The 57671-nt window shown below is 70.2% G+C and carries 53 protein-coding genes (1 of these 53 running past the window's edge); 38 read left to right on the top strand and 15 right to left on the bottom strand.

From position 1 onward, the window contains the following. A protein-coding gene (locus C9992_RS09600) for an alpha/beta hydrolase family protein (protein ID WP_106815399.1) crosses the window boundary here: on the top strand, window positions 1–630 show its final stretch. It extends 729 nt beyond the left edge of the window; the window shows 630 of its 1359 coding nt (coding positions 730–1359); the start codon falls outside the window, past its left edge; the stop codon is at window positions 628–630. Between the two features lie 69 nt (window positions 631–699). Here C9992_RS09600 and C9992_RS09595 read toward each other — a convergent pair whose 3' ends face one another. The 5 genes from C9992_RS09595 to C9992_RS09575 form a co-directional block, all read right to left on the bottom strand. After that, window positions 700–2220, bottom strand: coding sequence for an acyl-CoA synthetase (locus tag C9992_RS09595; protein ID WP_106815398.1), 1521 nt, complete (start codon window positions 2218–2220; stop codon window positions 700–702). Window positions 2221–2443: 223 nt separating this feature from the next. Beyond that, window positions 2444–2896, bottom strand: a complete 453-nt coding sequence (locus tag C9992_RS09590) for a MaoC family dehydratase (protein ID WP_106815397.1) — start codon at window positions 2894–2896, stop codon at window positions 2444–2446. 21 nt (window positions 2897–2917) lie between these two features. Then, window positions 2918–4108: an acyl-CoA dehydrogenase family protein gene (locus C9992_RS09585; protein ID WP_106815396.1), complete on the bottom strand. Its 1191-nt coding sequence runs from the start codon at window positions 4106–4108 to the stop codon at window positions 2918–2920. Between the two features lies 1 nt (window position 4109). Beyond that, window positions 4110–4997 carry an amidohydrolase family protein gene (locus C9992_RS09580; protein ID WP_106815395.1) on the bottom strand — a complete coding sequence of 296 codons (888 nt, stop codon included), beginning with the start codon at window positions 4995–4997 and terminating at the stop codon, window positions 4110–4112. Then, a complete protein-coding gene (locus C9992_RS09575) occupies window positions 4994–5923 on the bottom strand; it encodes an SDR family NAD(P)-dependent oxidoreductase (RefSeq protein ID WP_106815394.1) in 930 nt (309 codons plus the stop codon). Before C9992_RS09575 ends, C9992_RS09580 begins: the two co-directional genes overlap by 4 nt. A gap of 141 nt (window positions 5924–6064) precedes the next feature. Here C9992_RS09575 and C9992_RS09570 point away from each other — a divergent pair, with 141 nt between their 5' ends. Further along, window positions 6065–6529 carry a MarR family winged helix-turn-helix transcriptional regulator gene (locus tag C9992_RS09570; protein WP_106815393.1) on the top strand — a complete coding sequence of 155 codons (465 nt, stop codon included), beginning with the start codon at window positions 6065–6067 and terminating at the stop codon, window positions 6527–6529. Window positions 6530–6581: 52 nt separating this feature from the next. Here the strand turns inward: C9992_RS09570 and C9992_RS09565 are convergent, their stop codons facing one another. The 3 genes from C9992_RS09565 to C9992_RS09555 form a co-directional block, all read right to left on the bottom strand. Continuing rightward, the gene (locus tag C9992_RS09565) at window positions 6582–7808 is read right to left on the bottom strand and encodes an MFS transporter (RefSeq protein WP_235008166.1); all 1227 of its coding nucleotides are present in this window, start codon (window positions 7806–7808) and stop codon (window positions 6582–6584) included. Between the two features lie 84 nt (window positions 7809–7892). Beyond that, complete coding sequence (locus C9992_RS09560) at window positions 7893–9077, bottom strand: 4-hydroxybenzoate 3-monooxygenase (protein WP_106815392.1); 1185 nt, start codon at window positions 9075–9077, stop codon at window positions 7893–7895. Window positions 9078–9277: 200 nt separating this feature from the next. Beyond that, window positions 9278–10030, bottom strand: a complete 753-nt coding sequence (locus tag C9992_RS09555; RefSeq protein WP_106815391.1) for an IclR family transcriptional regulator — start codon at window positions 10028–10030, stop codon at window positions 9278–9280. 957 nt (window positions 10031–10987) lie between these two features. On the opposite strand from C9992_RS09555, the gene C9992_RS09545 reads away from it, so the two are divergent. From C9992_RS09545 to C9992_RS09490, 12 genes are all read left to right on the top strand, one after another. Beyond that, the gene (locus C9992_RS09545) at window positions 10988–11746 is read left to right on the top strand and encodes an IclR family transcriptional regulator (protein WP_106815390.1); all 759 of its coding nucleotides are present in this window, start codon (window positions 10988–10990) and stop codon (window positions 11744–11746) included. A 591-nt stretch (window positions 11747–12337) separates the two neighbouring features. Continuing rightward, a complete protein-coding gene (gene pcaH / locus C9992_RS09540) occupies window positions 12338–13237 on the top strand; it encodes a protocatechuate 3,4-dioxygenase subunit beta (RefSeq protein WP_106815389.1) in 900 nt (299 codons plus the stop codon). Then, on the top strand, window positions 13237–13812 hold the full coding sequence (gene pcaG, locus C9992_RS09535; RefSeq protein ID WP_106815388.1) for a protocatechuate 3,4-dioxygenase subunit alpha: 576 nt from the start codon (window positions 13237–13239) through the stop codon (window positions 13810–13812). The genes pcaH and pcaG overlap by 1 nt, the downstream gene beginning before the upstream one ends. Then, window positions 13802–15247, top strand: coding sequence for a lyase family protein (locus C9992_RS09530; RefSeq protein ID WP_235008165.1), 1446 nt, complete (start codon window positions 13802–13804; stop codon window positions 15245–15247). Before pcaG ends, C9992_RS09530 begins: the two co-directional genes overlap by 11 nt. Beyond that, the gene (locus C9992_RS09525) at window positions 15244–16038 is read left to right on the top strand and encodes an alpha/beta fold hydrolase (protein ID WP_106815386.1); all 795 of its coding nucleotides are present in this window, start codon (window positions 15244–15246) and stop codon (window positions 16036–16038) included. The genes C9992_RS09530 and C9992_RS09525 overlap by 4 nt, the downstream gene beginning before the upstream one ends. Next, a complete protein-coding gene (gene pcaC / locus C9992_RS09520) occupies window positions 16035–16433 on the top strand; it encodes a 4-carboxymuconolactone decarboxylase (RefSeq protein ID WP_200826282.1) in 399 nt (132 codons plus the stop codon). The genes C9992_RS09525 and pcaC overlap by 4 nt, the downstream gene beginning before the upstream one ends. 38 nt (window positions 16434–16471) lie before the next feature. Continuing rightward, window positions 16472–16918, top strand: coding sequence for a MarR family winged helix-turn-helix transcriptional regulator (locus tag C9992_RS09515; RefSeq protein ID WP_106815385.1), 447 nt, complete (start codon window positions 16472–16474; stop codon window positions 16916–16918). 84 nt (window positions 16919–17002) lie between these two features. After that, window positions 17003–18367, top strand: coding sequence for an alpha/beta hydrolase family protein (locus C9992_RS09510; RefSeq protein ID WP_106815871.1), 1365 nt, complete (start codon window positions 17003–17005; stop codon window positions 18365–18367). A gap of 290 nt (window positions 18368–18657) precedes the next feature. Continuing rightward, window positions 18658–19446, top strand: coding sequence for a 3-oxoacid CoA-transferase subunit A (locus C9992_RS09505; RefSeq protein WP_106815384.1), 789 nt, complete (start codon window positions 18658–18660; stop codon window positions 19444–19446). Then, entirely contained in the window at window positions 19443–20129 is a 687-nt protein-coding gene (locus C9992_RS09500; RefSeq protein WP_106815383.1) for a 3-oxoacid CoA-transferase subunit B, read from the top strand. Before C9992_RS09505 ends, C9992_RS09500 begins: the two co-directional genes overlap by 4 nt. Window position 20130: 1 nt before the next feature. Beyond that, window positions 20131–21303, top strand: a complete 1173-nt coding sequence (locus C9992_RS09495) for a thiolase family protein (RefSeq protein WP_106815382.1) — start codon at window positions 20131–20133, stop codon at window positions 21301–21303. A 28-nt stretch (window positions 21304–21331) separates the two neighbouring features. After that, window positions 21332–22126 (top strand): IclR family transcriptional regulator domain-containing protein, encoded by a 795-nt coding sequence (locus tag C9992_RS09490; RefSeq protein ID WP_106815381.1) that lies wholly within the window; start codon window positions 21332–21334, stop codon window positions 22124–22126. A 29-nt stretch (window positions 22127–22155) separates the two neighbouring features. Here the strand turns inward: C9992_RS09490 and purU are convergent, their stop codons facing one another. Continuing rightward, the gene (purU, locus tag C9992_RS09485) at window positions 22156–23031 is read right to left on the bottom strand and encodes a formyltetrahydrofolate deformylase (RefSeq protein ID WP_106815380.1); all 876 of its coding nucleotides are present in this window, start codon (window positions 23029–23031) and stop codon (window positions 22156–22158) included. Between the two features lie 160 nt (window positions 23032–23191). Continuing rightward, window positions 23192–24154 carry a LysR family transcriptional regulator gene (locus tag C9992_RS09480; protein ID WP_106815870.1) on the bottom strand — a complete coding sequence of 321 codons (963 nt, stop codon included), beginning with the start codon at window positions 24152–24154 and terminating at the stop codon, window positions 23192–23194. 210 nt (window positions 24155–24364) lie between these two features. Here C9992_RS09480 and C9992_RS09475 point away from each other — a divergent pair, with 210 nt between their 5' ends. From C9992_RS09475 to C9992_RS09410, 14 genes are all read left to right on the top strand, one after another. After that, a complete protein-coding gene (locus tag C9992_RS09475; protein WP_106815379.1) occupies window positions 24365–25666 on the top strand; it encodes a C-glycoside deglycosidase beta subunit domain-containing protein in 1302 nt (433 codons plus the stop codon). Window positions 25667–25874: 208 nt separating this feature from the next. Continuing rightward, the gene (locus tag C9992_RS09470) at window positions 25875–27170 is read left to right on the top strand and encodes an ABC transporter substrate-binding protein (RefSeq protein WP_106815378.1); all 1296 of its coding nucleotides are present in this window, start codon (window positions 25875–25877) and stop codon (window positions 27168–27170) included. A 76-nt stretch (window positions 27171–27246) separates the two neighbouring features. Beyond that, window positions 27247–28206: a carbohydrate ABC transporter permease gene (locus tag C9992_RS09465; protein ID WP_106815377.1), complete on the top strand. Its 960-nt coding sequence runs from the start codon at window positions 27247–27249 to the stop codon at window positions 28204–28206. A gap of 1 nt (window position 28207) precedes the next feature. Continuing rightward, on the top strand, window positions 28208–29044 hold the full coding sequence (locus tag C9992_RS09460) for a carbohydrate ABC transporter permease (protein WP_106815376.1): 837 nt from the start codon (window positions 28208–28210) through the stop codon (window positions 29042–29044). Window positions 29045–29134: 90 nt separating this feature from the next. Beyond that, a complete protein-coding gene (locus C9992_RS09455) occupies window positions 29135–29929 on the top strand; it encodes a TIM barrel protein (protein WP_106815375.1) in 795 nt (264 codons plus the stop codon). Further along, window positions 29926–31482: a GMC oxidoreductase gene (locus C9992_RS09450; RefSeq protein WP_106815374.1), complete on the top strand. Its 1557-nt coding sequence runs from the start codon at window positions 29926–29928 to the stop codon at window positions 31480–31482. The genes C9992_RS09455 and C9992_RS09450 overlap by 4 nt, the downstream gene beginning before the upstream one ends. 13 nt (window positions 31483–31495) lie before the next feature. Next, entirely contained in the window at window positions 31496–31900 is a 405-nt protein-coding gene (locus tag C9992_RS09445) for a C-glycoside deglycosidase beta subunit domain-containing protein (RefSeq protein WP_106815373.1), read from the top strand. Beyond that, a complete protein-coding gene (locus C9992_RS09440; RefSeq protein ID WP_106815372.1) occupies window positions 31897–33027 on the top strand; it encodes a sugar phosphate isomerase/epimerase family protein in 1131 nt (376 codons plus the stop codon). Before C9992_RS09445 ends, C9992_RS09440 begins: the two co-directional genes overlap by 4 nt. Beyond that, a complete protein-coding gene (locus C9992_RS09435) occupies window positions 33024–34076 on the top strand; it encodes a sugar phosphate isomerase/epimerase family protein (RefSeq protein WP_106815371.1) in 1053 nt (350 codons plus the stop codon). The genes C9992_RS09440 and C9992_RS09435 overlap by 4 nt, the downstream gene beginning before the upstream one ends. Further along, window positions 34069–34851 carry a nuclear transport factor 2 family protein gene (locus C9992_RS09430; protein WP_106815370.1) on the top strand — a complete coding sequence of 261 codons (783 nt, stop codon included), beginning with the start codon at window positions 34069–34071 and terminating at the stop codon, window positions 34849–34851. The genes C9992_RS09435 and C9992_RS09430 overlap by 8 nt, the downstream gene beginning before the upstream one ends. Before the next feature lie 8 nt (window positions 34852–34859). After that, window positions 34860–35276, top strand: a complete 417-nt coding sequence (locus C9992_RS09425; protein ID WP_106815369.1) for a C-glycoside deglycosidase beta subunit domain-containing protein — start codon at window positions 34860–34862, stop codon at window positions 35274–35276. Further along, window positions 35273–36478, top strand: a complete 1206-nt coding sequence (locus C9992_RS09420) for a Gfo/Idh/MocA family protein (RefSeq protein WP_106815368.1) — start codon at window positions 35273–35275, stop codon at window positions 36476–36478. Before C9992_RS09425 ends, C9992_RS09420 begins: the two co-directional genes overlap by 4 nt. A gap of 2 nt (window positions 36479–36480) precedes the next feature. Beyond that, window positions 36481–37524, top strand: coding sequence for a sugar phosphate isomerase/epimerase family protein (locus C9992_RS09415; RefSeq protein ID WP_106815367.1), 1044 nt, complete (start codon window positions 36481–36483; stop codon window positions 37522–37524). Next, window positions 37524–38393, top strand: coding sequence for a ThuA domain-containing protein (locus tag C9992_RS09410; RefSeq protein WP_106815366.1), 870 nt, complete (start codon window positions 37524–37526; stop codon window positions 38391–38393). Before C9992_RS09415 ends, C9992_RS09410 begins: the two co-directional genes overlap by 1 nt. 63 nt (window positions 38394–38456) lie before the next feature. Here C9992_RS09410 and C9992_RS18395 read toward each other — a convergent pair whose 3' ends face one another. Then, window positions 38457–39929, bottom strand: a complete 1473-nt coding sequence (locus C9992_RS18395) for a sugar phosphate isomerase/epimerase (protein ID WP_235008164.1) — start codon at window positions 39927–39929, stop codon at window positions 38457–38459. A gap of 90 nt (window positions 39930–40019) precedes the next feature. Continuing rightward, window positions 40020–41297: an ROK family protein gene (locus C9992_RS09395; RefSeq protein WP_106815365.1), complete on the bottom strand. Its 1278-nt coding sequence runs from the start codon at window positions 41295–41297 to the stop codon at window positions 40020–40022. Between the two features lie 108 nt (window positions 41298–41405). Here C9992_RS09395 and C9992_RS09390 point away from each other — a divergent pair, with 108 nt between their 5' ends. The 10 genes from C9992_RS09390 (at window position 41406) to C9992_RS09345 (ending at window position 52955) form a co-directional block, all read left to right on the top strand. Next, window positions 41406–42437 carry a Gfo/Idh/MocA family protein gene (locus C9992_RS09390; RefSeq protein ID WP_106815364.1) on the top strand — a complete coding sequence of 344 codons (1032 nt, stop codon included), beginning with the start codon at window positions 41406–41408 and terminating at the stop codon, window positions 42435–42437. After that, window positions 42434–43219, top strand: coding sequence for a hypothetical protein (locus C9992_RS09385; RefSeq protein WP_106815363.1), 786 nt, complete (start codon window positions 42434–42436; stop codon window positions 43217–43219). Before C9992_RS09390 ends, C9992_RS09385 begins: the two co-directional genes overlap by 4 nt. Window positions 43220–43314: 95 nt before the next feature. Beyond that, a complete protein-coding gene (locus tag C9992_RS09380) occupies window positions 43315–44334 on the top strand; it encodes a VOC family protein (protein WP_106815868.1) in 1020 nt (339 codons plus the stop codon). Between the two features lie 100 nt (window positions 44335–44434). Continuing rightward, a complete protein-coding gene (locus C9992_RS09375) occupies window positions 44435–45388 on the top strand; it encodes a fumarylacetoacetate hydrolase family protein (protein ID WP_106815362.1) in 954 nt (317 codons plus the stop codon). A 103-nt stretch (window positions 45389–45491) separates the two neighbouring features. Then, the gene (locus C9992_RS09370; RefSeq protein WP_106815361.1) at window positions 45492–46490 is read left to right on the top strand and encodes a cyclase family protein; all 999 of its coding nucleotides are present in this window, start codon (window positions 45492–45494) and stop codon (window positions 46488–46490) included. A gap of 39 nt (window positions 46491–46529) precedes the next feature. Then, entirely contained in the window at window positions 46530–47666 is a 1137-nt protein-coding gene (locus C9992_RS09365) for an FAD-dependent monooxygenase (RefSeq protein ID WP_106815360.1), read from the top strand. After that, a complete protein-coding gene (locus C9992_RS09360) occupies window positions 47663–48703 on the top strand; it encodes an amidohydrolase family protein (protein ID WP_235008163.1) in 1041 nt (346 codons plus the stop codon). The genes C9992_RS09365 and C9992_RS09360 overlap by 4 nt, the downstream gene beginning before the upstream one ends. Next, window positions 48700–49701, top strand: coding sequence for a fumarylacetoacetate hydrolase family protein (locus C9992_RS09355; protein WP_106815359.1), 1002 nt, complete (start codon window positions 48700–48702; stop codon window positions 49699–49701). Before C9992_RS09360 ends, C9992_RS09355 begins: the two co-directional genes overlap by 4 nt. Window positions 49702–49857: 156 nt before the next feature. Next, entirely contained in the window at window positions 49858–51345 is a 1488-nt protein-coding gene (locus C9992_RS09350; RefSeq protein ID WP_235008162.1) for an MFS transporter, read from the top strand. Between the two features lie 17 nt (window positions 51346–51362). Beyond that, window positions 51363–52955 (top strand): GMC oxidoreductase, encoded by a 1593-nt coding sequence (locus C9992_RS09345; RefSeq protein WP_106815357.1) that lies wholly within the window; start codon window positions 51363–51365, stop codon window positions 52953–52955. A 75-nt stretch (window positions 52956–53030) separates the two neighbouring features. Here the strand turns inward: C9992_RS09345 and C9992_RS09340 are convergent, their stop codons facing one another. The 3 genes from C9992_RS09340 to C9992_RS09330 all read right to left on the bottom strand — a co-directional run bounded on the left by C9992_RS09340 (window position 53031) and on the right by C9992_RS09330 (window position 57556). After that, window positions 53031–54260: an MFS transporter gene (locus tag C9992_RS09340; protein ID WP_106815356.1), complete on the bottom strand. Its 1230-nt coding sequence runs from the start codon at window positions 54258–54260 to the stop codon at window positions 53031–53033. Window positions 54261–54394: 134 nt separating this feature from the next. Next, complete coding sequence (locus C9992_RS09335; protein WP_268807177.1) at window positions 54395–56014, bottom strand: peptide MFS transporter; 1620 nt, start codon at window positions 56012–56014, stop codon at window positions 54395–54397. A 141-nt stretch (window positions 56015–56155) separates the two neighbouring features. After that, window positions 56156–57556 (bottom strand): MFS transporter, encoded by a 1401-nt coding sequence (locus C9992_RS09330; protein ID WP_106815355.1) that lies wholly within the window; start codon window positions 57554–57556, stop codon window positions 56156–56158. Window positions 57557–57671 lie beyond the last annotated feature (115 nt).

Below are 57671 nucleotides of genomic sequence, written 5' to 3'. Positions count from 1 at the left end.
CAGCAGGAGCAGCTCTACCGGATCTTCATGTGGGGTGTGGTGTCGCCTCGTCAGCCGCTGGAGCAGCGCGCCGGGGGCAATTTCTCGTGGAACACCGGCGTGGACTATGCCCACGCGCTGCGCCAGTCGGGCGGCAGCCGACTGGTGCGCGAGCTGTATCGGGACGCCGGCCTCTCGCTGGACGACGATCTCGCGGCTCTGAATGCGGGCGCCCGCATCTCCGCGGATCCCGGCGCCGTGGCGTACATGCAGGATTTCGCCACGCCGACCGGCGCCATCCGCGGTCCGGTGCTCTCGATCCATGAGACAGGCGACGCTGCGCCGGTGATCGCTCAGGCGGGAACCTACGCCGAGCGCGTGCGCCACAACGCCGACGCGGGTCTCCTGGCGCAGGCATTCGTCGACCGCCCCGGCCACTGCCAGTACGCCGATGCGGAGATCGCCGCGCTCGTCACCGCCCTGCAGGAGCGACTGGATTCCGGCCACTGGCGCAACTTCGCCCACCCGCGGTCCCTCAACGAGCGCGCCGATGAGATCGCACGTGCCGGCGGGCTGGACCGCGGCGGGAGCTTCGTCGACTTCCACCCTGACACCCTGCTGCGACCGGAGCGTGAGCCCGACGGCCGCTGAGCCGCCGTACGCGCTCGGCCCCGGCATCCGTATCGGGATGCCGGGGCCTCGTCCGCTGCGGGAGCCCGATCAGCCGTCGGTGAAGCGTGCCCGCAGGTCGGCCTTGCGGATCTTGCCGGACGCGGTGCGGGGCAGATCCTCGACGACCACCACGTTCTTGGGCAGCTTGTAGCGGGCGACGAGACCGTCCAGACGCGACCGCACCAGCTCGGTGTCGACCTCCGCGCCCTCCTTCAGCGTCACGACGGCCCAGGGCACCTCGCCCCAGCGGTCGTCGGGCACCCCCACGACCGCAACACCGGAGATGCCCTCGATGTCGGAGATGAGGTTCTCCACCTCGGCGGGGTAGATGTTCTCGCCACCCGAGATGATCATGTCCTTCAGGCGGTCGGCGATGTACAGATAGCCGTCGTCGTCGAGGTATCCGAGATCGCCCGAGCGGAACCACCCGTCCTCCGTGAACGCAGCGGCCGTGGCCTCGGGCAGGCCGTGGTAGCCGAGGAAGACGTTGGGTCCGGCGACCTCGATCTCTCCCACGGTGCCGGGCGGCACCGGCTGCCCGTGCTCGTCGGTCACGCGCACGTCGGTGAAGAAGTGCGGCAGCCCGACGCTGCCCTGCTTCTCGCGCGTCATGGTGGGCGACAGGGAGGTCGCTCCGGGCGAGGTCTCGGTCATGCCGTAGCCCTGCGAGAACGACAGGCCCCGCTCCTCGTACGCGTTGAGGATGCGGGTGGGAACGGCCGACCCGCCGCAGGTGAGCTTGCGCAGGGTGGACAGATCGGTCGACGCCCAGTCCGGGTGGTCGGCCATCATCTGGTACGTCGTCGGCACGCCCGAGAGCATCGTGACGCCGTGCCGCTGGATCTGCGCCAGCGCGCGCCCGGGCTCGAAGCCCTTCTCGAGCACCAGCGTCGCCCCCTTGAGCACGACCGGCAGCGCGCCCATGCCCAGCGAGGCGACGTGGAACAGCGGCGAGATCATGAGTGAGACGTCGCTGGAGACGACGTCGTAGTCCACGATGCAGTTCAGCGCCACCCACGTGAGATTGCCGTGGCTGAGCACGGCCCCCTTGGGCCGGCCGGTCGTGCCGGACGTGTAGATGATCGCCGCCGGATGGTCGAGCTCGACGTCGACCGGCGTGTGCCCAGAGGATGCCTCCGCGATCAGCCGGGCGAGTCCCGGGTGCTCCGGCAGGCCCGCGCCGGTGACGATGACATGCGCGATGCGGCCCGCCTCCACGCCCGGCATCGCACGGTCGAGGAACTCGGCGTCCAACACGAGCGCCTTGGCCTGCGAGTCCACCAGCACATGCCGCATCTCCGGGGGCGCCAGCCGCGTGTTCACCGGCACGAAGACGGCCCCGAGCTGAGCCGTCCCGAACATCACCTGCAGGAACTGCGGGCTGTTCTCGCCGATGTAGGCGACGGCGTCGCCGCTGCCGATCCCGCGCGCGGCGAGCACCGCGGCGACGCGGTCGGCGGCATCCGCGAGCTGGCGATAGGTGAGCACCTCGTCGCCGAAGATCACGGCGCGCTTCTCGGGGTCGCGCAGACGCCGCTTGGCGAGCCAGAAGCCGATACCCTTGTGCATCGTTTTCGTGTCCTCTCCTTCGAGGAGGCGGTGGGCGTTTGGTCTCCGCGTTTCGTCTCTGCGTTTCGTCTCTGCGTTTCGTCTCGCTTCGCTCGCTCAACGACCGGGTTCGCTCAACGACCGGGTTCGCTCAACGACCGGGGTTCGCTCGACGACCGGGTCCGCTCAACGACCGGGGTGGTTCGACGACCGTTCGAGTGGGCCGGGGGAGACGAGACGCCTCTCAGGCGTAGAAGCGGTACAGACCGCGGGCGACCACCGCCGGCTTGTCGCCGCCTTCGATCTCGATCGTCTGGTCCACGGCGAACTGGTAGCCGCCGCGCACCTCGGTCACCTCGGCGATGACGGCGTTCATGCGCACGCGCGCGCCGACCTTGACCGGCGAGACGAACCGCACCTTGTCCAGGCCGTAGTTCACCCTGGTGGTCACGTTCGTCACGTCGAACAGCTCGGACCAGAACTTGACGGTGAGCGACAGTGTCAGAAACCCGTGGGCGATCGGTGCGCCGAAGGGGCCGTCGGCGGCGCGCTCGGGGTCGACGTGGATCCACTGGTGGTCGTCGGTGGCGTCGGCGAAGAGGTTCACGCGGTCCTGCGTGACTTCGAGCCACTCGGTCCAGCCGAGGTCGGTGCCGGCGAGTCCTGCGACGTCGGCGTAGTCGACGGTGGTGGTCATGGGTTCTCCTTCGGTGTCGGTTCAGGTGAAGGCCGATGCGCCGGTGAGCGCGCGGCCGACGATGAGGGCGTTGATCTCGTGCGTGCCCTCGTACGAGTACACGGCTTCGGCATCCGCGAAGAAGCGGGCGACATCGTGCTCGAGCAGGATGCCGTTGCCGCCCAGCACCTCGCGACCGAGGGCGACGGTCTCGCGCGCGAGCCTCGCGGTCTGCATCTTCGCCAGCGCGGAGTTCTCGTCGGCGTACTCGCCCTGGTCCTGCCGTGCCGACAGCTGCACGACGAGCGCGAGGGAGGCCACGGTGTTGCCGAGCATGCGGGCGAGCTTCTCCTGTACGAGCTGGAAGCCGCCGATCGGCCGGTCGAACTGATGACGCTCGCGCACGTACCGCACCGTCGCCTCGAGCGCGCCCGCCTGCAGGCCCGCGGCGATCCAGGCGACGTCTGAGCGCATCGCCCGCAGGATGCGGGCCACGTCCCGCCAGCCGTCGACGTCCTGCAGACGGGACCCCTCGTCCACCCGCACGTTCTCGAGGGTGATGAGCGCGTTCGGCACAGGACGCAGCGACACCTTGCCGCCGATCGGCTGCACCTGCACGCCCTGGGCAGCTGTCGGGACGAGGAACGCCTTCACCGCGTGGTCGTCGATGTCGCGCGCGAACACGACGAGCACATCGGACGCCGCAGCCCCGCCGATCCACTTCTTGCGGCCGTCGATGACCCAGTGGTCGCCGTCGCGCCGGGCGGTGGTCGCCAGTCCGCCGGCCACGTCCGACCCGTGCTCGGGCTCCGTGAGCGCGAACGCCCCCTTCAGCTCGAAGCTCCGCACGCGGGGGTCGAGCTCCGCAGCCTGCGCCGGCGAGCCGCCCAGGGCGATCGTCGTGCGGAACAGCCCGGACTGCGCGTTGTAGAGCGTCGCGACCGAGACGTCGGTGCGCGCCAGCACGTAGTTGCGGAAGCCGGAGTACATGGACGAACCCGCCTCCGCGGCATCCATCCCCTCCGGCTGCATGAGGTCGAGACGGATGAGCGCGTCGAGCACGCCGGCCGGCATGGTCCCCGTCTCCCACGCCTGGGCGAGGAGGGGACGGATGCTGCGGTCCAGCGTCCGCTGCAGCCCCTCGAGCGCTCGCCGCGCGGCGGGGCTCAGGTGCGATTCCGCGATCGCGTACGGGTCGTACCCGAACGTCGCATCCGCCTCGAGGGTGGGCATGTCAGCTCCCGAGCCCGAGCAGCCGCGCGGCGTTGTCCTTGAGGATGCCCGGCATCACCTCGGGCTTGAACGAGCCGGTGGCCTCGGCATCCCGCATCCAGCGGTCCGGGGTCAGCAGCGGGAAGTCCGAGCCGAACAGCACTCTGCGTTTCAGGTAGGAGTTCGCGGCGCGGACCAGCGATTCGGGGAAGTACTTCGGGCTCCACCCCGACAGGTCGATCCAGGTGTTGTGCTTGTGCGTGGCCACCGAGAGCGCCTCGTCCTGCCAGGGGACGGAGGGGTGGGCCATGATGATCTGGAGGTCGGGGAACCGCGCGGCGACAGGGTCGAGCAGGATCGGGTTGGACCTGCCCAGCAGCAGCCCCCGCCCGCCGGGGAGGCCGGCGCCGATCCCCGTCTGCCCGGTGTGGAACAGCGCGACGACGCCCGCCGCCTGCAGGAGCTCGTAGAGCGCGAAGTACGACTCGTCGGACGGGTCGAACCCCTGGACGGTCGGGTGGAACTTGAAGCCGCGCACGCCGCTGTCCTCGATGAGGCGGCGGGCATCGTCCACCGCGCCGGCCTTGAGGGGATCGACGGAGCCGAAGGGGATGAGCACGTCGTTGTTCCGCGCCGCGCCCTCGGCGATGTCGGCGCTCGAGATCGGCGGATGACCGAAGTTGGTCTCGGCGTCGACGGTGAAGACCACGGCCGCCATGTTCCGCTCGCGGTAGTACGCGGCGACGCCGTCCAGGTCCGGGTTGGGGCCGTCCGTGCTGAAGTACTTCGCCGCGGCGTCTCGCAGGTCGTCGGGCAGCGACGAGTGCCCGTGGGGGTCGACCTCGATGTGCACGTGCACATCGATCGCGGTGATGGCGTCGAGGTCGATCGCCGGTTCGTAGCGGGTCACGAGCGCTGGAGGGCCTCGGGCAGCGGCGGGAACTTCTCACCGACGGACTGGAGCTCGCCCACGGCCTCGGCGAAGCCGGCGGCGAGGTCGGCGTACGACCAGCCGCCCTCGTGGAAGGCCGTCGCCACGGCCTCGGGGTGCGACCACAGCTGGAGGCGGTCGCCGCCGATGCCGATGGCCTGGCCGCTGACGCCGGCCGCGGCATCCGATGCCAGATAGGCGATCAGGCCGGCGACGTCGTCCGAGGTGCCGAAGCCGAGATCGTGCCGGAAGAAGGACGGCATCGGCTCGCCGGCGGCGTCGGCCTCGACGGCGGCGGCGAAGTAGGGGACGGTCGCGGTCATGGCGGTCGCCGCGACGGGGATGACCGCGTTGGCGGTGATGCCCGCCTTCTTGAGCTCCAGCGCCCACGTGCGCACCATGCCGACGATGCCGGCCTTGGCGGCGGCGTAGTTGGTCTGACCGAAGTTGCCGCGCTGTCCGGTGGGCGAGCCGATGCAGATGATGCGCCCGGGGATCTGGTTCTCCCGCATGTACGTCGCGGCCTCGCGGACGCACGTGAAGGTGCCGCGCAGGTGCACGTTGATGACGGTGTCGAAGTCGTCGTCGCTCATCTTCCACAGCACGGTGTCGCGCAGCACGCCGGCGTTGGTCACCAGGATGTCCAGGCGCCCGAACGAGTCGACCGCCGTCTGCACGAGCCGCTTCGCGGTCTCGGTGGGCCCCACGGGCGCGACGACGGCCACCGCCCGGCCGCCTTCGGCCTCGATCGTCGCGACGGCGTCGGCAGCGGTGGCCTCGTCGACGTCGTTGATCACGACGGCGGCACCCTGACGGGCGAGTTCCTGGGCGTAGGCGAGGCCGAGGCCACGGCCCGATCCGGTGACGATGGCGACCTTGCCGTCGAGAGGCGCGTCGGTGGACATGCGTGAGACTCCTTCGTATCGGGGTCGCCGGCGTGGGAGGCGCGGTGCGCCGATGAGCCGGTGACCCGACACCCATTGAAGACCCAACTGTTGAGAAAGTCAATCATTCCGTTCATCCACGAACTGGGCTAGCATCGGGTCATGCCGAAAGCCGTCGACGCCGTCGCCGTATCCGGGCTGCGCTCGTCGGCGCTCGCGGACGACCTGAGCTTCCTGCTGGCCCGTGCCAACGCGATCGCGCTCGCCGCGGGCAACGCGGCACTCGCCGAACACGGGCTCAAAGCGCGGTCGTACTCGGTGCTCGTGCTCGCATCGGGGGAGGCGAGGCCCTCCCAGCGCGAACTGGCTGAGTTCCTGCGGCTCGACCCGAGCCAGGTGGTGAGCCTCGTCGACGAGCTGCAGACGCGCGGGCTGGTGCAGCGCCAGCCCGATCCGTCCGACCGGCGCGCCAACGTCGTGGTGGCCACCGAGGCGGGTCGGCACCTCGTCTCCGTCGCGCGCGAGTCGGCGCGCGCCGCCGAGGAGCGGGCGCACGCCCAGCTGTCACCCGAGGAGCGGGAGACACTGGCGGCGCTGCTGCGCGCTCTGGCCTTTCCGGAGGACTGAGCAGCGATCGCCGTCGCGATGACGCGACGCCGCGGGGCGGCATCCGGGCGAATCAGCGCCGTTCGAGGACGAACCTGTCGCGGCCGGCGAACACCCCGACCACGGTGAGCAGTGTCAGCACCGCGAGCACGAGGGCCAGCGACGCGATCCAGCCGCCGGTGACACTGTGCAGTGCGCCGAACGCGACGGGACCGAACGCCGCGATCACGTAGCCGACGGACTGCGACATGCCCGACAGCGCTGCGGACGCATCGTGATCGCGGGCGCGCTGCGCCATGAGGGTCAGCGACATGGCGAGGGTCGCACCGCCGGTCAGCCCGATGAGCGACGCCCACAGGAGGATCGCCCCGGGGGCCAGCATGAGCCCGACGACTCCGATGATCGCGAGGGACGGGATGAGCGCCGGCGCCCAGCGCTCCAGCCCGCCGCGCAGGATCAGCGGCAGCAGCAGGGATCCCGCCAGCGAGAACAGCTGGTAGACCATGACGTCGACGCCCGCGACGACCTCCGAGCGCCCCGTCGACATCGACAGCGGTGCCAGCCACGTCACGAACATGTAGAACATGGATGCCTGCAGCCCCATGTACACCGCGACGAGCCACGCCACCGGATCGGCCCAGATGCCCGTGCGGCCCTTCGGCGAGGCGGCGCGCGAATGCGCGCGGCCGGCGCCGCGGTGCGCCCACCACCATCCGGCGATGGCGAACGGCAGGAGGGCGGCTCCGGTGACCAGCAGCGCGAAGCGCCACCCGGCCGGCTGGCCGCCGAAATCGATGTGCGAGATCGGCACGACCACGCCCGATGACACCGCGCCGAGGCCGGCCAGCAGCGCGGTGTAGGTCGCGGTGACGGCGGCAACGTGTCCGGAGAACTCCCGCTTGACCACGGCCGGCATGAGCACGTTGATGATCGCGATGCCGATGCCGATGATCGCCGTCCCGATCCACAGGCTCACCACCGGACCGGGCAGAGAGCGCACCAGCGTGCCGGCCAGCAGTACGACGAGGGAGCAGAGCAGGACGCGGGGCTGCCCGAACCGGCGGCTGAGGTCGTGTGCCAGCGGTGAGAACAGCGCCCAGGCGACGAGCGGCACGGCCGCGAGTACGCCGAGCGCCGAGACCGACATCCCGGTGTCGGCCCCGATCTGGTCCAGCAGCGGCCCCAGGTCGGTGATCGCCGGGCGCATGTTGGCGGCGACGAGGCAGACCGCCGCCAGCAGCATGGCGACCGACGCCGTGCGCGACGGCTCGGGAGGGGCGGTCCGCGGCGATGTGGCCATAGGGCTCGGACTATATCCGAGACCGCGGGCGCGGCATCCGGTCACTCCCGCTCAGCGGCAGTCGACGGCCACGTGCGGGCGCCTTCAGCCCAGTCCTTCGAGCGGCCAGCCGGTGTACGCCTCAGCGAGGAAGCGACGTCCGGCCTCCGACTCGACCACCGAGCGCAGCTCGCCCAGCTGCCGCAGGCGGTCGAAGTCCGAGGCGTCCGGCGCCACGTGCAGCATGTTCGTCATCCACCACGAGAAGTGCTGGGCCTTCCAGATGCGGTGCAGCGCCGTCTCGGGGAACGCCTCGAGGAGGCGCTCGTCGGACTCCCGCAGCAGCGCGCGCAGCGCCCGCTCGAGCACCAGCACGTCGGCGACGGCGAGGTTCATGCCCTTCGCGCCGGTGGGGGGCACCGTGTGGGCGGCGTCTCCGATCAGCGCCACGCGGCCCCGCAGCAGCTGGTGGGCGACGAAGCTGCGGAACCGCAGCACGTCGCGCTGAAAGATCGGGCCCTCCTTCAACGTCGTGCCGGGCACCCGCGACTGGAGCTCGTCCCACAGCTGCGCTTCGCTGAGCGCGGTGGGGTCGGCATCCGGGTCGCACTGGAAGTACATGCGCTGCACCGTCGCGCTGCGCTGGCTGATGAGGGCGAAGCCGTTCGGCGAGTTGCTGTAGATGAGCTCGTCGGCGCTGGGCGGCGCCTCGCACAGGATGCCGAACCACGCGAACGGGTACTCGCGGAAGTAGCCACCGGTGTGCGACCCGGTGACCGCCTCGCGCACCACGCTGCGCGAACCGTCGGCGCCGACGACGAAGTCCGCCTCGATCTCGAGCGGCGTGCCGTCCGCCTCCGTCGCGATGACCCGCGGGCGATCGGTTGCCGCATCCTCGACGCGCACCGCCGTCACGCCGAAGCGGAGGTCCTGTCCTTTCTCCAGGCGCACGGCGATGAGGTCCTTCAGCACCTCGTGCTGCGGATAGAGCCACACGCCCCGCCCCACCAGATCGGCGAAGTCGATGCGGTGGCCGGCGCCCGCGAAGCGCAGCTCGATGCCGTCGTGACGGTTGCCGACGGTGCGGACGCGGCTGGATGCGCCGGACGAATCGAGCACCTCGACCGTGCCCTGTTCGAGGATGCCGGCGCGGATGGTGGTCTCGATCTCGTCGCGCGAGCGGCGGTCGATGACGACGGACTCGATGCCGGCGATGCCGAGCAGGTGCGACAGCAGCAGTCCGGCGGGGCCTGCCCCCACGATGGCGACGCGAGTGCGGATCGCGGTCATGACGTCTCCTTCGACGATCGGGATGGGATGCCGAGCCCCAGTGTGCCGCCGGCGATTCGAAGGTTGCGAGGAATCCCGTTCAACGGGAAGAACTGGTGCTGACCCATCTCGCCCGTTGAGCGAAGCGAGGAACGAGCGAAGATGAAACGCCGCAGGACGCCCGCCGGACCCAGCCCGGCACCGACCCGCGGCGCGCGGGCTCAGCGCCGGTCGGCGCGGAGGGCCGCCTCGACGGCGGCTGCGGCATCCCGCAGCGCCGCGATCGCGGGCTCAGGCGAGGTCTCGCGCGGCAGCACGACCGAGAGCGCCGCGACCACGGTGCCGGCATCCCGGACCGGGACGGCCACGCCCGTCGAGACGGCCTCGACCGATCCGGGGGCGATCACCACGCCGGCGCGGCGCACGTCGGCGAGGAGTCGACGCAGGCGCGCGGCATCCGTCACCGTCTCGGGCGCGAGGGCTCGCAGCGGGCGGGCCAGCACGCGCTCGCGCAACGTCGACGGTGCGTATGCGAGCAGCACGAGGCCGGACGAGGAGGCGTGCAGCGGGAGCCGGCCGGCGACGCGGGTGATGTTCGCGCCGGCGTCGGGGTGGGAGAGCCGTTCGAGGAAGAGCGCCTCGTCCTGCTCGAGCACCGCGAGCTGCGTGTGCTCGCGGATCCGCGCCTGCACCCGCTCCATATGGGGCAGCGCGGCCTGTCGCAGCCGCAGCGCCGTCGAGCCGCGGAGTGCGAGCTCCCACAGCCGCATGCCGAGGTGAACGCGGCGGTCCTCGTCGCGCTCGAGCAGACCAGCCGCCACCAGCTCGTCGACGATGCGGTGCGCGGTCGACGACGGCAGTCCGGCCCGGCGCCCGATCTCGGTCGCCGACTGCATGGACCGCTCGGCCGTGAAGGTCTCGAGCACCCGGACGATGCGCTCGGTCATCGAGTCGCCGGAGGGCGAGTTGGCCATGCGCCCACTGTTCCACACGCTCACTGTGCAGAACTCCTCAGATTCGCGCCCGTCGCCGCCCGCAGGCCCTCACGCCGCTCATGAGCCCGCCGTTCGGCGGAGTTCTGCACCGCGGGCCCGCGCATGTGCGGCCCGCTGAGGCCCGGCGGCCGGGTCCTGCGGCCCGGGTCCCGCGGCTCGGCGGCCGGGGTCCCGCGGCCCGGAGCCCGCGGCCCGGCGGCCGGGTCCCGCGGCCCGGGTCCTGCGGCCCGGGTCCTGCGGCCCGGGTCCTGCGGCCCGGCGGGCCGGACTGGGGGGGCAGAGGCCAGGCGGCCCGGACTGGCGGCCTGGACTGGGAGTCGAAACTCCTCCGAAACGGCGAGGAAGGGCTGGTCCGGGGTCGACGGGGGGCAGCAGCCCCGCGGATGTGAGGAGTTCGTGCGCGGGCCGGCGGGGGCTGGGAGGCCGGTGGCCCGGTCTCTGGGTGGGGCCGGTGGCCCGGACTGGCGGCCGATGGCCTGGACGGGGAGCCGAAACTCTCCGAAACGGCGAGGAGGGGCTGGTCCGCGGTCGACTGGGGCAGTAGCCCCGCGGATGTGAGGAGTTCGTGCGCGGGCGGGCGGGGCTGGGAGGCCGGTGGCCCGGTCTCGGGGGGCCCGTCTCCGGACTGGCGGCCGAAACCCTCCAAAACGGCGAGGAACGGCTGGTCCGGGGTCGACTGGGGAGCAGCCCGCGGATGGGAGGAGTTCGTGCGCTGGCGGTCGGGGCTGGGGCAGGTGGCCCGGCCTCGGGTGGGGCAGGTGGCACGGCCTCGGGTGCGGCCGATGGCCCGGACGGGGGTGGGCGGCCGGGACTGGGGGGCCGAAACTCCTCCGAAACGGCGAGGAAGGGCTGATCCGGGGTCGACCGGGCGCATCATCCCCTGCGAGGTGAGGAGTTCGTGCGTGGGCGGGCGGGTAACGTCGCTCGGGAGGAACCATGGCCAACGGAGAGGGCGTGCTGGAGCGGACGCTGCGCGTGCTCTGCTGCTTCACCGACGACGAGCCCGCCGTCACGGCCACCACTCTCGCCGCGCGTACGGGACTGGCCTCGTCCACGCTGCACCGGCTGCTCGCGACGCTCGTCGCGGAGGGGCTGCTCACCCGCGGACCGGGTCACACGTACGCGATCGGCCCGCGGCTGTGGGAGCTGGGCGAGCTGTCACCCCTGTCGCTCCGGCTGCGTGAGACGGCGTTGCCGCACATGGTGCGGCTGTACGAGGCGACCGGTGAGAACGTGCACCTCGCGGTCCTCGACGGCGCCACCCCCGAGACCACCAGCGCCCTCTATGTGGGCCGCCTCACCGGGCGCCAGTCCATCCCGACCCTCAGCCGCATGGGCGGCCGGGGGCCGCTGCACACCACCGGCGTCGGCAAAGCCTTGCTGGCCACGCGCGACGAGGACTGGCTGCAGCAGTACTTCCGCGCGCCGCTGGAGCGCGAGACGATCCACTCCGTCACGACCGAGGCCGAGCTGCGCGCCGACATCGCCCGCACCCGGGCGCTCGGGTACGCCACGACGAGGGAGGAGATGACCCTCGGGAACGTCTCGGTCGCCGCCGCCCTGCCGCGCATCGAGGGCCTGCCGCCGGTGGCCCTCGGCCTGGTCGTGCACCTCGAGCGCGCCGACGAGCGCCGGCTCGGACCCCTCGTAGTTCAGGCCGCCAAGGACCTCCACCACGACCTGCGCGCGTCCTGAGTTGCACGGGTGTTGCTCCGAGTGCACGGCTTCGCGACGAGTGCACGGCTTGATGGGGCATCCAGGTCGTGCGCTCGATGACATGTCGTGCACTCGAGCGGCGTGCGGACGCAGTGGCCCAGAGGTGGGCGGATGCCGGAGGCGCGGGCCGCGGTATCGCGCCGAGTGCACGACTTCGCGACGACTGCACGGCTTGTCGCGGCATCCAGGTCGTGCACTCGATGACATGTCGTGCACTCGCGCGGCTGTGGATGCAGCAGGCACAAGCGGGGCGGATGCCGGAGGCGCGGGCCGCGGTGTTGCGCCGAGTGCACGGCTTCGCGACGACTGCACGGCTTGTCGCGGCATCCAGGTCGTGCACTCGACGACATGTCGTGCACTCGCGGCCGCCGGGCCGACCGCCGAGCCGACCGCCGGGCGCGTGACGGTGGCTGCAGCAGCCCCACGGACGGGCGCGCAGCAGCCCACGGCAGGACGGATGCCGGAGGCCAAAGCCAACGCAACGCGGATTCCCACTGGGTGGGAATCTGCGACAGCCGCGCGGCGAGCGGGTGCAACCCTGGGACGACCCGAGTCGTCGAAGGAGACCTCATGACCGCGACCCAGCCCGATCCCCGGGGCGAGGAGGCGTTCTCGTCATCGGTGGTGCTCGAGCAGCCCATCGCCGGCCCGCCGGAACGCGGCGCCGCCCCTGCCGCGCCGGAGTCGCTGCTGGCCTCGCCCGACCAGCTCACCCAGCGCGAGATCACGCAGGAGATCGTCGACTACCACGCCGCCGCCGAGCGGCGCGAGGCGGCCGGCGAGAAGCTCAACATCAGCCTGCACGACTTCCCGCCGTACCGTTCCAGCCTGCTGCGTCACCCGACGAAGAACCCGAAGCTCGTCGACCCGGAGACGATCGAGCTGTGGTCGCCCGCATTCGGGCAGCGCGACGTCGCGGCGATCGAGTCGGACCTGACGCTCCAGCACGTCGGAGAGCCGCAGGGAGAGCGCATGACCGTGGAAGGACGGCTCCTGGACTCCTGGGGCCGCCCGCTGGCGAACCAGCTCATCGAGATCTGGCAGGCGAACGCCGCGGGGCGCTACATCCACCAGCGCGACCAGCATCCCGCCCCACTGGACCCCAACTTCACCGGGGCCGGCCGCACCGTCACCGACGACAACGGCTACTACAAGTTCACGACGATCAAGCCGGGCGCGTACCCGTGGAAGAACCACGTGAACGCGTGGCGTCCCGCCCACATCCACTTCTCGATCTTCGGCACCGGCTTCACCCAGCGCCTCGTGACGCAGATGTACTTTCCCGGCGACCCGCTGTTCCCGCTCGACCCGATCTACAACACCATCTGGCGGCAGAAGGACCGCGACCGGCTCATCGGCCAGTACGACCACGACCTCTCCGTGCCGGAGTTCTCGATGGGCTACCGCTTCGACATCGTCGTGGACGGACCCGACGCCACGTGGTTCGAGCCCGAAGAAGGAGAGCACTGATGGCCCGCACCGCGCGCGACCTCGGCCCCAAGACCCACGAGCCCACCGGCGGCCAGACCGTCGGCCCGTTCTTCGCCTTCGGTCTGGACTACCCGAAGAAGCACGAGGTCGCGTTCCCGCACAGCCCGGGGGCGATCGTGCTCGGCGGCACGGTCCTCGACGGGGCGGGTGCGCCGATCCCCGACGCCGTCGTCGAGATCTGGAGCGCCGACGAGAACGGCCGCATCCCGCGCGCTCACGGCTCCTTCCGTCGCGACGACCACTCGTTCACCGGCTTCGGTCGCGCCGCGACGACCGATGTGGGCCGCTACGAGTTCTGGACGCGCAACCCCGGCCCGGTCGACGGACGTGCCCCGTTCTACTCGGTGATCGTGTTCGCGCGGGGCCTGCCCGACAAGCTCGTGACCCGCATCTACCTGCCCGAGCACGAAGAGCTCCTCGCCGCCGATCCGCTCCTGGCCTCCCTCGACGAGGGCGAGCGCGCTACGCTCATCGCGACGCGCCTGCCCGATGGCAACCTGCATCACGACATCCACCTGCAGGGCGAGAAGGAGACCGTGTTCCTTGCCTTCTGATGCTCCTCGCCGGCCCCTCGACGAGGGGCTGCTCTCGCCGGTGACCGTCGGTCACGACGAGACGGTGACGGATGCCGCGTACCTGGCCGCGCTCGTGACGGCCGAGGTCGCGCTCGCGCGTGCCTACCGCGAGCTGGGGATCGCTCCCGCCGAGGCCGTGGACGCGATCGAGACGGAGTTCGACTGGCAGGGGACGGCACGCGGATGCCGGGCACACGGCGTGGACGGCGCCGCGCTGGCTGCCGCGGCCGTCGCCGGTGGCAACCCGGTGATCCCGCTGGTCGGAGCGCTGAAGGAGCGGGTGGACGCTGATGCCCGCCGGTGGGTGCATCGCGGGGCCACGAGCCAGGACATCCTCGACACCGCCGTCATGATCGTCGCCCGGACCGCGACCAGCAGCATCGTCGCGGCCCTGTCGCACACCGAGGTCTCACTGCGTTCGCTCGCTCGGTCCCGCCGTGACGAGGTCGCCGCAGCACGCACGCTCACCCAGCACGCCGTGCCGACGACGGTCGGGCTCCGCGCCGCGGGGTGGCTGCGCGGCGTGGCCCGCGCCCGCCGGCGCCTGGAGGGGGTGCCCCACCCCGCGCAGCTCGGCGGCGCCGCCGGAACGCTCGCATCGTTCGTCGAGATCGCGGGACCGCACGTGGCCGCGGAGCTTCCCGCCGCCTTCGCCCGAGAGCTCGGGCTCGCCGCACCGGAAGCGCCGTGGCACACAAGCCGGTGGCCGGTGACCGAGCTCGGCGACGCGCTCGTGCAAGCGATCGACGCCGTGGGCAAGATCGCGGCGGATGTCGCGACCCTCAGCCGCACCGAGATCAGCGAGCTGGCCGAGGGCACCGGTGGGGGGTCGTCTGCCATGCCGCAGAAGCGTAATCCCGCGGCATCCGTCCTCATCCGCTCCGCGGCCCTCCGCGCCCCGCAGCTCGGGGCGACGTTGCACCTCGCGTCGGCCCTCGCTGCCGACGAGCGCCCCGACGGCGCCTGGCACGCGGAGTGGCCGACGCTGCGCGAGCTGCTGCGGCTCGCGCTGGGCGCCACCGCCCACGCCGCATCCCTCGTCGCGGGTCTCCATGTCGACACCGACGCTGTCGCCCGCAACCTCGCGACCAGCCGGGGGCTCATCGTCGCCGAGCGCCTCTCGATCGTGCTGGCACCGGTGCTGGGGGCAGACGCCGTGGCGCTGCTCGTCTCCGAGGCCGCTGCGGGTGCCGATCTCGCCGCGACGCTCGCGGCATCGCCGGACGTGGCGGCGCTCGCGGCCGAGCGCGGCACGACGCCCGCCGCTTTCGTCGCCGACCTGCTCGATCCCGCACGCTACACCGGGCTCGCGGGCCGCCTGGTCGATGACGCCGTCCGCGTCGATGACGCCGTCCACGTCGATGACGCCGTCCATGGCGCCGACACCGCCCACACCCCGGAGGAGACCGCGTGACCATCCCCGCCATCGCCCTCGCCGCGCCCGTCGGAGGTTCGACGAGCTCAGACACCGACGCGCCGCTGCTCCTGCTCGGCCCGTCGCTGGGCACCTCCACCCTGCTGTGGGACCGGGTGATCCCCGCGCTCGCCGCGCAGTACCGGGTGGTGGCGTGGGACCTGCCCGGCCACGGCGCCGCCGCACCCGCGACCGACTCGTTCACGATGGCGGACGTCGCCGACGCCGTCGCTGCCGCCGTCGACGGACCCTTCCACTACGCCGGGGTGTCGTTCGGCGGCTGTGTGGGCCTCGAGCTGCTGCTGCGACACCCCGACCGGGTCACCGCCGCCGCCATCATCTGCTCCGGTGCGGCCATCGGCGAGCCGCAGGGCTGGCACGACCGCGCCGCCCAGGTGCGGGCGCAGAGCACCTCCAGCCTCGTCGTGGGTTCGGCTCAGCGCTGGTACGCCCCCGACACCATCGCGCGCGACCCCGACCTCACGGGGCGCATGCTGCGTGTGCTGCAGGAGGTCGACGACGAGAGCTACGCGCTGTGCTGCGAAGCCCTCGCCGCCTTCGACGTGCGCGACCGCCTGGGCGAGATCGCCGCGCCCGTGCTCGCCGTGTGGGGCGATCACGACGGCGTCACCCCCGAGGCATCCGCTCGCGAGATCGCCGACGGCGTGCAGCGAGGGCAGGCGGTTGGGATCTCGGATGCCGCGCACCTGCCTCCCGCCGACGACCCGGCCGCGACGGCCCGGACCCTGCTCGAGTTCTTCGGCACGACTGCTGCGGAGCGTGCGGCGTGACGCGGCCGGACGGCGAGGGCCTCACCGACGAGGAGCGCTACGACCAGGGCATGATGGTGCGCCGCGAGGTGCTGTCGGACGCCCACGTCGATCGCGCCGTCGCCGGCACGACCGAGCTGACCGCGGACTTCCAGGACTTCATCACCCGCGTGGCGTGGGGCGATGTGTGGTCGCGGCCGGGACTGGACCGCCGCTCGCGCTCGGTGGCCGTCCTCACCGCGCTCATCGCGCTCGGCCATCACGAGGAGCTGGCGATGCATCTGCGCGCGGCCCTCCGCAACGGCCTGACCGTCGACGAGATCAAGGAGGTCATCCTCCAGTCCGCCATCTATTGCGGCGTCCCCGCCGCCAATACGGCGTTCCGCATCGCCACGGACGTGTTCGCCGGGGAGTGAGCCCGTAGGCTTCATCGCATGACGGACCGGGGCGCCGCATGACGGCCGATCACGCGCCCCGCATCCTCTATCAGGTGAAGCAGGTGGAGCTCGCGGTGCGCGGCCGCCTGGACGCCGTCGTCCGCCCGCACGGGATCACCGTCACGCAGTACACCGCTCTCACCGTGCTGGAGCAGCATCCGGGAATGAGCTCCGCGCAGCTGGCTCGGCACTCGTTCGTCTCGGCGCAGGCGATGGACGGCATCGTGCGCGTGCTGGGCGACGCCGGCCTCATCGAGCGCGCCCGTGACCCGCGCAATCGCCGACGCCTGACGATCTCGCTCAGTCGCGCGGGTACCGAGCTGCTGGCGGCGTGCCGGGCCGATGTCGGCCGCATCGAGGACGAGGCGTTCGCCGCCCTGTCGGCCGGCGAGCGACGACAGCTGAGCCGATGGCTGCAGGATGCCCGCAGAGCCCTGGAGGAATCCTCGGCACCCGTTGATTGATCACCAGGAAACTTGATAATGGTCCTGGGTGCCCTCATCGACGACGGCGCCCGTGTCGACGATGACAACGGAAGGACCGTCCCCATGTCCCCACGCGCTCGAATCCGCACTCTCGCGGTCGCCGCCGTCGCCGGCGCCGCCCTCTCGGCGGGGCTGGTCGCCCCGCCGGCCATGGCCGATGCAATCGGCGAGTATTCCGGCTCGCTCGGCAACGGCACCACCTGGCTCGCGTCGGTGCCCGCGGACTGGAACGGCACCGTGCTGCTGTACAGCCACGGTTATCGCCCCTCGTTCGTGCCGGGGAATCCGGCATCCGTCGCCCCGGACGACGACACGAAGGCGCTGCTGCTCGAGCGTGGCTACGCCCTGGTGGGGTCGTCGTACGCCGCCAGCGGCTGGGCGGTGCCGACGGCCGTCGACGACCAGCTGCAGTCGCTCGACGCCATGCTCGAGCAGACCGGGCTGGACCCGGAGCACATCCTCGCCTACGGCACCTCGATGGGCGGGCTGGTGACCGGGCGGATCGCCGAGTCGGCGGGCGATGTCATCGAGGGCGCGATGCCGACGTGCGGGCTGATGGAAGGCGGGGTGGATCTGAACAACTATCAGCTCGACGGCTCCCACGCGATCGAGCAGCTGCTGGCCGGTCAGGACCTGCAGATCGAGGGCTACGCGACGCTCGACGACGCGTTCGCGACCTCGGCCGCGCTGACCGCTGCCGTGCAGGCGGGTCAGCAGACGCCCGAGGGGCGGGCGCGCGTCGCGCTCGCCGCAGCGCTCTTCCACCTCTCCGACGGGGTGACCGAGGCCGAGGCGACGAAGGATGCCGCCGCCCGGCAGGACTCGCTCTACACGCAGCTGCTCGGAACGATCGGCTTCGTCACCCCGGGGCGCTTCGACATCGAGTCGACCGCGGGCGGCAACGCGACCTGGAACGTCGGAGTGGACTACGGCAAGCTCTTGGCGCAGTCGGAGGATCGCGCGCTGGTCGCCCAGCTCTACCGGGAGGCGGGGCTCGACCTGAAGGCGGACCTCGCGACGCTGACGCGGACCGCCGATGTCACGGCGGATCCCGGCTCGGTCGAGACGCTGCGCGCGTCGTCGGGTCTCACCGGCGACCTGCAGATGCCCGTCGTCACCCTCCACACCCTCGACGACGTGCTGGCACCGGTGCAGGTCGAGCAGGAGTACGCCGAGGATGTGCGCGGGGCGCACGATGCGAGCCTGCTTCGCCAGTTCTTCGTCGACCGTGTCGGACACTGCAGCTTCACCGCCGCCGAGATCGCCGCCGGCATCGAGGTGCTCCAGCAGCGGGTGGAATCCGGCCACTGGTCGGGCAGCTCGGCGACCGTGATGAACCGGCTGGCGGCATCACTCGACGACAGCGGCTCCGCGTTCGTCGCGACGCAGCCCGGCGAGTTCCTGGGCGACCGCGAGGGTCGTCGCTGACCGGCGCCCGCGCCGACGTCGCGGGGCGGCATCCGTTCTCTGGAAAGGATGCCGCCCCGCCGCGTCCGTCGGGCGCCCGCGTGCCTCGCTTGCGAGGATGGGCCCGTTCGGGGGTCACGACACGCGGTAACGGCGCCGGGGATGCCGCGTGTCGCGACACCTGAACCGCCCCGCTGCGTCTGCCGACCGCCCGTCGGGCGCGCGCCGGGGTTGCCGCGCCACACGACGCGGCGTAAACTGGTCGCAGAGCGTACGCACGTTCGCACAGCGAACAACCGAGGAGTCACCACGTGATCGACAAGACCGTCGGCTCCGTCGAGGAGGCCGTCTCGGGCATCCGCGACGGCGCGACCATCATGATCGGCGGCTTCGGCCGAGCAGGGCAGCCGGTCGAGCTGATCGATGCGCTCATCGCGCAGGGCGCGACCGACCTGACGATCATCAACAACAACGCGGGCAACGGCGATGTCGGGCTGGCGGCGCTGCTGGCCAAGAAGCGCGTGCGCAAGATCCTGTGCTCGTTCCCGCGCCAGCACGACTCGTGGGTGTTCGACGGCCTGTACCGCGCGGGGGAGATCGAACTCGAGCTCGTGCCGCAGGGCAATCTCGCCGAGCGCATCCGCGCGGCGGGTGCCGGCATCGGCGCCTTCTTCTCGCCGACCGGCGTCGGCACGCAGCTGGCCGAGGGCAAGGAGATCCGCGAGATCGACGGAAGGCTCTACGCGCTGGAGTATCCCATCAAGGCCGACGTCGCACTGGTCAGCGCCTACCGTGCCGACCGATGGGGCAACCTCGTCTACCGTGAGACGGCTCGCAACTTCGGTCCGATCATGGCCGCGGCCGCGACCACGACGATCGTGCAGGTCGACGAACTGGTGCCGCTCGGTTCGCTGGATCCCGAGACGGTCGTCACCCCGGGTATCTTCGTCGACCGCGTCGTCGCGGTGGGCGAGCGGGCCTGGCTGGACGACGGCGTCTTCGTCGGGGGCGTGGACATCGAGGGCCGCCCGCTCCCCGGCGCTTCGACGGGCTCTGCGGCCGGGAGCGGATCAGCGACCAGCAAGGAGGCCGGTCAGTGAGCACCGAGACGCAGCACGCGACGCGCATCACGCGAGAGCAGCTGGCCGCACGCATCGCCCAGGACATCCCCGAGGGCTCGTACGTGAACCTCGGCATCGGCGCGCCGACGCTCGTCGCCGACTACCTGCCGGCCGATCAGGAGATCATCCTGCACACCGAGAACGGCATGCTCGGCATGGGCCCCTCACCCGAGGCCGGGCGCATCGACCCCGACCTCATCAACGCGGGCAAGCAGCCGGTGACCGCTCTGCCCGGCGCGGCGTACTTCCACCACGCCGATTCGTTCGGCATGATGCGCGGCGGCCATCTCGACGTCTGCGTGCTCGGGGCGTTCCAGGTCTCGCAGACCGGCGACCTCGCGAACTGGTCGACCGGCGCCCCGGGCGCCATCCCGGCGGTCGGCGGGGCAATGGACCTCGCGATCGGCGCCAAGAACGTGTACGTCATGACAGACCTCCTCACCAAGACGGGCGAGTCCAAGCTGGTCGAGGCGTGCACCTACCCCCTCACCGGTGTCGGGTGCGTCACGCGCGTCTACACCGACCACGCGGTCTTCGACGTCACACCCGACGGCTTCGCGGTGCGCGAGGCGTTCGGCGACAACACCATCGAGCTTCTCGCCCAGCTCACCGGATTGGAATTGCAGGATGCTGAGACCGCCGGCATCCCGGAAGGACACTGACATGGCCACCTACGTGTACGACGCGGTCCGCACTCCCTTCGGGCGGGCGGGCGGCGCCCTGTCGGGGGTGCGACCCGACGACCTGGCCGCCGTCGTGATGAAGGCGACCATCGAGCGGACCGGCCTCGACCCCGCGCGCATCGACGACGTGATCTTCGGCGACGCCAACCAGGCGGGGGAGGACAACCGCAACGTGGCGCGGATGGGCGCCCTGCTGGCCGGGTTCCCCACGACGGTGACCGGCGTGACGGTCAACCGCCTGTGCGCCTCGTCGGTCGAAGCGGTGATCCAGGGTTCGCGCGCGATCGACGCGGGCGACGCCGACATCGTGCTCGCCGGCGGCGTCGAGTCGATGAGCCGTGCGCCGTTCGTCGTGGAGAAGTCGCCGCGCCCGTGGCCCAGCGTCGGCAACCAGACGCTGTGGAACACCTCGATCGGGTGGCGCATGACGAACCCGAAGCTGCCGAAGCACTGGACGATCTCCAACGGCGAGTCGGCCGAGCTGATCGCGCGCGAGGGCGGCATCTCCCGCCAGGCGCAGGACGAGTTCGCCGTGCGCTCGCATCGCCTGGCCGCGCGTGCGTGGGCCGACGGCATCTACGACGACGAGATCGTGCAGGTGCCGGGGGCGGAACTGCCCCGCGACGAAGGCATCCGCGACGACACCTCGGTCGAGAAGCTCGCGGGCCTGAAGGCGCTGTTCGCCGCGGACGGCGAGGGAAGTGTGACGGCCGGCAACTCCTCGCCCATCAACGACGGCGCCTCGGCGGTGCTGCTGGGCCGCGAGGGGGCCCTGCCGGGCGAGCCGCTCGCCCGCATCACGGCCCGGGCGGCCCACGGCGTCGACCCCGACCACTTCCCGCTGGCCCCGATCGAGGCGGCGAACAAGGCGCTCGCCCGCGCCGGACGCACGTGGGCCGACGTCGACCTGGTCGAGCTCAACGAGGCGTTCGCGTCGCAGTCGCTGGCCGACATCCAGGGCTGGCCGGATCTCGACCCCGAGCGCGTGAACATCCACGGCGGTGCCCTGGCGATCGGGCACCCGCTCGGTGCTTCGGGCGGGCGCATCATCGGCCACGCGGCGCACGAACTGGCACGCCGCGGCGGCGGTGTCGCCGTGGCGGCCATCTGCATCGGCGTCGGCCAGGGCCTGGCGGTCGTGCTGGAGCGGTGACCGGCGGCACGATCGATAGGGTGAGCCGGTGACCGAAGCCGCGGACCGCGCCAACGACACCGTGCAGTCGCTGGTGCGCGGGCTCGCCGTCATCCGCGCGTTCGACGCCGAGCACCCCGAGCTGACGCTGAGCGAGGTCGCCCGCCGGGCCGGCATCACGCGCGCGGCCGCAGGCCGGTTCCTGCGCACCCTGGAACAGGAGGGCTACCTCCGCGGCTCCGGGTCGCCCACAGCCGTCGGCCGCACGTACACGCTCACCCCGCGTGTCCTCGAACTCGGGTTCAGCTACCTCTCCGCGCTCTCGATCCCCGAGATCGTGCAGCCGCATCTGGAACGGCTCTCGCGCGAGGTGGATGAGAGCGTGTCGGCGGCCGTCCTCGACGGCGGCGACATCGTCTACATCGCCCGCGTTCCGACGCGTCGCATCATGAGCGTGCGCATCACGATCGGCACGCGGTTCCCCGCCTTCGCGACGTCGATGGGGCGCGTGCTGCTGGCCGGGATGCCGGATGCCGCGCTCGGCGAGCTGCTCGAGGCATCCGCTCTCCCCTCCCTCACCGAGCGCACGCTGACGACGGCCGACGCCCTGCGTGGCGAGCTCGCCCGCGTGCGGGAGCAGGGCTGGGCGCTCGTGGACGGCGAGCTCGAGCCCGGGCTGCGCTCGGTCGCCGTGCCGCTGCACGACCGCCGCGGGGACGTCGTCGCCGCGGTGAACGTATCGACGAGCGCCACCCGCGACACCGTGGAGCACGTGATGGAGCAGTACCTGCCGCCGCTGCGCCGGACTGCGGCGGCGATCGACGCCGAGCTGCGCCTGGTCTGAGCACGCGCCGCCGGCCCGCGACATCCGGCTCAGAAGACGATGGTGTGGTTCCCGTGGCGGATCACGCGGTCCTGGGCATGCCACAGCACCGCCCTGGAGAGCACCTGACGCTCCACGTCGGCGCCGCGGCGGGCGAGCTCGGCAGCGGAGTCGGCGTGGGTCACCCGGACGGTGTCCTGCTCGATGATCGGGCCCTCATCGAGGTCGTCGGTCACGTAGTGCGACGTCGCGCCGATGAGCTTGACCCCGCGCTCCTTGGCCTTCTTGTACGGCTCGGCGCCGATGAAGGCGGGCAGGAACGAGTGGTGGATGTTGATCACCGGCACGCCCACCTGCGCGAGGAAGTCGCCCGACAGGATCTGCATGTACCGCGCCAACACGACGAAGTCGACGTTGCCCCTCAGCAGCTCGACGATCTTCGCCTCGGATGCGGATTTGTCGGGGCCTGCGACAGAGGGCACGTGGAAGAACGGCACGCCGAACGAACGCACGTCCTCCGCCGACGTGGTGTGGTTCGAGATCACCATCGGGATGGTGACGGGCAGGTCGCCGCGACGGTGACGCCACAGCAGATCGAGCAGGCAGTGGTCCTGCTTCGAGGCGAGGATCGCCATGCGCTTGGGTACGGACTGGTCGGTGAGCGACCACTCCAGCTCGAACCCGGCGAGCGTCTGCGCGATCTCGGCCTCGATCACCGGGCGGTCGGCCGCGAATCCCGGGCGGTGGAACACCACGCGCTGGAAGTACGCCCCGCCGGTCGGGTCGTCGGAGTACTGGTCGAACGCGACGATGTTCCCGCCGATGCGGGTGATCATGGCCGACACGGCGGCGACGATTCCGGGCTGGTCGCTGCCGTGCACGATGAGGCAGGCGTGGTCGGGGTTCAGTTGCGCGGGCGCGGCCATTGTTCGATTCTGCCCTGCCGCGCCGCCGCCCACGAAAGCGCCGGCCCTCACTCGAACCCCTCGTCACGCCGAGCGCACGGCTTATCGCCGAGTGCACGGGCTGCATCCGGCGCTGAGTCGTGCACTCGTGAACAGGTCGTGCACTCGAGCGCAGGCGGAGTCAGACCGCCGTGACCGCCTCCGCGCCGCCGGTCGACCGACGGCCCGAGACCTGCTCGGCTGCGCGTTCGAAGATCCCGCGCATCCACGCGTGCTCGGGATCGCGGGTGTGGACCGGATGCCACCACAGCGCGTTCACGACGGGCGTCGGGTCGAAGGGCGCTTCGAGGATGCGCACGCCGGGGACCGCCGTGACCACGTGCGCGAGCCCCGCCTGGATCAGGCCGAGCCGCTGCGTACCCGCGATGAAGTGGGGCAGCGCGAGGAAGCTCTCGACGACCGCTTCGACCCGGGGCTCGATGCCGAGCTGCTGGAGCTGACGGGCCGCGGAGGTGAATGCGGTACGTGACTGGTAGGTGAAGACCCAGGGCAGGTCGCCGAGGAGGTCCATCGTGAGTCCGCCGCCGATCTGCTCGTTGGATTCCGACGCGACCACGACCCATTCGTCGCGCCAGAGGTCGGCGAACGGCAGATCGACGAGGTACCCGTGCGGGATGACCATGCCGTCGGCTGCGCGCAGCCGGTTGAGCGCATCGTCGACGATCGACGGGTTGTGGAGCATGAAGCGGAACCGCACGCCGGGGGCAGCCTCCGCCGCGAGACGGGAGACCTCGCTGCCGATGGTGGCGAAGCCGTAGTCCGATCCGTAGATGGAGAACTCGCGCGTCGACTCGCCGGGGCTCCACGTCGCCTGGCTCTCGAAGACGCGCCGTGCGGCCTCCAGCGCGGTGGTGGTGTGCTCGGTCAGCCGGAGGGCGAGCGGTGTGAGCTCGTACGTGTTCCCGCGGCGCGCGAGGATGGGGTCGTTGAAGTGCGTCCGCAGCCGAGCGAGGGATGCACTGAGCGCCGGCTGACTCAGGTGCAGGCGCTCCGCCGCGCGCGTGACACTGCGTTCGGTGAGGAGCGCGTCCAGCGCGACGAGCAGGTTGAGATCCAGACGAGACAGAAGTGGTTGCTCGGACACCACGGCGTGCTCCTCCGGATCGGGATGCCTGGGCTCAGTGTATCCGCGCAATCTATGGCTCGTGGCCTCGGCATCGGCGGCGGCGATACACGTGCCCGCCGCATTAGGTGCGCATCCGGCTGACTTATGTCGGAAAGCATCCTAACGCTGATAGGCTCACCTCGACCCGGTCCGCCCTCGAAGCGGACCTTGACCAGAGAGCGAGCATCGATGCTTCTCGAGAGAGACCTCATCCAGTCCGTCGGCTTCCGCAATGTCCGCGAGGGGAGCGAGGTCACCGGCTTCCAGTTCCGCCTGCGGATGCCGTCGTACCGGGGGATGGCGGCATCCCTCATCGACGGCGTCGCCGTGCGCGTCGGCGACCTCGTCGACGTGCCCGCCGACGTGCCGCTCTGGACGTTCGCCGGGCGCACCTACACGCTGCAGGAACTGTGGGACTCGGACGGCGTGCGGTGGCCGCTCGAGGAGGCGGCCATCGTCACCGTGCCGTACCCGGGCGGGCTGCCCGAAGGGACTCACGAGGTCTCCATCCAGCTGCGCCTGCGCATGTCGTACATTCCCGAGGAGCACCAGCCCTCGACGTACGAGGTCTCCCGGCACATCACGCTCACCTCGTCCGAGGACGGCGGTCCCTTCAAGTACGGCGTGAGCCTCTACAGCTTCATGACGGACTACGGCACGGTCATGGATCTCGAGACCGCGCTCGCCGCGGTCGCCGACGTCGGCGCGACGGGCGTGGAGATCCTGGGTGAAGGGCACATCGAGCGGTACCCCGAGCCCTCCACCGACTGGATCGACCGCTGGTTCGCGCTGCTGGAGAAGTACTCTCTGGAGCCGACGAACTACGGCTCGTGGATCGACACGCGTCTGCATTCGAGCGGGGCCAACAGACGCGACCTCACGGCCGCCGAGGGCGCCGGGATGCTGCAGCGCGATCTCCGCCTCGCCAAGCGGCTGGGATTCCGCTTCGTGCGACCGAAGATCGGCGTGGTCTCGAGCGATCTGATCCCGCACCCCATCTGGACCGAGTCCGTGGAGCGTTCGCTCGATCTGGCCGCCGAGCTCGACGTCGTGATCTGCCCCGAGATCCACTCGCCCACACCGATCAAGCACGAGGTCGTCGACGACTACATCGCGCTCATCCAACGCACGGGCACTCAGCACTTCGGCCTGCTGCTGGACACCGGCATCTTCCAGGACCGGCCCATTCCGCTCAGGCCCGGCGAGCTCCCGGGTCGTCGTCCCTCCTTCCTGGACGGCATCGCCGTCGATCCCGCCGACATCGTCGGCATCGCCGAGTACGTCGTCTTCATCCAGGCGAAGTTCCACGACATCGACGAGAGTCTCGAGGACCAGCAGATCCCATGGGTGCCCGTGCTCCGAGCCCTCAAGGATGCCGGCTACACCGGCTATCTCTCCAGCGAGTATGAGGGGGAGCGCATCCCGTGGCGCTCGATCGAACAGGTCCGACGCCAGCACTCGCTGATCCGCTCCATCGCCTCGCGGCTCTGAGAGGTCCGGCGACCGCGTCTCTCGCGAGGGACCGGCCGTAGGGAGCCTCTGCGCCGTGCCCGGCGCCGGCAAGAGGCGGTCCCCTCAGGGTTATGCACGGTATCGCCAATACTTATGTGTGTTTCTGGCGCATCGCGGACATACTGGGATCACAGCACAGGCGCTCGACTGGGTGAGCCGCCGACAACGAAGTCAAGAAAGGCTGGACATGACACAGCACAGTTCCTCGGCCCGGCGACGGGGTGCGATCATCGCCGCCCCGCTCATCGGTGCCCTGCTTCTCGCCGGCTGCTCAGCCTCCGGCGGCGCGGATGACGACGGCTCGGGTGCCACCGAGTTCTCCTTCACCTTCGCCACCTCCAACAACCTGGAGAGCCCGTACGAGACGCTGGCGAAGGCGTACATGGACGCCAACCCGGATGTCACGATCACCACCAATCCCACGCCGAACGACAAGTACGGCGAGACCATCCGCACCCAGTTCCAGGCGGGCAACGCCGCTGATGTGGTGCAGACCACTCCGGGCTCGGGCGACGCGCGGGGGATCATCCCGCTCGCCGAGGCGGGGTTCCTCGAGCCGCTCGGAGAGACCGCGTCCTCACTCGTGCCGGCCGGCAGCGAGACGATCTTCGAGATCGACGGCGAGGTCTACGGTCAGCCGATGGACTTCACGATCGCGGCCGTCGTCGCCAGCATGGGGACCGCCGCCATGAACGGCCTGGACGAGTGGCCGGCCACCGAGGCGGAGCTCTACGACGCGTGCTCGGCACTGCAGGCGGACGGCAAGTCCCTCCTCGCCCTCGCCGGCGCGGCCGGGCCGAACGCCGGTCTCACGGCGCAGGGCATCGCGGCCACCCGCGTGTACGCCGAGACGCCGGACTGGAACGAGCAGCGTGCCGCAGGGGAGACGACGTTCGCCGAGAGCGAGGGCTGGGCCGACACGCTTCAGACGATCCTCGATCTCAATGAGGGCGGCTGCTTCCAGCCCGGCGCCGAGGGCGGTGGATTCGACGCCATCACTAATGGTCTCGCGCAGGGCACTTCGGTTGGAAGCTTCATCCCTTCCGGCGCGGCCATCGAGATCGCCAAGGCCGCGCCGGCGGAGGCGGACTTCAAGGTGCAGCCCTTCCCCGCCGCTGACGGGGGCGAGCCGTACATCGTGGCGAGCTCGAACTACACGATCTCGATCAACGCCGCGTCGAAGAAGAAGGATGCCGCGGCCGAGTTCGTGGAGTGGCTCGCGACGCCGGAGGCGCAGAAGATCTACTACGAGGCGTCGGGCGAGCTTCCCATCTCGTCCTACCAGGACATGGATCTGAGCGACACGATCTACTCCACCGTGGTCGATCTGCTGGCCGAGGGATCGTACACACCGCTGCCGAACAACATCTGGCCCAATCCTGCGGTCTACGAGGCGCTGCAGGTGGGCGTGCAGGGCCTGCTGACCGGGCAGAAGACCATCGACCAGGTGCTCCAGGACATGGACACCGCCTGGGGCGACTGAACCCGCCGGCCGCCCGGGCCTCCGGTCCGGGCGGCCATGCCGGCCTCCGCACGATGACGTACGAAGACGAGGAATCATGACCGCGACGTTGAACTCCGAGACGGAAGCGCTGATCGTCCCCAAGCGCGATCGCCGCGGACGTCGGCGCGACACCGCTCCCCGGCGGCCGGGCCTGCTCGCGTTCGGCTATTGGTGGTGGGCTCTGCCCGGCATCCTCCTCGTGCTCGCGATCCACTACGTCGCGACGGCCATCGGCGGGTTCTTCGCCTTCACCGATTGGTCCGGCATCGGCGACTTCAGCTGGATCGGCCTGGACAACTTCGTCGCCATCTTCAGCGATCCCACGCAGATCGGCGCCGTCACCAACACGCTGTTCCTCGCGTTCGCGTCGGTCATCCTCAGCAACGTCGCAGGGCTCGCGCTGGCGCTGGGCCTGAACCGCGGTCTGAAGACCCGCTACGCGCTGCGGGTTCTGTTCTTCATGCCCGTCGTGCTCAGCCCGCTGGCGGTGTCGTACGTCTGGAAGTTCATCTTCGACTACAACGGGCCGATCAACGGCGTCCTGCGTGCGATGGGGCTCGGCGAGTTCGCGAAGGCATGGGTCGCTGACCCGACCTGGGCGATCTGGACGGTCCTCATCGTGATCGTGTGGCAGAACACCGGCTTCGCCATGGTGATCTACATGGCAGGGCTCGCTGCCGTGCCCGTGGAGATCGAGGAGGCGGCGGCGATCGACGGGGCGAACCTGCGCCAGAGGTTCTGGCATGTCACGCTTCCGTCGATCCGTCCGGCGGTGGCGATCGCGACCACGCTCGGGCTCGTCAACGGCCTCCGTGTGTTCGACCAGATCATGGCGCTGACCGGAGGCGGACCGGCCGGGGCCACGGAGACACTTGCGACGCAGGTCTACAAGGAGTCGTTCGCGCTCGGCAACTTCGGCTTCGGAGCCGCGCTGGCGCTCGTGCTCACGCTCATCATCCTGGTCTTCGCCGTCATCCAGCAGCGAGTGACCAACGGTCGTCCCGAGGAGGCCTGACATGTTCCGCTACACCAAGCTCACGGGACTGCGCGAGGTCCTCTTCTGGGTCCTCGCGGTCCTCTTCCTCGCTCCCTTCTACTTCCTCGTCACGACAGCGCTGAAGTCCGACCAGGAGGTGCTGACCACCTCGAACCTCGCGCCGCCGTCGAATCCCGACTTCAGCAACTTCACCGAGGTGCTCACCGCTCAGGGCAACTCCAACGTGCTGCAGGGTCTTCTCAACAGCGTGATCATCACGGCGGGCAGCATCCTCGGACTGGTCCTGCTGGGTGCACTCACCGGGTACGTCATCGCGCGCAGCACCCGGCGGTGGAGTCGCGCGGTGTTCTATCTGTTCCTCATCGCGATCGTGCTGCCGACGCAGCTGGGCACCGTGCCGCTCTACATCGGCGCGCGGGCGGTCGGTCTCACCGGCTCCCTCTGGGGGATGATCCTGCTGTACACGGGGATGCTGCTGCCGCTGTCGATCTTCCTCTACGCCGGCTTCTTCCGCGGCCTCGGAACCGAGTACGAGGAGGCGGCGACGATCGACGGCGCATCCCGGACCCAGATCTTCTTCCGCGTGGTGCTGCCGCTCATGTCGCCCGCGACCGGAACGGTCGCGATCCTGGCCGGACTGATCGTCTGGAACGACTTCTTCACATCGCTGATCTTCCTCGGCGGCTCCGCCAATCAGACGCTCCCGGTGGCCATGTACTACTACATCGGCTCGCTGGTCTCGTCGTGGAACAAGATCTTCGCGATCGTGATCGTCTCGATGATCCCCATTCTCGCGTTCTACCTCTTCGCCCAGAAGCGCTTCATCCAGGGCTTCGCCGGGGGCCTCAAGGGCTGAGCCCTCCGGCGATCCGAGGGCGACCCAGCACCCGAGATGCTGCGGCACCTCCCGTGACCATTCGACGTTCCGACACCATCAGGAGACACCGTGTATCAGCTCGCGCCCAACATCGAACTGCTCTTCACCGAGGCCGGCGACTACCACGATCGGGTGCGCGCGGCCGCCGCGGCAGGCTTCACGGCGGTCGAGATGTGGGGGCCGACGGGAGTCGACGCCCCGGCGACGCCCAAGGACCTGCCCGCGCTCAAAGCAGCCCTCGAAGAGACGGGCACCCGGCTCACCGCCCAGCTCGCCGAGCCCCGGACCCAGTTCATGATCCCGCCGTGGGACCACTCGGAGTTCTACCGCAAGCTCGACGAGGGTGTCGCGATCGCACAGGACCTCGGCTGCCCGCGGATCGTCGTCGGCAGTGGCACCGGTTTCGGCGGCTGGAAGCGCCAGGTGCAGCTCGACAAGCTCGTCGAGATCTACCAGAAGGCGATCGGGCAGATCGACGGCTCCGGCATCACCCTCGTCCTCGAACCCGTGAACGTCCGCGTCGATCACCCGGGGTCGCTGCTGGACCGCACGGCGGAAGCCGTGTACGTCGCACGCGGGGTGGACTCGCCCTTCTTCGGCGTGCTCTACGACATCTACCACTCGGCCGTGGAGGGTGAGGACATGGGCGCAGAGCTCGCCCATGCGGGTGACCTCATCAGGTACGTCCAGCTGGCCGACGCCCCCGGACGGGGTGAGCCCGGCAGCGGCTCCCTCGACTGGGCGGAGCGCCTCGGCCTCCTCCGCGCCGCCGGCTACGAGGGGCCGATCGGCCTCGAGTACTACCCGACGCAGGAGTCTGAGGCATCCGTCGCCCTGATCCGAGAGCTGGCGGCCTCGGCATGAGCAGGTATCCCTCCTCGGTCGACGTCGCCATCGTCGGCAGCGGTCCGACCGGAGCGGCATACGCCCGCATCTTGAGCGAGGAGGCGCCGGAGGCGTCGATCGCGATGTTCGAGGTCGGTCCCACGGTGTCGGATCCGCCCGGCGCGCACGTGAAGAACATCGAGGACGCCGATCGCCGCGCCGAGGCGCAGCGGCGATCCGAGGGTCCGGGAGCCGGTGCGGCGACCGTGAACAACCCGGGAGCCGTCACCTCCGGGATGCGCCGCGCCCGACCGGGGACTTATCTGCTCTTGGAGGGGTACCAGGCAGAGGGCGAGGACGGCCTTCCCGTGGTCGCCTTCTCGAGCAACGTCGGCGGCATGGCGGCCCACTGGACCGCCGCCTGCCCCCGGCCGGGCGGAAGCGAACGGATCACGTTCCTGCCCGACATGGACGAGCTCCTCGACGAGGCTGATCGGCTTCTGGGAGTGACGACGGATGCCTTCGACTCGGCGCCGTTCACGGCCCTGGTGCGCGAGCGGCTCGCCGCCGCGGTCGACGAGGGCCGGGTCGACCAGACGAAGGTGCAGCGGATGCCGCTCGCGGTGCACCGCCGCGACGACGGCAGGCTGGTGTGGTCGGGCTCCGACGTCGTGCTCGGCGACGTGACCCGAGCAAACGCGAACTTCTCGCTGTTCGACGAATCCCTCGTGACGCGCGTGATCGTCGTGGAGGGGCGGGCAACGGGTGTCGCCGTGCGGGACCTGCGTACCGGCGCGGCATACGAGGTGGCGGCGCGCTTCGTGGTGGTCGCGGCCGATGCGCTGCGGACGCCGCAAGTGCTGTGGGCCTCGGGTGTCCGGCCGCCGGCGCTCGGACGCATGCTCAACGACCAGGCCCAGGTGGTCTACGCCGCCCGGCTTCGTGACGTGGAGCCACCGGCGCAGGACCAGGTCGCGGCATCGGGAGCGCTCACTGAGCAGAGCGGCGTGAGCTGGGTGCCGTTCACTGACGACGTGCCGTTCCATGGGCAGATCATGCAGCTCGATGCGTCGCCGGTGCCGCTCGCGGACGACGACCCCGTCATCCCCGGATCGATCGTGGGGCTCGGGCTGTTCTGTGCGAAGGACCTGCAGTGGGATGACCGTGTCGAGTTCTCGGAGGACGACCAGGACTTCTACGGCATGCCTGCGATGCGCATCCACTACACCCTCACCGAGCGCGACCACGCGGTGCTCGACCGCGCGCGGGCGCAGATCGTCGAGCTGGCGAAGGCGGTCGGCGAACCCCTCGGCGACCGGCCGTTCACGATGCCGCTCGGAGCCTCGCTGCACTATCAGGGCACCACGCGCATGGGTGCGGCCGACGACGGTCGCAGCGTGTGCGGACCCGACAGCGAGGTGTGGGGAGTCGCGGGTCTCTACGTGGCCGGGAACAACGTGATCCCGACGGCGACCGCGTGCAACCCGACGTTGACGTCCGTCGCACTCGCCGTGCGCGGGGCTCGCCGCATCGCCGGTGAGCTTGCTTATGTCGGAAACAGACATTACACTGCAGGAACAAGGACAAAGTAGTCAGGAGAATGACGTGATCCCCGATCGCATCATCGAGCAGGGAACGCTCACGATCGACGGCGGTCGCGCCGCGGTCGAGGTGCGGCTCCCGTGGTACCGGGCGCTTCCCGCGTCATGCATCGCCGGCGCGAGCCTCACGGTGGACGGTGTCGAGGCCCCGGCCGAGTCGCTGCGCTGGGAGATGAACGGCCGCACGTTCACGTTCGACGAGCTCGTGCCGAACACCGAGGAGTGGTGGTTCCCCACCGACTCGGCGGTGCTCTCGGGCGATATCGCCCTCGACGGCGACGACGAGCACAAGGTGGAGGTCGGGCTCGTCCTCTTCATCCCGTACATCGTCATCGGTGACGACGAGGTGCTCCACATCGAGGAGCGCGACGCCAAGACCATGACCGCACGGAAGGCGGTGGCGGCATGACCCCTCGACAGGGCCAGGAGGACGCCGTGCTCGGCTCGCCCATCCAGGGCGTCACGCTCTACAGCTTCACCCGCGCCTTCCACGGCCGGGAGTACGACCTCGAGGGACTTGTCCGCAAGGTCGCCGCGGACGGCTTCGGCCCGGGGCTGGAGATCATCGGGTTCTCCAGCTTCCGCGGCTTCCCCGAGATCGACGACCGGTTCGCCGGCTGGTTCCGTGACCTCATCGACGAGACCGGGCTGGTGACGACATCGCTGGCCGTCAACGCCGACATCGGCATCCACCGCGACCGCCTCCTGACGCAGGACGAGCTGCTCGAGTACATGCGCCGGCAGATCGCGGCCGCGGCGAAACTGGGCTTCCCGATCGCGCGCGTGCAGATCTCGATCACGCCCGATTCGATGGAGGCGCTGGCCCCGATCGCCGAGAAGTACGGCGTCACGCTCGCCCTCGAAGTCCACGCCGACCAGTACGCATCCCACCCGCGGATCCTGGCGCTGCGCGACCGCTACGAGAAGGTCGGCTCCCCCTTCCTCGGCTTCACGATGGACTGGGGTGCCACCGTGACCGGCTTCGCCCCATCGCTCATCGAGGCCTACCGCCGTCGCGGTGCGTCGGAGGAGCTGCTGGCCGCGGTCACGGGTCTGTGGGACGAGTTCTACCGACAGGGTCCGCCCGCCGACCAGGCCGAGCACGGTCAGCGCTTCGGCCGGTTCATCGGGCTCGCCGCCCAGTACGGACGTCCCGACCTCGGAATCGACTTCGGCATCAACGGCACGGGGCTGTTCGGTCCGGCGCGCGTAGACGACTGGCTCGAGATCTTCCCCTGGATCAAGCACGTGCACGGCAAGTTCTTCGGCATCGACGAGCATCGCGAGGAGCCGTCCGTCCCGGTGCGCGATCTCATCCGTCTGCTCGTCGAGAACGGCTACAACGGCGCGATCTCGAGCGAGTACGAGGGCTGGCACTGGAATCACTGGCAGAGCCCCTTCGAGATCATCCGAGACGAGCAGGCTGTGCAGCGCTCTGCCGCCCGGGACGCCGGCTCACGCATGACCACCGACCTGGCCGAAGCGCGGGCGCAGCTCGCCGCCTGGCTGCCCACAACCGAAGGAGCATCCGCATGAGCGACGAGCACGGCATCGCCGGCACCGGGATCAAGCTCGGAACCACCCTCTACTCGATGACCAGCGAGTTCGCTGCGGGCCTGTACACGCCCGAGACGCTGATCCGCGCCGTCCATGACGAAGGGATCGGCCCCGGCATCGAGTTCAACATCGCGCAGCTGCTGCGCACGTATCCCGACGTGGACGACGCGTTCGTGAAGCTGTGGTTCGACAGCCTGGAGAGGTACGGGCTGGAGGCCAGCGCCATCGGCACCAACCTCGACATGGGGCGCCGCAAGGACCGCGACATGACTCCCGACGAGGAGCACGACTTCCTCGCCCGCCAGCTCAAGACCGCGCACACGCTGGGCTTCACGCGCGTCGTGATCCGCTCGCACGGCAAGGAGCTGCTGCGCAGCCTCCTGCCGCTCGCAGAGAAGTACGACCAGAAGCTGGGCTACGAGATCCACGCCCCTTCGGGGCCCAACGATCCGCATGTGCTGCAGATCCGCGAGATGTACGACGAGCTCCAGTCCGACCGGCTGGGCTTCACCGCCGACTTCTCGTCGACGATGCACAGCCTGTCGCCCACGCTGCTGCGCACCCTGGCGCAGATGGGAATGGACGAGAAGCACTTCCCCGTGATGGACGAGATCTGGCACGAGCCGACCCCCATGCACGTGCGCAATCAGAAGTTCGAGGACTACCTCACCGCAGAAGGGGTCGACCCGCTGCGGTTCGGCCCCTTCACCCGGCTGGCATTCAACATGCACGGCCTGGTGCCGCCGGAGGAGTGGCTGGACATCATGCCCCAGATCTTCCATGTGCACGCGAAGTTCTACGACATCGGCGCAGACGGCGAAGAGCCCGCGATGGACATTCCGCGCATCGTGCGCCAGTTCGTGGAGGGCGGCTACCAGGGGTACCTCTCCAGCGAGTGGGAGGGCCACGCCTTCTCGGACCTCGGCGAGGCAGACCCGGTCGAACTCGTCAAGAAGCAGCACGCGCTCATGCGCAAGGCCATCGAAGACACCGTTGCCCAGCAGCCGAAGGAGACCGCCGATGTCTGACACCACCACCGACATCTCGGTCGCGGCCCTTGCCGCCGAGCTCGCCGACCTTCGCGAGCAGCTCGCCGCCGCCCAGCGTCTGGCTCAGCGAGCGGAGGACAGGGGCCAGGTCGAGAACCTCTTCAACCGGTACATGTATCTGCACAATGCGTTCCAGGACGAGCAGATCATCCCGCTGTGGGTGAAGGAGGGCACCGAGGGCATCCGCGCCCGGTACACGAACGCCGGGCAGTACACCACGTGGGAGAGCGTCACCAGGTATCACCGCGACCGCCCCACGCCGGTCGGCAAGCTGATCCTCCACGCCACCACGACGCCCGTCATCGAGGTCGCGGGTGACGGCCGCACCGCGAAGGGCGTCTGGCTGATGGCGGGGACCGAATCGGGGCTCACCGACCCGAAGGTGGCCGAGGCGTTCCCCGACATGTACTCGCCCCAGGAGGTGCTCGGCAAGAAGGTCTGGGCGCACTGGGTCTGGTGCAAGTACGCCATCGACTTCCTCAAGCAGGACGGCGAGTGGAAATTCTGGAAGTTCCGCTGCTACGAGCTTGCCCGCGCGCCCTTCGAAGAGAACTGGGTCAGCTTCGGCCTGAAGAACCAGGGCGCGTTCGATCTGGACCTCATGTACTTCGGCGATGACGGCAAGCCCGTCTTCATGCCGCCCGCCGACGAGCCGGTCCCATCGACCAACCACCCGTACAGCCCCGAGACGGTGCAGAAGCTCGAACCGGTTCCGCCGGTCGCCCACGAGCATTTCACCGACACCTTCGCCTAGGAGAGACCATGGCCACTCACAACTCGCTCTTCTCCGAGAAGGACGTCCGCCGCACCGACGACGGCATCGCCGTCTCGGTGCAGCTGCCCTGGTACCGGAGCCTGTGGCTCTCGGCTGTCGACGATGTCGCGGCCTCCGTCAACGGCACGCCCGTCGCCCGCGAGGACCTCCGGTTCGAGCTGCAGGGCCGCGCGTACCGCATCGACGAGCTGCCCGAGCAGTCCGAGACGCTCTGGTTCGTCGCCGACCGCCCCGACGTGCTGATCCACCTCGCTGAGGTGCCGGCACCGGGCGAGAAGCTCACGGTCGAGGTCGTCCTGACCATGCGCCTGCTGTACATGCAGATCATGCCCGGCACCGATGGCGGACCCGGCCGCTACGTCACCAACCGCGTCCCCGTCGAGCGCGAGGTCGTGCTGGCATGAGCCTTCGACAGGCTCAGAACGGCGCGCTTCGCGTGGCGATGATCGGGTACGGCTTCATGGGGGCCGCGCACTCGGTCGGGTGGCGGCAGGCGCCGCGCGTGTTCGCACTGCCGGAGAGCGTCGAGATGGCGGTGATCGTCGGGCGGAACGCGGGGGCGGTGGCGGATGCCGCGGCCCGGTGGGGCTGGCAGGAGTCGGCGACCGACTGGCGCGAAGTCATCGCGCGCGACGACATCGACATCGTCGACATCGTGACGCCGGGCGACTCGCACGCCGAGATCGCCATCGCCGCGCTGGAGGCCGGCAAGCACGTGCTGTGCGAGAAGCCACTGGCGAACACCGTCGAAGAAGCGGAGGCGATGGCCGATGCCGCATCCCGCGCCGCCGCCCGCGGTGTGCGGTCGATGGTGGGCTTCACGTACCGACGGGTTCCGGCCGTGACGTTCCTGCGCGACCTCGTCGCGCAGGGCGCGGTCGGGCGGATCGCGCAGGTGCGCGCCGCGTACCGGCAGGACTGGCTCGTCGACCCGCAGATGCCACTCGCCTGGCGTCTGCAGAAGGAGCACGCGGGTTCCGGTGCACTGGGAGACATCGGTGCGCACATCATCGACATGACCCAGTTCGTGACGGGACTCTCGGTCGACGCGGTCTCCGGCGTGATCGACACGATCGTCAAGGAACGACCGCTTCAGGGGTCTGGTTCGGGACTGTCGGGCACCGCGGTCGAGGGCTATGGCGAAGTCACGGTCGACGACGTCGCCATCTTCACGGGTCGCCTGTCCACGGGCGCCCTCGTCTCGTTCGAGGCGTCACGCTTCGCGACGGGCCGCAAGAACGATCTCTCGATCGAGGTGTCCGGCGACAAGGGTGCGCTGCGCTTCGACCTGGAGGACCTCAACACGCTCTGGTTCTACGACCGCACGGCGCCCGAGGCGACACAGGGATTCACCCGCATCCTCGTGACCGAGTCGCAGCATCCGTATGTCGACGCCTGGTGGCCCGCCGGCCACATGCTGGGCTACGAGCACGGGTTCAGCCACCAGGTCGTCGACCTCGTGCACGCGATCGTGGAGGGCGCGGACCCGCACCCCTCGTTCGCCGAGGGTCTGTCCGTCCAGCGCGTGCTCGCCGCCGTCGAAGAGAGCTCGCGGCGTGACTCGGCCTGGGTCCACGTCGATGCCGACGTCGCAGTGAAGGGTTAGAGATGCCGCGTCCGATCACACTGTTCACCGGCCAGTGGGCCGACCTGCCGTTCGAAGAGGTCGCGCGCCTGGCCGGCGAGTGGGGCTATGACGGCCTCGAGATCGCCTGCTGGGGTGATCACCTCGACGTCTCGCGATGGGATGACGCAGACTACGTGCAGTCGCGGCTCGACATCCTCGAGCGCAACGGCCTCGCCGTCTACGCGATCTCCAACCACCTGACGGGTCAGGCGGTGTGCGACGATCCGATCGACGCGCGGCACCGCGACATCCTGTCGGACCGGGTGTGGGGCGACGGCGATCCGGAGGGCGTGCGTCAGCGCGCCGCGGAGGACATGAAGAACACGGCCCGGCTCGCCGCACAACTCGGCGTGAAGACGGTCAACGGATTCACCGGGTCGTCGATCTGGAAGGCCGTGGCGATGTTCCCGCCCGCCTCCGACGAGTGGATCGACGCCGGCTACAGGGATTTCGCCGAACGGTGGAACCCGATCCTCGACGTCTTCGAGGAGGTCGGGGTGCGCTTCGGCCTCGAGGTGCACCCGTCCGAGATCGCGTACGACTACTGGACCGCCAAGCGCGCGCTCGAGGCGATCGGCCACCGCAAGAGCTTCGGCCTGAACTTCGACCCGTCCCACTTCATGTGGCAGCAGCTGGATCCGGTGGCGTTCGTGCTCGACTTCGCCGACCACATCTTCCACGTCCACGTGAAGGAGTCGGTGACGAGCCTCGACGGGCGCAACGGCGTGCTGGGCTCGCACCTGCCCTGGGCCAGCCCGCGTCGCGGCTGGACCTTCGTCTCGACCGGTCACGGCCAGGTGCCGTGGGAGCCGCTGTTCCGCGCCCTGAACGCGATCGGCTACGACGGACCGACCTCCGTCGAGTGGGAGGACGCGGGCATGGACCGCCTCGACGGTGCACCGGAGGCGCTCGCGTTCGTCCGCAAGCTCAACGCCATCACGCCACCGGCCGCCGCGTTCGACGCGGCGTTCTCCACCAAGACCGACGTGAGATCACCCGCTCAGCCGGGCCCCGGGAGACCTTGATGACCAGCACCCTCAACGTCCTCATCCTCTCGGGCCACATGACCCGAGAGCACGACAACGAGTTCCGCAGCTTCCGGCAGCACAACCAGTGGCTCACGACGCTACTCGAGGACACCGGGCGGTTCCACGTCCGCGTCGTCGAGGATCCCCGCGGCCTCGGCCCGGGGATCATCGACAAGTACGACGCGGTCATCGTGGTCTTCGAGGGCCGAGACGGGTACCACGAGAAGGCCGTCGGCTTCGGACCGGAGACGGATGCGGCGCTCTTGAAGTTCGTGCACGACGACGGCAAGGGCATCATCTGGTTCCACGGCTCCGCTGCGCAGGAGGACGACTGGGGGTATCCCGACGAGTACAACGTCATGCGCGGCTCGCGTCTCACCGTCGCCGGAGGGCTTCGCCCTCGCCCATGGGGAGAGGCGCAGCTCGACACGACCGAGCCGCGGCATCCCATCACCGAAGGGATCAGCGCCCGCTGGACCGTGACAGGCGACGACATCCTCACGGGCGTGCAGATCCTGGACGGCGCGCGCGTGCTGCTGACCACATTCGACGACCTGGAGTCGTACGAGCGGGCACCGGCCTGGCCGATGTCGCACTATCCGGTGGCCATCCCGCCGGAGGGGATCGCCGCCCTGCCGGGGATGAACACCGATCAGCCCATCGCCTGGATCAACGAATACGGCAGGGGCCGCTCGTTCACCATCACGATCGGGCACGACATCGACACGTTCCGTCGCATCGAGTTCATCCGCATGTTCCCGCGAGGCGTGGAATGGGCGGCGACGGGCGAGGTCACCCTGCACGGGCCCGATCGCCGGGGCGAGCGGCGCTTCCTCCCGTGGCCGTACTACCACCACGAGGGGTGAGGCGGCGCAGCGTGCCGAAGGGCCGGACGCAAGCGTCCGGCCCTTTCCGGTAGCCCGCGGGGGTCAGCGCGTGGCACTCACGGCAGAGAGCGCGTCACGGGCGAGGCCGAGGTGCGCGCGAGTCATCTCGGCCGGGTCGGCGTCGAGCCACTCGTGACCACCCCACTCGCTCGTGAGGGTTCCCGTGAATCCGGTGCGGGACAAGGCCGCGCCGATCTCACCGATGGGGCGCGAGACGCGTCCGTCCGAGTCCTCGAGATCCCAGAACTTCAGATGCACGCCGGCGGTGAGGGGGAGGAGCGGTTCCAGGTCAGCCATCTGGGAGCGGCCGAAGCGCACCAGAAGGTTCATGAAGAGCGTGTGCACGGCGGGCGGGACGTCGCCGCCGCGCAGGGCGGCCACCACCGCGGTGTGCGTCTCGGGTGCGCGCCACTCGTGCTCGAGTCGCCGAAGAAGCGCCTCGTCGATTCCGCCGCGCCGCAGCTCCTCCAGGTAGCTGAGGGGCAGCGACGGCATGAGCATGCTGATGTCGATCAGGACGCGGATACGCGGGTCGGCCAGCTGCTGCAGCAGCTCGAGGTTGGTCGCCACGGCGGGCACGTCGAGCGCCTGCTGTCCCTGGATCTCCTCGTAGAGGATGAGGCCGAGGTCCTCGAGCACCGGCTGGACCCGGCGCAGCAGCTCCCGCCCCGCCTGCCCGAACGGCACGCGCACTCCGAGCGCGCCGACCCTCGCGGCTGCCCGCAGCTGCGGGAGAAGGAACGTGAGACGTTCCTCCTCCGTGCGTCGGCGAGGCGGCAGCGCCCAGTCGTCCAGGCTGGCGCCCACGATGGTGACGGCGCCGCCGAGCGCTGCAACCCGCTCTCTCAGCTCGTCGACCTCCGCGTCCGCCGGCTCGGGAAAGGACCGCCAGACCTGGCCCGCCTCGATCTCGATCGTCTTCGACACCCCGGACGCGATGATTCCGACGGCGATGTCGTTCACCGCCTGGTCGGCGCGGATGACGCGCGATGTCCAGTTGAATGCGCTGGCCGAAAGCGTCCAGACGTCATCGTCCTCGTCTTCCCGCCCCGCGCTCGCGTCGCCGTGGGAGGGGCCACGCGAAGGAGAGAGGGGTGCAGCGGACGATGGCCTGTCGCCGGAAGCGGTGGCACCGAGGACCGGATCCTCGACGCGGAGCACCTGCTCGGCGCGGAAGGGGAGCGCAACCGGTCCCGCGGGCCCTGCCTGGAGATACGGCACGAGAAGCGTGAACGACACGCGCACGTCGTGAGCTCCGGGAGCCAGCGCTCGGTCGCCGTGCAGCTCGAGCCGGTCCTGGATGAACCACCAGCCGGTCGCCGCGGCGAGCTCCTGCGACGTCGGCGACGCGCCGGCCACGCCGACTTTCACCGGCGCGGGCTCCGCATCGATCGTCACCTCGAGGTCTGTCACGCTCGCCAGAGGCAGAGATCGGATCCACGGCAGGCTGAGGCGCAGGACGAACCCGGTCGCCGTGGCAGAGAGCGCGTCGTCCAGCAGCAGCGGCAACGTCATCGGGCTCGCTCCTTCATGTCACTCCAGCCCCGACGAGGCTTTAGAGAGGAAGCTACACCCTTTCGTCGATTTCAGTGAAAAGTCTGCGGCTCACGCGAGCGCGTGCTCGTCACCGCGGATCGCGGCGACAGTGGGGCGCCCGTGGCCGAACCATCTGGGGAAGGTGACGTCGAAGAGCTGCTCCCGCACCATCTCCGTGCCCCCGCGCAGCGGTTCACGCACATCGTTGACCGACTGCGCGATCGTCAGGTCGCGGGTGGCCAGCGGCAGCGACAGCTCGTACACGCGCTGGCGGACCTCTGCCAGAAGCAGCTCCCCGGCGCCGGCGAGAGCACCACCGATCACGATCACCGAAGGATTGAACATGTTGACCAGGGCCGCGATCGACTCGCCGACGACGCGCGCGGACCGCTGGACGAGCCGGATGGCAAGGGCGTCACCGTCTTCCGCGGCGTTCGAGATGCGCTCGGGGGAGAGCTCCTCGCCCGATGCGACCGCCTTCGCGAGCGCGCCGGTGGCACCACCCTCGATCTCGGCGAGGGCATCGCGGATGAGCGCCCAACCGCCGGCGACTGCTTCGAGGCATCCGACCTTGCCGCAGCGGCAGAGTGCGTCCGAGTCGCGCACGCGGACGTGCCCGATGTCACCGGCAGCGCCGTTGACGCCGCGGTGGATGCGGCCACGGGAGAGGAGCCCGGCGCCGATGCCGGAGCCGATCTTGCAGTAGATGAGATCGAGGTGGTCGTCGTCTCGGCGTGCCCGTTCGCCGAACGTGAGGAGGTTGACGTCGTTGTCCACCCACACCGGGGCCTGGTACCGCTGCTCGAACCGCCGGCGGACGTCGAAGCCATTCCATCCCGGCATGATGGGCGGCGCGACGGGGCGGCCGCTCTCGAAGTCCACCGGACCGGGAACGCCCACGCCGACGCCCCAGACGGGCACGTCCGGCGTGCGGGCGAGCACCTCGTCGATCATGCCGAGCGCCTTGTCGAGCGTCTCGGCGGGCCCGCGGGCGATGTCCCACGGCGCGTGCGCCTGATCGATGACGTCGCCGTCGAGGAGCGCGACGCCGACGTGGATGTGCAGTGCGCCCAGTGCGCAGACCACGATCCGCCCGGCCTCTCCGCGAAACCGCAGCGTGCGGGGTGCGCGGCCGCCGGAGGAAGGTCCGAACTCACCGTCCGCGAGATAGCCCATCTCTATCGCGTGGTCCACCCGCTGCGTCACCACGCCGCGCCCGAGGCCGGTGACGCGTCCGATCTCCGGCCGGGTCGACGCGTCGCCGGTGCGCACCATGTTGACGATCCGCAGCAGGCTCGTCATCTCGTCGGTCTGCGCGCCGAAGCGCAAGGTGGACTCTGTGGCCATGGTCGATTCTTGCATAACGCGGTGAATCCACGGCCGAATCCGTGCGCCCTATAGTCCAGATGATGTCGACTTAGGTACTGTTTCCACATAAGTGTGAGGAGGCCGCTCATGTCGCTCGGCGTGGGGATCATCGGCGCGGGTCCGGGTGTCGCGGCATTGCACGTGCCAACGCTCGCTCGGTTGCGGGACGTCTTCCGCGTCGCGCATGTCGCAGACGCCGGCAGCGGCCGCGCGAAGGAGCTGGCCGCCCGTGCGGGCGCTCGCGCGTCGACGGGCGTCAGTGCGCTGCTGGCGGATGCCGACGTCGACGTGGTGGCGATTTGCAGTCCACCCGCCGAGCATGCGGCGCATGTCGTGGCTGCGGTGGCCGCGGGCAAGCGCGGCGTGTTCTGTGAGAAGCCCCTCGCCACCACGATCGCCGATGCGCGCGATGCCATCGAGGCGTGCCGTCGCGCCGGAGTGCCGCTCGTCGTCGGCACGAACCACTACTTCGATCCCGCGTGGGGTCGCGCCAGGCACCACCTCACCGCCTCGGGTGGCCCTGTCGTCTCCATCTCGGCGACGCTGGCCCTGCCGCCCAACGCGCGGTACCACGAACTCGTGACCGAGCCGCCGACGGCGGGCAGCGAGGTCACCCTCCCCGATCTGGCCCGCCCGCAGGTCGCCGCCGCGGTCATGCGTCAGCTGCTCACCGGACTGGCGATCCACGACCTTCCCCTCGTGCGTGATCTGGCGCCGCGATTCGAGCGGGTCGTCTTCGCACGGGCGCTGGCGCCGCTCGGCTATGCCGTCGGCTTCGTCGCCAGCGGAATCCCGGTCCAGCTCACGACCGTGATGCTTCCCGGCGGTGCGGACGCACTCTGGCGGGTGAGCGTGTCGACCCGCACCGACCGCCTCGACGTGCATTTTCCTCCCAGCTTCGTGCATGCCGGCGCCGCCCGGGTGAGCGTGAAGACCGCCGATGGGCGTGACATCGCGTATGCGCATGGCGGCAGCGACGGCTACGTCGGCGAGTGGCGGGCGCTCGCCGAGCTCCTCGAGGCGGGCCTGCCGGTCGAGTACGACGAGCTTCTCGACGATGCGACGTACGCCCTGCAGCTGGCTGATGGTGCCGCGGCCGTCCTGGAGGCGAGCTCGTGACCACGCGCGTCCACACCGATCTCGAGGCATATCGTGTCGCGGTCAGTGAGCTGCCGGTGAGCGCCACGCCCGCTCGGGATCTTCCCGCTGCAGTCGCCGTCGTTCGCGGCGAGGGGCGGTGGTGGGAAAGGGCCTCCGCTGCCGTCCGTGCCGGCGCGGGCGGCATCGTCGTCGCTCAGCCCGGCGCCGCTCCTTCCGCCGAGCTCCACGCGCTCGCACGCGTCGCCGCACGGACCCCGGTCGTCGTGGAGCGCCGTCTGCTGCGCCCGGGCATGAGGGACCTTGTTGACGCGTCTGCCGCCGGGCATCCGCCGTGGCATGCCGTCGTGGTCGAGTGCCACGCGCCCGCCTCGGCGCTGCGGGACGTGCTGCCCGACGCGATCGGGTGGGCCCGCGTCGTCGCGGGCACGCCGCTCACCTGCCGGATCAGCCAGACGTGGGAGGGAGGCACCCTGGCTCTCCTCGATCCGGCGGAAGGAGGCGCCATCTCGCTCACCGCGACGGTCCAGCCCGGTGCTCCGGCGCACGGCCGGCTGCGCGTCACGGCCATCGGACAGGAGCGTGTCGAGGTCGACGCCGATCTGGACACGGTGGTGTCGATCGCCGATGCCGCTGGGCGCCGCATCCTCCCCCCGCTTTTGGAGAGCCCCGAGCGCGTGGCACTTCGCCGTGCCATCGCGGCCGTTCGCACGGGTGAGGTGCCTCTGGACCTCGACGAACTGCGGCACGATACTGCGCTGGCAGAGGAGCTGCTCACCGCGTCCATTCATAAACATCGCTGATCCGCGAGATAGGCGATATGGCATTCCCGGATATGCCGATCTCAGACGAAAGTTGACAGCGGGATCACCCGCCAGCTCATCCGAAAGGGTCGATGATGATCAAGCTCCTGTCCCACCTCTCCTATGTGGAGATCTCGTCTCCGGATGTCGAGGCATCCGTCGACTTCTACGTCAACCAGGTCGGGCTGACCGTCGTCGACCGCGTCGATGGCGCGGTGTACCTGCGCTGCTGGGGGGACTACTACGCCTACAGCGTCGTCGTCGTGCCCGGTGACGAGCCCGGCCTCGTCACCGCCGCGTGGCGCACCTCGAGCGCCGAGGCGCTGGAGGAGGCCGCCAAGCGTGTGGAGGCCGCCGGCGTCGAGGGCGAGTGGATCGACGTCCACAAGATCGGTCGCGCCTATCGGTTCACCGGTCCCTGGGGTCACACGCTCACCCTTCACTGGGATGTCACCCGTCACCACGACATCGAGGGTGACGCCGCGTCGATCTACCCCGACCGCCCGTCCCGCCGCAGCAAGGTCGCGGGCGCTCCTCGTCAGCTCGACCACGTCACGATCGCGACCAGCGACGTCGACGGCTTCGTCAAGTGGTATGTCGACGTCCTCGGCTTCCGCTTCATGGCCCGCACCGTGCTCGACGAGGCGCCCATCTCGGTCTTCTCCGTCCTGACCACGAACGAGAAGTCGCACGACCTGGGGGTCGTCCTCGACGGCTCCACCCGGGCCGGCCGCGTGAACCACTACGCCTTCTGGGTCGACACTCGCGAGGAGCTGCTCATCGCCGCCGACATCCTCGGCGAGAACGGGTACCCGATCGAGTACGGTCCGTCGATCCACGGCATCGGAGAGCAGAACTTCCTCTACTACCGCGAGCCGTCGAGCCTGCGCATCGAGCTCAACACCGGCGGTTACCGCAACTACGTCCCGGACTGGGAGGCGAACACGTGGAAGCCGTCGCAGGGGTCCAACAACTTCTACCGCAACAGCGTCATGCCGATGTCGATGACGGAGTCCTTCCCGCCCGCCGACGGGCCGTCGGCGACGGAGGAGGGCGTGCCCAACGAGATCAAGGAAGCGCTCTTCAACCCCTACGCCAAGCACGGCCAGGGCTGACAGGCTCGAGGGTGGGGATGCCGGACAGGCGTCCCCGCCCTCGCACCACGTTCCGAACCGCGGACATGGAGAAACGATGACGACGACGTCAACAGCAGGTATGACCGCCCCCTTCGCCCTCGCGCGCTACCGCGACGGCGACTCGGTGCGTCTGGGTCTGGTCGCCGGCGACCGCGTCCGCGCGGTCTCCCGTGACGAGCTCGGCGCCGCCGACCTCAACGCGTTCCTCGCACACCCCGACTGGGAACGACTGCGGGCGCTGGCGGACTCGGAGAGCGAGGGGTGGATGCCGCTGGCCGACGTCGTGCTGACGGCCCCGGTCGAGCCGCGGCAGGTGCTGCAAGCGGGTGCGAACTACCGCGAGCACGTCATCGAGCTCGTGGTCGCGGGGCTCACGCAGGACTCGTCCCGCTCGCCCGAGGAGGCGCGGGACTTCGCCGCGAAGATGATGGACGAGCGGCGGGCCCACGGCGAGCCGTACTTCTTCCTCGGCCTGCCCACGGTCGTCGCCGGGGACGACGTGCCATTGGTGCTGCCCGCCTACAGCCAGGTGCACGACTGGGAGCTCGAGCTCGCGATCGTGATCGGCCGGGAGGCTTTCCGCGTCTCGCGCGAGGAGGCGCTGGACCATGTCGCCGGCTACACGATCGTCAACGACATCACCACGCGCGATCTCGTCTTCCGCAAGGACATGAAGGAGATCGGCACCGACTGGTTCCGCGCCAAGAACGCCCCCGGGTTCCTCCCTACCGGTCCCTTCCTCGTGCCGGCGCCGTTCGTCGACGGCTCGGACGTGCGGGTGCGACTGGACCTCAATGGCCAGACGATGCAGGACGGGTCGTCGAGCGACCTGCTGTTCGACATCCCGGCCCTGATCTCGGCGGCGTCGCAGACGACGGCGCTGCTCCCCGGCGATCTGCTCCTCACCGGGAGCCCGCCGGGCAACGGCCAGCACTGGAAGCGGTTCCTGCGCGACGGCGATGTGATGACGGGTTCCATCTCGGGCCTGGGCACTCAGGTGGTCCGCTGCGTCGCGGAAGGACCGGCATCCTGATGATGTCCCACTTTCCCGCCTTCGTGTCCCCATTCCATTCGGCTGGGGGCCCTTCACATGAGCGAAATCGGGACATGCTCGACCTGAGGACGGAGAACCGACGATGACCGGCCCGAGCGAGAACCCCGCCGACCTCGACCGGCAGAATCCCGAAGCCGAGATCGCCGCGCGCGCCGAGGCGTACCGCAACTGGGGTCGGTGGGGCGATGACGACGTCCTCGGCACCCTCAACTTCATCGACGCGGCCAAGCGGGTGCAGGCCGCTGCCCTCGTAAGTACGGGTGAGGTGATCTCGCTGGCGCAGGCGTTCGACACCGACGGCCCCCAGAAGGGCTGGCGGCGGCGCACGAACCCGGTGCACACCATGACGGACACGGGCACCGACGCCGAGCGCGGCAATCAGGGATTCCCACACGGTATCGGCGGCGCGGACGATGTCATCGCCATGCCGCTGCAGTGCTCCACGCAGTGGGACGGTCTCGGGCACATCTTCGACCACGGCAACGCGTGGAACGGCCGCCGCGCCGGCGACGTCGTCACCAGCGACGGCGACCTGGTCACGGGCATCGAGCACGCGGCATCCGTTCTCGTCTCCCGCGGCGTGCTGCTCGACGTCGGCCGCCACCTCGCGCCCGGGACCGGCGAGCTCGAAGACGGGTACGCGATCACGGTGGCCGACCTCGAGGCGACGATCGCGGCACAGGGGGAGTCCAGCCGGGTCGGTCGCGGCGACATCGTGCTCGTGCGCACCGGCCAGTACGCGCGCACGCGGCGGGACGGCTGGGGCGACTATGCCGGTGGTCCGGCACCGGGGCTCTCGCTCACGACCGCCGGGTGGCTGCATCGCACCGAGATCGCCGCCATCGCCACCGACACGTGGGGATTCGAGGTGCGGCCGAACGAGTTCGACGCGCCCGCATTCCAGCCGCTGCACCAGGTGGTCATCCCCAATATGGGGCTGACCATCGGCGAGATGTGGAATCTCGACGCCCTGGCCGAGGCTTGTGCGGGGCGCGGGACGTACGACTTCCTGCTGTCGGCGGCGCCGCTGCCCATCACCGGCGCGGTCGGGTCGCCGATCAATCCCGTCGCGATCCTCTAGCCACCTCACACGCACGATCCAGAACAGGGAGGTTCTGACATGACCGCAGTCCGAAAGGTCGCGATCGCCGGGAGCGGTGTCGCGGGTCTGGCCGCCGCCATACAGCTCGCGAAGGCCGGCGTCCAGGTGGACGTCTTCGAGGCGAAGCCCGAGCTCGGCGCGCTCGGGTCCGGCATCTCGCTGCAGGGCAACGCCCTGCGGGTGTTCGACGCGCTCGGCGCGTGGGACGACATCCGCGCGGCGGGGTTCGCCTTCGAAGGCCTCAACGTGCGAGCGCCCGGGCCGGGCGCGCCCGTCGTGGCAGCGCTGCCGGACGTGAAGACAGGCGGACCGGACTACCCGGCGGCGATGGGGATGCCGCGTCCCGAGCTGGCGCGCATTCTCCTCGAGCACGCGCAGAAGGCGGGTGCGAACGTGCGCTTCGGCGCCCGGATCACCGATCTCGACGCCCGCGCGAACGAGGCTGTCGCGGTCACGGTCGACGGCGAGCCCGCGGGCGAGTACGACCTGCTGATCGGCGCCGACGGACTGAATTCGACGGTGCGCGAGCTCATCGGCATCCAGACCAAGCCCGAGCCGACCGGCATGGGCATCTGGCGGACCTTCGTCTCCCGTCCGGCGGAGGTGGAGCGCAGCGAGCTGTACTACGGCGGCCCCGTCTACATCGCCGGGTACACGCCGACGGGCGAGGACAGCATGTACGCCTTCCTGGTCGAGAAGGCGCAGGACCGGTTCGGCGTGTCCGACGAGGAGGCCACACGGATCATGCTCGAGGAATCGCGCGCGTACGACGGCCCCTGGAACGCGATCCGTGCCGACCTCGAGGCCGGTGCGCACGCCAACTACACCTGGTTCACGAAGCACCTCGTCGAGGAGCCGTGGAACCGCGGTCGTGTCGTCATCATCGGCGACGCCGCGCACTCGTGCCCCCCGACGATCGCGCAGGGTGCGGCGCAGGGCCTGGAGGATGCGCTGGTCCTGACCGAGCTGCTGGTCCAGCGCGACGCGGTCGACCAGCAGCTGTGGGACGACTTCCACGCGCGGCGCCTGCCGCGCGCGAAGGCGGTGGTGGAGGCATCCGTCCAGCTCGGCCAGTGGCAGATCGACGGCAACCGCGACGCCGACGCCGGCGGGCTGATCTTCGGCATCGCCCAGCAGATGGCGGTGCCGGCATGACTGAGCTCGTGACGGTCAGCGGCGACCGGATGCCGGTCGTGGACGTCCACGCGCACCTGCTGCTGCCGGCCCTGCACGCCGAGGTCGAGCGGCGGGCTCCGGAACTGGTGGCCGAAGCGGCTGATCTCGAGCGTCGTCGCAACGGTGTCGAGAGCCTCCAGGTCTCCGGGGCCATGGTGGGGGAGCGCATCCCGAAGCTCACCGACGTCGGGGTCCGGCTCGCGGCGATGGATGCGCAGGGCATCGACCGGCAGTGGGTGAGTGTTTCGCCGAATCACTTCTACCCGTGGGCGCCGGAGGGCCTTGCGGTCTGGGTGGCGGCCGAGACGAACCGGCTCATCGCCGAGCACGTCGCCCACGCTCCCGACCGGTTGACGGGACTCGGGGTCGTGCCGCTGCAGCATCCGGAACGAATCGTCGAGTACCTCGACGACGCCGTGCTCGGGCGGGGGCTCGCGGGCGTCGAGATCTCTTCGTTCGCCGGCGACGTCGAACTGTCGGACGAGCGCCTCGAGCCGTTCTGGGCGCGGGCGGCGGAGCTCGGCTGCATCGTGTTCCTGCACCCGTTCGGCTGCAGCCTCGACGAGCGCCTCGACCGGTTCTACCTGTCCAACACCGTCGGGCAACCCACGGAGAATGCGGTGGCGCTGTCGCACCTCATCTTCGCGGGTGTCCTCGACCGCCATCCGGGCCTGCGGATCGTGGCGGCGCACGGCGGCGGCTACCTGCCGTTCGCGATCGGCCGCTCAGATCGCGCGTGGCGCGTGCGCCCCGAGGCCCGTCGCTGCCAGCATGCGCCGTCGACGTACCTGCGGCGCCTGTGGTTCGACACGGTCGTACACGACCCGGTCGCCCTGCGGCACCTCGTCGAGGTCGCGGGGGGCTCCCGGGTGCTGCTGGGCAGCGACTTCCCGTTCGACATGGGACTGGACGACCCGGTGTCGTTCGTGCGGGGCGCCGACCTGCCCGGTGAGATCACCCAGCGGATCCTTGGCGGCAACGCCGACGCCCTGCTGCAGACGCAGGTGCCCGCATGAGGATCGCGCGCTGGGCGGGCATCGGTGAGGCCGCAGGCGTCCGTGAGGCTGACGCACCGTCGGCCGAGACGGAGGGTTTCGTCGTCGGCGACCGCGTGGTGCCCTTCGCCGGCGGCGAGACCGTCGCCGGCGTCCTGGCCGGCGGGCTCGACGCCGCGCGCGCGGCGTTCGCGCGGATCGACCGGGCAAGCGGCACGCCGCTCGCGGAGGTGCGGCTCCTGGCTCCGCTGGTGCCGGCATCCGTCCGCGACTTCGTGGCCTTCGAGGAGCATGTCGAGGGGGTCAGCGCGGGGGTGGAGGGCAAGAGCTTCGTCGCCCCCGAGTGGTATCAGGCGCCGACCTTCTACTTCACCAACCCGCACACGATCCTCGGGCCCGCCGACGTCCTCCGCCCGCCCATCACCGAACGACTCGACTTCGAGCTGGAACTGGCCGTCGTCCTCGGCGGAGAACCCGGAGTGAACCTCGATCCGCAGGCGGCGGCATCCCGCATCTTCGGCTACACGATCATGAACGACTGGTCGGCGCGCGATCTTCAGGGCCGCGAGATGAAGGTGCGTCTCGGGCCGGCCAAGGGCAAGGACTTCGGCACGAGCCTGGGTCCTTGGATCGTCACCGCCGACGAACTCGAGCAGTACCTGGACGCGGACGGGTTCCTCGCCGTACGTGCCGAGGTGCGTATCAACGGCGAGCTCGTCGGCGAGGATCTCGTCTCGAACATGGGCTGGCCCTTCCCCGAGCTGGTCGCCTACGCCTCGCGCAACTCGCGTGTCGTGGCGGGGGACGTGCTCGGCAGCGGCACGGTCGGCAACGGCGGATGCCTCGGAGAGCTGTGGGGCCGCAACGGCGACCTCGTCCCGCCCCCGCTGCGCCCGGGCGACGAGGTGCGCATGACGATCGAGGGGATCGGCGAACTCGTCGGCTCGGTGGGTGAGAGCGTCCCCGCTCCTGAGCTGCCCCCGGCGCGGGCGCGTCCGCGTCTTCGTCGGCGCGGGTGAGCACCACATCCACTTATGTTGATTTCAAACTAAAGAGTGGATAGAATCGACAGTGACGTCGGGGCCGTGGACGGCCCGTTCCCCGCCGCGAGGGCGCGCGGGGACACATCCCGTCGCGTCGATCGCCCGGTCGTACGGGTCACTACGCGTATGAGCATGTCACCGTGGAGGCTCCGCCTTCTGATCGCCGCCCTCCTGACCGTCGCGATCCTCGGCGCCCTCGACCACACGATCGTCTCGACGTCCCTGGCGACCGTCGCCGGCGAACTGGGCGCGCTCGCCCAGATGGGGTGGGTGGTGGTCGGCTACACGCTGGCCAGCACGGTGTTGCTGCCCGTCATCGGCAAACTCGGCGATGCGGCCGGGCCCCGAGGGGTGTTCCTGGTCTCGCTCGTGCTGTTCCTCGTCGCGTCGCTGGCGTGCGGCTTCGCCCACGACATGCCGCAGCTGATCGTCGCTCGCGTCGTGCAGGGGATGAGCTCGGCCGGCCTGCACCTCATGTCCCAGACCATCGTCGCGCGCGTCACGACGCCCCGAGAACGTCCGCGCTACCTCGCGATCATCGGCGCAGCCTTCCCGGTCGCGATCCTCATCGGACCCGTACTCGGAGGACTCATCACCGATTACTGGGGATGGCCATGGGTGTTCTGGATCAACATCCCGTTCGGCGTGGCGGCCCTGCTGCTCGCGCTGGTCGCCGTCCCCCGGCTCGCCGGTTTCGGCCGGCAGCGGTTCGACGTCGCGGGGGCGGTCACCTTCGCCGTGGCCATGGTCGCACTCGTGCTGGCCGTCACCTGGGTCGGGGACTCCGCGCGTGCGGTCGCAGCGGTGGTCGCGTTCGCCGTCGCCGCCATCGCATTCGCGGCGTTCCTTCTCGTCGAGCTGCGTGCACCCGAGCCGCTCGTTCCGTTACGGCTGTTCGCGAACCGCACCATCGCCACCGGGACGGCGCTTTCGGCGATCATCGGCGTCGGCCTGTTCTCGATCACGGCGTATCTGCCGACGTACTTCCAGATGGCGTACCGCACGAGTGCCACGGTATCGGGTCTTGTTCCCATCGCGACCGTGTTCGGGATGCTGGTGTCCAATCTCGCGACGGGGTGGCTGGTGAGCCGCACCGGCCACTATCGGGTCTACTGCATCGTCGGGACTTCGCTCGGAGCCGCCGGCCTGTTCGTCATGGCGCTGCTGCCGGTGGGGCTGCCGCTGTGGGTGCCCATGGTCGTCATGGCCGGGGTAGGGATCGGCACCGGCGCATTCATGAGTCTCGTGATCGCCGTGGTGCAGAGCGCCGCTCCGCGACGCGACACCGGCAGCATGACGGCCACCGTGAACCTGGTCCGGCAGGTCGGCTCCACCGTCGCGACGGCGATCATCGGCGGCGTCATCGGCTTCGGGGTCGCAGGACTGCTTTCCGACGCGCTCGACGCGGCGGCGCTGACGCCGCGGTTCGTGCACGATGCATCCGTCGCCGTGCAGGTGGAGGTCGCCGGGATCTACAGCGCCGTCTTCGCGCCGGTCTTCGCCGCGCTCGCCGTCGCCTATGCCGCGGGCATCGTCGCCGCCCTGCTCCTACCCGCCGGACGGCTCTCGGACGAGTACGAGCACGCCGCCGCTGCCCGCCCCGAACCGCTCACCGCCTGAGCAGAAGAGGTACTCCCATGTCGCACACCCCCACCGTCGCCATCGTCGGCAGCGGGCCGATCGGCTCCGCCTACGCCCGCGTCATCCTCGAGTCGAACCCCGACGTGCGCGTCGTGATGTTCGAAGCCGGCCCTCAGCTGACCGCTGTGCCGGGGCAGAGTGTCCGCAACATCGTCCACCCCGAGGAGAAGGCCCGGGCCCGGCAGATGTCGCAGGGCCCGCAGTCCGGCGCGTACCGCGAGAGCCTCGGGATTCCCGCGGGCGCGGTCGTCGAGGGAATGTTCACGGCCCGCCAGGGGACCCACCTGCTCGACTTCGGCGGTCCCGGCTCCGCGCACGCGCCGACATTCCCGGCCGCAGCCGCCGCGACGAACGTCGGTGGGCAGGGGGCGCACTGGACGTGCGCCATCCCGCGTCCGGCGTTCAGCGAGAAGGTCGACTTCATCGACGACTCGGAGTGGGACGACCTCATCACGACGGCGGAGGGTCTGCTGCACGCGCAGAGCGCCGCCTTCGCCGACTCGCCCATCGGCTCCGCCATCCGCGCCATCCTCGACGACGAGTTCGGCGCCGAGCTTCCGCCCGGCTACGGTGTGGGGACCCTCCCGGTCGCCGGCGACCCGCAGCCTGATGGGTCGATGGTCTGGGCCGGGGCGAACACGGTCCTCGGACCGCTCATCGAAGACGGCACCGCAGAGGCCGCCCGCTTCGAGCTGCGTGACCTCACACTCGTGCGGCGCATCGAGCACGACGGCGGTGCGGCCACCGGGGTGACCATCGAGGACCTCCGCACGCGAGAGGTCTCCTTCGTCCCGGCCGACGTGGTGGTGGTGGCCGCTGACGCGTTCCGCTCTCCGCAGCTGCTCTGGGCCTCCGGCATCCGCCCGCGCGCGCTCGGACGCTACCTCACCGAGCACCACGTGGTGATCACGACGGTCGCCCTCGATGAGGAGCGCATGGGGGCGCTGGTCTCGGAGGAGCAGTTCCGCAGCGAATTGGCACGCCGTGCCCGCAACGCCGCCGACCCGGTCGCGGCGGTCAACCGCATCCCGTTCTCGGAGCCCGACCACCCCTTCTCACTGCAGGTGATGTACGCCGAGAACCCGCCGTTCCAGCTGGATCCCGCGCACCCCGCGGCCGGCAATCGCTGGGGCTACGTCAACATGGGGTACGGCGTGCGCAAGCATCCTCGCGTCGAGGACGGCGTCACCTTCGACGACGGCGAGCTCGACTACCGGGGCTTCCCCAACATGACGATCGAGTATGCGCTCACCGATGCCGAGGAGGCGGAGCTCGCCGAGGCGCACGAGCGCGTGCGCCGCGCCGGTGCCGCCCTCGGCACCTTCGTCGCCGAGCCGCGGCTGCTGCCCAACGGCTCGAGTCTGCATTACATGGGCACCATGCGGATGGGCCAGGAGGACGACGGCACGTCGGTCGCCGACCCGTGGTCACGCGTCTGGGGATACCAGAACCTGATCGTCGGCGGCAATGCGCTCATCCCGACGGCGAACACCATGAACCCGACGCTCATGAGCGTGGCGATCGCCGTGCGAGGGGCGCGGCGCGTGGCGGAGCAGCTGGCGGGCGCCCACGCCCAGGTCGCGCGCTGACCCGCCGGGGCCGATCCCGCCGCGCACGCGAGAGGGCCGGGCCGTCCGTCGACGGCCCGGCCCCCCTCGCGCGTGTCAGGCGGTCGGTGCGGTCACCGGCTGCCGCCGCAGACCCAGGCCGAGGACGACCGCGACAGCGGCGGCGGCGATCCCCACGATGCCGACCGCGACGGGCAGCGGTGCGCCGGTGGCGCCGGTGAGCGCGCCCATCACCAGAGGGGTGACGAACTGGCCCAGGAAGAAGGACGACGTCCACCATCCGGTCGCCCGTCCACGCTCCTCGAAGCGGGTTCTCGAGACGACCCACGTCACGAGCGAGGGCAGCAGGATGCCGGAGCCGAACCCTGCGACGACGGCGCCCGCGAGCACACCGGCGAAGCCGCCGAACAGCCACACGATGACCATCCCGACGCCCTGCAGCCCGAACGCGAGGGGAAGCAGCAGGCGAGTGCCGCTCTTGGCGATGCGCGGGAACGTGAACGCGCCCGCCGCCGTGGCCAGGGAGGCGATGGCTGCGACGAGGCCGATCGTCGCGGTGTCGTCGGCGGACACGCCCGTTCCCACGACCAGGTAGCTCACCTCGATGATCATGACGTAGAACGTGAATCCGCCGAAGACGGTGACGACCAGTGGCAGAGCCAGGATCCGCCACGGAACCCGCGCCTTCTCGCCGGCCGGAACGTGCAGGTCGGTGGAGTCGCGCCGACTGGGCTCCCACAGCGCGAAGATCATCAGCACGGCGATGGGTGCGGCGATCGCGTAGATCCAGAACGGTGCGTGCCACCCGGCGGAGCCGACCGCCCCGCCGAGTGCGATGAACACGGTCGCGCCCAGCGTCGTGGCGACGGTCTGCAGGCTGAGGTACCGGTTGCGCCGCCGCTCCTCATGGAAGTAGTCCACGATGAGCGTCGTGCAGACGGTCATGATCCCCGCCTCGAAGACGCCCACGAACGCGCGGCTGATGAGGATGCCGGCGAGACTGTCGATCCACGCCGGGACCGTACCGGCGACGGCGTACGCGAGCATCGCCACGACCAGCAGGTTCTTGCGCCCCAGGCGGTCGACGATCTGCCCCGCGAACGGCGCGAAGACCGCGATCATGAGGGCCGGGATCGCCACGATCATCGGGACCAGCACGTCCGCTCCGGGCTCGTCGGCGAAGTACTGCGACAGCTGGGGGAGGACGGGCGTGATGAGGACCGACCCCATCACGGGCATGCAGCTTCCGGCCAGCAGCAGGGCGGCCTGCCAGGCGCCGGCGCGTCGAGCGGTCGGCTGATCGACCGCGAGGGTGGGCTTCGTCATTGAAATCTCCTTCGACTCCACCCTCATTGAAGGGGCTGCGAGGAGATCAGCGAACCGCTATTCCGTTATCGCCGGTATCGATGACGGTTATGAAGCGACTGGTGCACGCGAAGCGCCGCTCCCACGGCATCCCGTCAGCGCACACCCCGCATGAGCTTCAGCACGGGCTTGACGGACGCCAGGAGGGCCAGGCCCAGCACGATCGCGATGCCGCCGAGAATCGTGAAGTACGGGACCTCGTTCTCGGGGTCGTAGAACTGCGCGAGCCAGCCGGCGATCGCGGTGCCCAGGGCTATCGACAGGAAGTACAGCGCCACCATCTGGGTGTGGAAGCGCTCGGGGGCGAGCTTGGTGGTCACCGACAGGCCCGGGGGCGAGATGAACAGTTCGGCGATGGTGAAGACGAACAGGATCAGCACGATCGCCAGCAGCGGCGTGGAGTTCGGGGCGCCGTTCGCCCAGGGCAGGAACAGCAGGAACGCCAGGCCCATGATCATCGAGCCGAGCGAGAACTTCACCGGCGCTGACGGCGCCCGGTTGCCGAGCTTCGTCCAGATCGCGGCGAAGACGCCGGAGAGGATGATCACGAAGATCGGGTTGATGGAGTTGACCCACGACACCGGCATCTCCCAGCCGAACAGCGACCGGTTCAGACGCTGGTCGGAGTAGATGGTCAGCACGGTGAACTGCTGCTGGTACAGCGACCAGAAGCCCACGTTCACGATGAACAGCGGGATGAAGCTGATCACCCGTGAGCGGTCGTCCCCGCTGATGTGCGGCGACGCGATGATGACGCAGAAGTAGGCGATCGCTGCCGCCAGCGTGACGAGGATCACGACGCCCGCGAGGTTGTCGGCGCGGATGACACCCGTCAGCACGAGCGCCACGATGGCGATGAGCCCCGCGACCGCGATGCCGATCACGAGACCGCGGCGATTCACCGGAAGCGGGTTCGCGACGACACGCGACGACTCGGGCAGCTGCTTGCGCCCGAACGAGTACTGGATGAGACCGAGCGCCATGCCGATCGCCGCGGCGCCGAAGCCCCAGTGGAAGCCGACGTTGCTCTGCAGGAAGCCGGTGACGATGGGCCCGAGGAAGGCACCCAGGTTGATGCCGAGGTAGAACAGCGAGAAGCCCGCGTCGCGGCGCGGGTCCTTGGGGGAGTACAGCGTGCCCACGACCGCCGTGGCGTTCGCCTTCAGGCCACCCGAACCGATCGCCACCAGGATGAGACCGACACCGAGTCCCCACACGTTCGGCAGCAGCGCCAGCGCGATGTGTCCCGCCATGATGACCCAGGCGCTGAAGAACAGCACGCGCTCCGAGCCGAGCAGCCGGTCCGCCACCCAGGCGCCCAGGATGGTCGACAAGTACACCGTGCCGCCGTACGCGCCCACGATCCCGGTGGCCGTCGGCTCGGGGATCCCGAGCCCGCCGTCGGCGATCGAGTAGTACATGTAGATGAGCAGGATGCCCTGCATGCCGTAGAAGCTGAACCGCTCCCACATCTCCACTCCGAAGATGTGGGCCAGCGCCCATGGCTGCCCGAAGAACCGGGTGTCGTGATCGGCATGGTCCTCGCCCGCGGTGGTGCCGGAGGCGTCGGTCCCGCTCGCTTCTGCCACCGTGCCGGTCCGCGTCGCGTCCGCCGCTCCGGTGGCGCCGTCGGGCGGTCCCACCGGGACCTGCTCCGACTTGCGGCGCCGCCGACCGCGCTCCTCCTCGTCGAAGCCCTGATCACGCCCGTCCATCGTCGGCTCCCGTCGCCCAGGTTGAGGTCAGGGTAGCGAGGGCCGCCCTCGGGCGGTACCCCATGGCGCACCCCGGGCCAGGACGCTACCGACCGGGCGCCCCGCGCATCCTGTCGCGGTCCGGGCGCGCGTGTATCGGGGTCATTCCGGGAGCGACGGATGCCGTTCCTGCGGTGCGTGACGGCGCGGGATGAACAGCGCCACCAGCAGCGCGATGACAGCCGCGGCGCCCCCGAGCAGGAAGGACAGGTGGAATCCGGCGGGCTGCGGCACCGGCATCCCGTCGAGGTCGACCGTGAACGTCGCCAGCACCGCACCGATCACGGCCGCGGCGGTGCTCGTGCCCAGCGAGCGGAACAGCGCGTTGAGGCCGTTGGATGCACCCGTCTCGGACTGCGGCACCGACCGCATGATGAGCATCGGCATGGCCGCGTAGCCGAAGCCGATGCCGAACCCGATGCCGATGTTCGCCAGCAGGATCTGCCACACCTCGCTCGCGAACAGCAGGGTGAACCCGTACGTCACGACGAGGGCGATGGCGCCGAGGACGAGGAGGAGCTTGGGACCCACCGTGCGCGCCAATTGGCCCGAGAACGGCGAGAGCACCATCATCACCAGCCCGGCCGGCATGACCACGAGGCTCGCGGCCACCAGCGACAGCCCGAACCCGCCCGCGGCGGCAGGCAGCTCCAGCATCTGCGGATACACGACGTTCGAGGCGAACAGCGAGAACCCGAACGCGATGGAGGCGATGTTGGTCAGCAGCACCGGCCGCCGCGCGGCCACCCGCAGGTCAAGGAGCGGCTCAGGTACGCGCAGCTCGTACCAGCCCCAGGCCAGCAGCACCACGACGCCGCCGATGCCGCACGCGAGCACCGCCGGCGAGCCCCAGCCCCACTCGTTGCCGCGCGAGACCGCCAGCAGCACGCCGACGAGGCCGATCGCGAGCCCCGCGGTGCCGACGTGGTCGAACCGGCCGCCGGTGCGCAGCGCGCTCACCGGAACGATCCACAGCACGAGCGCGAACACCACGGCGCCGAGACCGGCGGCGACCCAGAACAGCACGTGCCAGTCGCTGCGCTCGGTGATCAGAGCGCTGATCGGCAGGCCGAGGGCCCCGCCCACGCCGAGCGTTGCGCTGATGAGCGCGATCGCCGAGTCGACGCGAGATTCGTGCAGCACGTCGCGCAGGATCGAGATGCCGAGGGGGACGACCCCTGTCACCGCTCCCTGCAGTGTGCGCCCGATGATGACGCCGACGATGCCGGGGGATGCCGCGGCGATGACCGAGCCCAGCACCAGCAGTGCGAGGAGCACCAGCACGATGCGCCGCTTGCCGTACATGTCGCCGAGGCGTCCGGCGATCGGCGTCATGACCGCGGCCGCCAGGAGCGTGGATGTCACCACCCAGGCCGTGTCGTCGCGGCTGGCGTTGAGCAGTTCCGGCAGCTTCGACTGGATCGGCACCACGAGGGTGAACATGAACGACGAGGCCAGTCCCGCGATGGCCAGCACCGTGACGATGGCGCCCTGCCGCGGCATCCGGGTGAGTCGTCTTCTCGCGTTCTCGTCACCCGTGCCCATCCGTCCAGGCTATCGGCGGCTCCGGGCCCCGGCGGCGGGGAGCGCATGGTCGGCGGCGGGACGGACAGAGGGA

Origin of the sequence: Microbacterium timonense (assembly GCF_900292075.1) — a bacterium.
Lineage (GTDB): Bacteria > Actinomycetota > Actinomycetes > Actinomycetales > Microbacteriaceae > Microbacterium > Microbacterium timonense.
This window is presented reverse-complemented; position numbering and strand designations above follow the sequence as displayed.

What these genes read in the sequence shown, in the direction of transcription:
- C9992_RS09595 (WP_106815398.1), bottom strand. Translation starts at nt 2,220, where the DNA reads ATGCACAAGGGTATCGGCTTCTGGCTCGCCAAGCGGCGTCTGCGCGAC.
- C9992_RS09590 (WP_106815397.1), bottom strand. Translation starts at nt 2,896, where the DNA reads ATGACCACCACCGTCGACTACGCCGACGTCGCAGGACTCGCCGGCACC.
- C9992_RS09585 (WP_106815396.1), bottom strand. Translation starts at nt 4,108, where the DNA reads ATGCCCACCCTCGAGGCGGATGCGACGTTCGGGTACGACCCGTACGCG.
- C9992_RS09575 (WP_106815394.1), bottom strand. Translation starts at nt 5,923, where the DNA reads ATGTCCACCGACGCGCCTCTCGACGGCAAGGTCGCCATCGTCACCGGA.
- C9992_RS09570 (WP_106815393.1), top strand. Translation starts at nt 6,065, where the DNA reads ATGCCGAAAGCCGTCGACGCCGTCGCCGTATCCGGGCTGCGCTCGTCG.
- C9992_RS09565 (WP_235008166.1), bottom strand. Translation starts at nt 7,808, where the DNA reads ATGGCCACATCGCCGCGGACCGCCCCTCCCGAGCCGTCGCGCACGGCG.
- C9992_RS09560 (WP_106815392.1), bottom strand. Translation starts at nt 9,077, where the DNA reads ATGACCGCGATCCGCACTCGCGTCGCCATCGTGGGGGCAGGCCCCGCC.
- C9992_RS09555 (WP_106815391.1), bottom strand. Translation starts at nt 10,030, where the DNA reads ATGGCCAACTCGCCCTCCGGCGACTCGATGACCGAGCGCATCGTCCGG.
- C9992_RS09545 (WP_106815390.1), top strand. Translation starts at nt 10,988, where the DNA reads ATGGCCAACGGAGAGGGCGTGCTGGAGCGGACGCTGCGCGTGCTCTGC.
- pcaH (WP_106815389.1), top strand. Translation starts at nt 12,338, where the DNA reads ATGACCGCGACCCAGCCCGATCCCCGGGGCGAGGAGGCGTTCTCGTCA.
- pcaG (WP_106815388.1), top strand. Translation starts at nt 13,237, where the DNA reads ATGGCCCGCACCGCGCGCGACCTCGGCCCCAAGACCCACGAGCCCACC.
- C9992_RS09515 (WP_106815385.1), top strand. Translation starts at nt 16,472, where the DNA reads ATGACGGCCGATCACGCGCCCCGCATCCTCTATCAGGTGAAGCAGGTG.
- C9992_RS09510 (WP_106815871.1), top strand. Translation starts at nt 17,003, where the DNA reads ATGTCCCCACGCGCTCGAATCCGCACTCTCGCGGTCGCCGCCGTCGCC.
- C9992_RS09495 (WP_106815382.1), top strand. Translation starts at nt 20,131, where the DNA reads ATGGCCACCTACGTGTACGACGCGGTCCGCACTCCCTTCGGGCGGGCG.
- purU (WP_106815380.1), bottom strand. Translation starts at nt 23,031, where the DNA reads ATGGCCGCGCCCGCGCAACTGAACCCCGACCACGCCTGCCTCATCGTG.
- C9992_RS09475 (WP_106815379.1), top strand. Translation starts at nt 24,365, where the DNA reads ATGCTTCTCGAGAGAGACCTCATCCAGTCCGTCGGCTTCCGCAATGTC.
- C9992_RS09470 (WP_106815378.1), top strand. Translation starts at nt 25,875, where the DNA reads ATGACACAGCACAGTTCCTCGGCCCGGCGACGGGGTGCGATCATCGCC.
- C9992_RS09465 (WP_106815377.1), top strand. Translation starts at nt 27,247, where the DNA reads ATGACCGCGACGTTGAACTCCGAGACGGAAGCGCTGATCGTCCCCAAG.
- C9992_RS09460 (WP_106815376.1), top strand. Translation starts at nt 28,208, where the DNA reads ATGTTCCGCTACACCAAGCTCACGGGACTGCGCGAGGTCCTCTTCTGG.
- C9992_RS09450 (WP_106815374.1), top strand. Translation starts at nt 29,926, where the DNA reads ATGAGCAGGTATCCCTCCTCGGTCGACGTCGCCATCGTCGGCAGCGGT.
- C9992_RS09440 (WP_106815372.1), top strand. Translation starts at nt 31,897, where the DNA reads ATGACCCCTCGACAGGGCCAGGAGGACGCCGTGCTCGGCTCGCCCATC.
- C9992_RS09435 (WP_106815371.1), top strand. Translation starts at nt 33,024, where the DNA reads ATGAGCGACGAGCACGGCATCGCCGGCACCGGGATCAAGCTCGGAACC.
- C9992_RS09430 (WP_106815370.1), top strand. Translation starts at nt 34,069, where the DNA reads ATGTCTGACACCACCACCGACATCTCGGTCGCGGCCCTTGCCGCCGAG.
- C9992_RS09425 (WP_106815369.1), top strand. Translation starts at nt 34,860, where the DNA reads ATGGCCACTCACAACTCGCTCTTCTCCGAGAAGGACGTCCGCCGCACC.
- C9992_RS09420 (WP_106815368.1), top strand. Translation starts at nt 35,273, where the DNA reads ATGAGCCTTCGACAGGCTCAGAACGGCGCGCTTCGCGTGGCGATGATC.
- C9992_RS09415 (WP_106815367.1), top strand. Translation starts at nt 36,481, where the DNA reads ATGCCGCGTCCGATCACACTGTTCACCGGCCAGTGGGCCGACCTGCCG.
- C9992_RS09410 (WP_106815366.1), top strand. Translation starts at nt 37,524, where the DNA reads ATGACCAGCACCCTCAACGTCCTCATCCTCTCGGGCCACATGACCCGA.
- C9992_RS18395 (WP_235008164.1), bottom strand. Translation starts at nt 39,929, where the DNA reads ATGACGTTGCCGCTGCTGCTGGACGACGCGCTCTCTGCCACGGCGACC.
- C9992_RS09395 (WP_106815365.1), bottom strand. Translation starts at nt 41,297, where the DNA reads ATGGCCACAGAGTCCACCTTGCGCTTCGGCGCGCAGACCGACGAGATG.
- C9992_RS09390 (WP_106815364.1), top strand. Translation starts at nt 41,406, where the DNA reads ATGTCGCTCGGCGTGGGGATCATCGGCGCGGGTCCGGGTGTCGCGGCA.
- C9992_RS09380 (WP_106815868.1), top strand. Translation starts at nt 43,315, where the DNA reads ATGATCAAGCTCCTGTCCCACCTCTCCTATGTGGAGATCTCGTCTCCG.
- C9992_RS09375 (WP_106815362.1), top strand. Translation starts at nt 44,435, where the DNA reads ATGACCGCCCCCTTCGCCCTCGCGCGCTACCGCGACGGCGACTCGGTG.
- C9992_RS09370 (WP_106815361.1), top strand. Translation starts at nt 45,492, where the DNA reads ATGACCGGCCCGAGCGAGAACCCCGCCGACCTCGACCGGCAGAATCCC.
- C9992_RS09365 (WP_106815360.1), top strand. Translation starts at nt 46,530, where the DNA reads ATGACCGCAGTCCGAAAGGTCGCGATCGCCGGGAGCGGTGTCGCGGGT.
- C9992_RS09360 (WP_235008163.1), top strand. Translation starts at nt 47,663, where the DNA reads ATGACTGAGCTCGTGACGGTCAGCGGCGACCGGATGCCGGTCGTGGAC.
- C9992_RS09355 (WP_106815359.1), top strand. Translation starts at nt 48,700, where the DNA reads ATGAGGATCGCGCGCTGGGCGGGCATCGGTGAGGCCGCAGGCGTCCGT.
- C9992_RS09350 (WP_235008162.1), top strand. Translation starts at nt 49,858, where the DNA reads ATGTCACCGTGGAGGCTCCGCCTTCTGATCGCCGCCCTCCTGACCGTC.
- C9992_RS09345 (WP_106815357.1), top strand. Translation starts at nt 51,363, where the DNA reads ATGTCGCACACCCCCACCGTCGCCATCGTCGGCAGCGGGCCGATCGGC.
- C9992_RS09340 (WP_106815356.1), bottom strand. Translation starts at nt 54,260, where the DNA reads ATGACGAAGCCCACCCTCGCGGTCGATCAGCCGACCGCTCGACGCGCC.
- C9992_RS09335 (WP_268807177.1), bottom strand. Translation starts at nt 56,014, where the DNA reads ATGGACGGGCGTGATCAGGGCTTCGACGAGGAGGAGCGCGGTCGGCGG.
- C9992_RS09330 (WP_106815355.1), bottom strand. Translation starts at nt 57,556, where the DNA reads ATGCCGCGGCAGGGCGCCATCGTCACGGTGCTGGCCATCGCGGGACTG.